A 43,212-nucleotide genomic window follows, 5' to 3' on the forward strand; every position below is an offset into this window, starting at 1 on the left:
TCCCAAAATGGTAACCGGGTTCGGCGGCCCAACCTGCCGTGAAGATCTCCGCGCCCCCGCCGAACGCCTTCCGCAGCGCCCGCCGCGTGTTCATCCGATAGCGCGTGGGAAAGACATCCTGCGATTTTCGCTGGGGTTGCACCCTGCTCAGTGCGCGTACGTGGAACCGGTTGGGCACCAAGCGCGCCCCCAGGGCTATGTATCCCAACTTGTTCGGCGTGACAGCGGTGATCCAGCCTCCCGGCTTGACGATCCGCAACAACTCCCGTGCGACGAGGTCCGGATCGGCGATGTGCTCGAACACGTGCCGGGCCACGATCAGATCGAACTGGCCGTCGGCGTAGGGCAGTGCGGCCTCTGGCTGTATCACCCCGGCGTGGTCCAGATACGGGTTGTCGAGGACGACCTCGTCGACGTCGCACCCGTACAGTTGTGCGCACCTTCCCCTCAGGTTGCTCAGGTCACGCCGGTAGGGCACCTCATCATCCAGGATCGGCTCGCCGCGCCCGGCACCGAAGTCGAGGACGTGATCCGTGGGCCGAAGCAACGCAGCGACCTGCGTGAAAAATACAACCGTGCCGTCGACGTGGCTGAAACCGCTGACCTTGCACTCCGGGTAGAAGCGCTGCAACAGTTCCTCGGTTGTCGCCACCGGATCAGCATAAGACCGGGCACAACGGAGGTCACGCGTTTGGCGAAGCTGTTACGCAGCAGCAAAATACGGCCCCTGCAGGGAACCCACATCACTGGGGCGCACCACGGTGCCCGTCTTGCCGTCGCATGAACAACATGTCGGCCTGGATGATTCGGCCACCCTTGTCATGAACAGAGCCATAGCTGCGAACCAACTGGTAGCCGCGCTCCCCCAGCCAGTCGACCAGATCGTCGGCCAACACCTGGCCTTCGTACAACTCCACGAAAGAGCCCTCCGCACAGATGTACTCGAACTTCTCGAGCAGCTCTCCGCACGCGCGCAACGCCTCGAGCTCATAACCTTGGACGTCGAGCTTCAGTAACGCCGGTTCCTCGATGGAGCTGCCGTCGACGAACTCACGCAGCGGGCCGGTCCGCACCGTCTCGGTGCCCACCTCGCCGGTGCCCCGGAATAGCCGGCCCTGCGTGGCGGTGATGGGCAGCAGAGAAGACGAATCGTCGTGGCCCGACACGTGCATGGTGCTCTGTCCACTGCCCGGCGCCAGTGCGGCATGGTGCAGCGTGACCCGCTGTTGCCGGGCAAAGACCCGACGAAAGCGGGCGGCCGGCATCGCAAGTGGCTCCAGCGCGACGACTGTCGCCGCCGGAAAGGCGTGCAGGGCGAAGAGCGAGAACTGGCCGCGATTAGCACCGACATCGACCACCGTGCGCGGCTTCAGCGCACCCAGCACCGCTGCATGTTCAACTGCCGCCGCCACCCCATGCCGCAACAGCGCGGCTCGATAAGCCGCCACTCGCAGGATCGCAATCAGCTTCGCCGAGCGCCTCATGCAGCGCCGCCTTTCCGATCGCCTCGGCTATGCCGCCGATTAACGTCAGTCTGATCGGCGAGGCCTGCCCAGACCCAACAAACGGGTGGCGGTCACGCCGTATGCGCGTATTCTAAACAGCAGACACCGAATAGGTCACGCGCACATTTTTCACTGAGTCGGCGCGACGCTATCACCACAGGCGCGCAAAACTGACGTCACAGCAAATCGGTGTAGGGGGGGTCATGTCAGCTCATCGACCCAACAAGTGGCTTTCGTTGTTGGCCTGGCTCTTACCGAGCGGCAGCTTCAAACTGTGGGCTTTGCGCTCGTTGGGCAACCATATCGGACGCGATGTCTTCCTCGGCCCGAATCTCGTACTCAACTGCGGAAACTTCTCGATCGGCGACGGTGCGTCGATCATGAACTTCAATATCTTCAAACAGCTCTCCAGCGTCGAGCTGGGACCGCGGAGCGTCATCGGCAGGTTCAATCAACTCACCGCGGCACCGGAGTATCAGCGGTACAGCCCAGTTGTGGGCACGCTTTCCCTCGGCGAATCGTGCATTATCACCAACCATCACTATGTCGATTGTTCCGGGCAGGTCATCTTCCGGCCGTTCTCGGCCATCGGCGGGGTCAAGTGCATCATCCAGAGCCACTCCATCGATCTCATCGACAACACGTCCAAACCCGGCCGCGTCGTCTTGGGCCGATCGTCCGGGGCTTTCACCGCCAGCGTCCTGCTCATGGACTCGTACCTACCAGAACGGTCGGTGCTGGCGGCCGGTTCGGTGCTCACCAAGGCGAAGCCCGGGCACAAGATGCCGGCCTGCGGTCTTTACGGCGGCGCGCCCGCACATTTCATTCGGGACATCGCGGGACTCCAATGGTGGGATCGCGCCGATACCAATACGCCGGTAGTCCCGTTCGACGATGAAAGGCTGCGCGCGGAGTAGCGCGAGAGCGATTGCGATCGATCGGGATTCCACGACCGCCGCCCCCGGTGCGCGCCGCGGCCCGACGGGCGCTTTCTAAGGAAACCATTCGCCAAATCTGCTTGCAACGAAGGGTTGAAATTACATCATCAAGCCGAAGTCTTCGGGGGGGGTTCGTGGTGACGGTTCTGCGTCGGGGTTCGCCGGGTACCGCCAGGCGTCATCGGTCAGCGGCGTTATGACACATCGGCGAATGCGGTGGGTACGGGTGCCGTCCTCGGCGTCGGCGCCTTCCGCGGGATAACCATGGCGCCCCGCGGCCTCCACGCCTCGCACCCCACCGCTGATCAGCTTGACGAAACTCGGAAAATTGGAGGCGCAGTGCCAGACAGTCGGCCCAACAAATGGCTCTCATTGATCGCCTGGCTCTTGCCGAGCAGTGACTTCAAACTACGGATCTTAAGATCTCTGGGTAACCACATCGGACGCGATGTCGCCATGGGACCCAACCTGGTACTCAATTGCGGGCGCTTCTCGATCGCCGATGGCGCAGCAATCATGAGCTTCAACATCTTCAAACAGCTGTCCAGCGTCGAATTGGGCCCGCAGAGTGTGATCGGCAGATTCAATCAATTCACCGCGGCCCCCGAATATCAGCGATACAGCCCATTGGTGGGCAAGCTCATAGTCGGAGAATTCGGGTACATCACCAACCGCCACTATGTCGATTGCTCCGGACAAGTCATCCTCCGGCCATATGCGGTCGTGGGCGGTATCAAGAGCACCATCCAGAGTCACGAAGCCGACCTTGCCGAAAACACATCGAAGCCAGGCCGGGTCATCTTGGGCCAGAACGCGATGACCGGCACGGGTTGCATCCTGCTCAAGGACTCGTACCTACCGGAGCGATCGGTTCTGGCGGCGGGCTCGGTTCTCTCGAGGGCAAAAGATCGCGATGGCATGGCCTCCGGCCTGTACGGCGGTGCGCCCGCGCGCTTCCTCCGCGATATCAACGACATGGAGTTCTGGCATCGCGCGTGCAACTACACGCCTATCGTCGCCTTCGACGACGCCCAGTTCCGCCTTGAGTAACAGCGAAATTCGGTTCATCGGGCAGCGGCCAGATAATCACCGAGCCGGGTAGCCAGCGAGGAGATCCCACCGCCGCGGCTCAGTTCCATCGCCGAGATGGCCAGCTCCAACGTCGCGTTGATCCGGGCGCGCAACTCGACAGCTGACAAAGAGTCCAACCCCAACTCGGGCAACGGCGACTGCCGGTCGACCGAGTCCGCCGGGATACCGAGCACCTTGCTCACCTGGTCGGCCAGTATGTCGGTGAGCGACTCGACACGCTGCTCGCCGGGCATCGCGGCAAGCCGGGCGCGTACCGAATCGCTGGTGGCAGTAGAATCCCTGGCGGCGTTCACCTGGCCGGCGAACCTTGGGGTATGTGCCGATGCGGGGTGCATCGATCCCCATGCCCCCCAGTCGATGTCGACGACACTCACCTGGATCGGATTCAGCCCGATCGCCACGTCCAGATACTCGGTGGCGGCATCCAGCGGCAGCAGGCGCAGCCCGTTCAGCGCCAACGAGGTCGAAATCGCCTCGCTGGAGGTGGCCATACCGCCGGCGAGCGCTCCCCAGTTCACCGACAGCGCGGCCCGTCCGAGGCGGGAACGGTGGTGGGCCAAGGTGTCCAGCACTGCACTGGCCGCGGCGTAGCTGAGTTGCGGCACAAGACCCACCTGGCTGCTGACCGAGCTGTACAGGACGAAGTGGTCGAGTTCGGTGTCGGCCAGGGCTTCATCGAGGATCAACGCGCCCCGCGCCTTCGGGCACAGTACGGCGTTCAGGCCGTGCGGGCTGAGCGCGCCGAGCGGTTCGTCGGCCAGGACGCCGGCTGCGTGGAACACCCCCCGCAGCGGCGGGCCATCGGCGAGCCGGTCGAGCAGGCCCCGCACGCTCGCCATGTCTGCGACGTCAACCTGTTCGACCCGTACGTCGCAACCGGTGGCGCGCAGGGCGTCCACGGCGGCCTGCTGGTCGGGGCCGGACACGCCGCGGCGGCCGGCCAACACGACCCGGCCGGCGTCTTTGGCGGCCAGCCACCTCGCGGTGCACAGGCCGAGGGCCCCGAGACCACCGGTCACCAGGTAGGTCGCGTCGGGCCGGATACTGGTGGCCGGCCGCGCCGGTTTGACCGGCGGCGCCGGCTCGGTGAAGTCCAACACGATCCTGCCGAGGTGGGTGGATCGGGCCACCTGGTCGAAGGCCTCCGCCACCTGTGACACCGGCATGACGCGGGTGAGCAGCAGCTCATAGTCCCCGACGCGAAGCGCGCTGAGCACTTCGCGGTGTACCTGTCGCAGCAGGTCCCTCCGGTGCGCCATCATCCGGTCCAGATCGATGGAGGTCACCGAGAGGTTCTTGTTGAAGACCGCCAGGTCGACCAGCCGGCCGGCGAAGATCTCGGTCTTGCCGATCTCGACCACCCGGCCGAACTCGGCGGCCACCTCCAAGTTGGCCGCCACCGTCTCACCGGGGGCACAGTTCACCACGATGTCGGCGCCGTGTCCGCCGGTGATTGCGCGTACCTCGTCGATCGCCGAGAGCGCGCGCGAGTCGACGACGTATTTGGCTCCAAGCGATCGCAGCAGTTCGGCTCGCTCCGGGGTGGATGCGGTGGCGATCACCCGAGCGCCCGCCTTGGCAGCGATCTGCACCGCGGCCATGCCGACGCCGCCCGCCCCGGCAGAGACCAGCACCCAGTCGTCGGGCGCAACGTGCGCGGCGTGCTGCAGGGCGTAGTGCGCGGTCATCAACACCACCACTGAGCCGCAGGCCGCCATGGGCAGGCCGTCGGCGGGTTCCATCGACCCGGCGTCCACCGCGGTGGTGACGTAGCGGCTCGCCATCCCCGGGATCGAGACCAACATCGACGTGCCGACGGTGACCTCGTCGACGTCGGCACCGACCCGCGTGACGACTCCGATGCCCTCCATTCCCACCCCCAGCCCGAAGTGGGTGCCGGCCAGCTCGTCGGCACCGAGCACGCCGAGCACCTTCATCGGGTCCTTGAAGTTGAGTCCGATGCCGTCGATGCGCAGTTCGATCTCGCCCCGCCCCGGGGCTCGCCGCGGGATCTCCCGCAGCGCCAGATCGGCCAGTTGCGCGGACTGCGGCACATCAATCTCGAAGTTCGCCTCCGGGTCGTGCAACGGCCGGCCTGCCTCGAGCGCTTCGAGGCGACCGGCCAGGCCGGCCTGGTTGACGATCACCATCCGCCGGTCCCGGCGCAGCGCGACCTCGTCCACCGCATCGTCGGCGTGGACACCGCTGACCAAAGACTCCAGGACCACGGTGGACAGCGCGGTGTCGTGATCGAGGTCGATCAGTCGCCAATTCAGCTGTGGCTGCTCGTTGCGCAGCACCCGGCGAGCGCCGACGAGGGCTGAGGCCGCCAGATCCGGCGCCTGCCCGTCTCCGGGCACCGGCAACGCCCCTCGGGTGATCACCAAACCGTGCATCGGTACGAGCCCGCCGACGCGCGTCGCCTCGTCCCGCACGTTCTGCATCGCCCGGGCCGCCCCCGCCAGCATTGCCGGCAGCTCGCCGACCCGCAGCATGGTGTTGAGCGGCGGTGCACCGTCGCCGGGTGCCGTCACCGCGACCACGGCGACCACCAGCGGGCGGTTGTCGGCCGGGTCGGCACGCAGCACGTGGCGCAGTTCGGCTTCGGCATGGGTGCAGATACGTTCCGGGTCACCGCCGCGGACGACGAGTACCTGCCGGGTGCCCCGCGCGGACGCGTAGTCCAGGGCCCACGCGGCCGACTCCTGGCCGGCCGCAATCACCAGCACCCGCTCGCCGGTCGCGGTCTGGTCTCGGCTGTCGCGGGCCTCGCGCGGCTCGAACACCGGCTCGATCCATAGCCGCTCGAGTTCGCCGCGCGCGGGCGTAGCAGGGCTGATCGATCGGAACTGCGCCCGGTGCAGCTCGACGACCACGTGACCCTCCGGATCGGTCAGCACAACATCGGCGACCAGTTCCGCCTCGCCCGGCTGTGGCGTCACGCGGGTGACGCCGACCATGACCTGATCGGGGATGGCGGCGAACTGCCGGACGTGCTGTATCGCGGCGGGCACAACGGCCCCGCCGGCGTCGGCCTGGCCGGCGTCGACCAAAAGCGCGACGCACTGCAGGGCGGCGTCGAGCACCACCGGATGCGCCTGATGGTTGGAGGCGGCGACGCCGGTTCCGGCGGCATCGACACGGGCAACCACCTGTGTGGCGCTCACCCGGGCTTCCACGATTCGCCGGAACTCCTGGCCGTAGCTCAGGCCGCGGTCGGCCAGTTGCGCGTACACCTCGTCGGCGGTGACGGCGGTCGCGCCGGTGAGCTGGGCAACCCCAAGGGTCGGCCGCAGCAGGCCGTCCACTATGCGTCCGCACGCGTGCCGGGTCCAGCCGGCGGCCGAACCGTTTCGTGAGCTGACCGTGAACCGGCCGCTGGATGACTCCACGTTCAGCCGCATGGTGGCCAGCTCGGTGTCCTCCACCACCAGCGGAGCGATGAACCGGACACCGTCGAGCGCCGGGGCAGGCCGGCCCGTGATGTGGACCGCCGCAGCCAGGGCGGCATCGAGGTAGGCCGCTCCCGGCAACACCACCGCGCCGGCGACGACATGGTCACGCAGCCAGAGCAGTCGAGCGGTTGCCAACTCCGTCCGCCATTCCGGCTGACCCGCATCGATCAGATCTCCCGGCAGCACCCGGGCGTCGCCGGTACCCAGGTAGCCGTCGACCACCGGCTGGTCCATCGACCACAGCCGCTGCCGCTGGAACCGGTGCGCCGGCAGCGCACAGTGGGCGGGCAGACCTTCGGAGGCACCGGGGGCATGCTCGGTGTTCAGGGCACCCGCGACGTAGAGGTCGGCCAGGGCGGTGCGAATGCTGACGGCGTCGTCGGCGTCTCGCTTGAGCGTCCCGACAGCGGTTCCGGTGACACCCGCGCCAAGCAGGCTCTCCCGGATGTTGCCCGACAGCACCGGGTGCGGGCCGACCTCGACGAACACGCGCGCACCGTCGTCGATCATCGCAGCGAGAGTGTCGGCGAATCGCACTGGCCGACGGACATTCTCACACCAGTACTCGGCCCCCCAGTCCGGTCCCGTCACCGGGGTGGAGGTCACTGTCGAATACAGCGCGACACTCGGCGTCTCCGGCTCCAGACCGGCCAGATCACGGGTCAGCTGCGGAAGCAGCGGATCCAGGAGGTGCGAGTGGTAAGGCACGTCCACCCGGAGCTGCCGGACAAACACACCTGCGTTGTTCAGTGTCTCCCGCAGTTCGGCGATCCCCGAGGGGGTGCCGGCCAGTGTCACCCCCGACGGACTGTTCACCGCGGCGATGCACAGGTCGGCCCGGCCGGCAATCCAGTCCAGCACCTCCGCCTCGCTGAGGCCCACGGCGAGCATTCCTCCCGATCCGACGGCCAGCGTGGCCAGCCGGGAGCGGTAGTAGCTGACCCTGACCGCGTCGGCCAGGCTGAGCATGCCGCTGACATAGGCCGCGCTGACCTCGCCGACGCTGTGCCCGACGACCGCCTGGGGAACGACCCCGTAATGCGCCAGCTCTGCGGTCAGTCCGATCTGCACGAGAAAGTTCGCCGATTGGGCGACGGCTGTGCTGGTCACCCGGGAATCGGATTCATCCCGGCGCAGTTCGTCGATCAACGACCAGCCGGCCAGATCGGCGAACAACTCGTCGACCTCGGCTGCGGCACAGGCGAAGGGCCCGCCTGCGGTGAGCAGGTCGCGACCCATCCGCCACCACTGCGGACCCATTCCGCTGAAGACGAAGACCGGGGCCCTGCCCTCGGTGACGGTACGGCCGCCGGTCACCGAGCCATCGACCACCGAGGTCAGCCGGGCAAGCAGGTCGTCGCGGTCACCGAACGGCACGGCGAACCGGTAATGGTGGTGCGATCGACGCGACCACATGGCGTCCGCCAACGCAACCGGATCCACGCTGGGATCGGCGACCAGCGGCAACAACTCCTCGGCCAGCCGACGGGCGCCGTCGGCGTTGCGACCGGACACCGGCAATACCCGGGCGGGGGCCCTCCGAACGGCCGCCCGGGGCGGCTTGGGCGCCTCCACCAGCACCGCGTGCGCGTTGGTACCGCCGTAGCCGAAGCCGTTGACCGATGCCGCCGCCAGGGCGTAGTCAGCCGGAAATGCTTCAGCCTCGGTGATCACCCGCAGGCGGTACTCGTCGAACGGAATGGCCGGATTCAGCTGGTTCAGGCTGGCCTGCGGCGCCAGTTGGCGGTGGTGCAGGGTGAGTGCCGCCTTGATCACGCCGGCAACCCCGGCTGCGGCTTCGAGATGGCCGATCGAATTCTTGATCGATCCGACGACCAGGTCGGTGGTGCGGCCTTCGACGTGCCCCAGGGTCTGGCCCAGCGCGGCCATCTCCAGCGGATCGCCGACGGCGGTACCGGTGCCGTGCGCCTCAAGGTAACCGATCTGCTCGGGCCGAAGACCGGCCTGGGCGGTCACCCGCCGGATGAGGTCTGCCTGCGCCTGGGGATTGGGCACCGTGATGCCCGAAGTGCGTCCGTCCTGATTGACACCGGTGGCCCGGATGACCGCATAGACGCGGTCCTGATCGCGGGTCGCGTCCGCAAGCGGCTTGAGCACGATGATTCCGGCTCCTTCGCCTCGTGCGTAGCCGTCGGCGGCGGCATCAAAGGTTTTGCACTGTCCGTCCGCGGAGAGAAAGCGGCCCTTGCACATCTCGATGAAGGTCTCCGGGGTGAGCATCGCGTTCCCCCCGCCGACCAGAGCCAACTCGATCTCGCCACGCGCGATGGCCTGGGTGGCTTCGTGCAGGGCGACCAGCGAAGACGAGCAGGCCGTGTCGATGGTCATACTCGGTCCACGCAGGTCATAGACGTAGGAGATCCGGTTGGACAGCATGGTGAACGAGCCGGCGGTGGCGGTGTGGGAATTAATCGCGGTCCGGGTGAGCGGCTGGCGGCGGATCGTCATGTTGTCGGCAGTGAAGGCGCCCACGTAAACGCCGACCGGCCGGCCGGCTACCCGGCCGGAAACCCCGGCGTCGTCCATCGCCTCCTGGCTGACCTCCAGCAGCAGCCGCTGCTGAGGGTCCATGATCGAGGCTTCGCGCGGCGCAACCCCGAAGAATTCGGGATCGAAGTCCCACAGCGATTCCTGCAGGAACCCGCCGCTGCGCACGTACATCCGGCCGGGCATGTCCGGCTCGGGGTCGTAGTAGCGGTCCAGTTTCCAACGGTCCGCGGGCACCTCGACGATCCCGCTGCCCCGGGAGAGCAGGAACTCCCACAGCTGGTTGGGATCGCTCACCTTGCCCGGCAACCGGCAACCGATCCCCACGATGGCCACATCAATCATGTCGATTCCTGTCTCTGCTGAAAGGGGTTCACGCTCGGATGCCCTCGGTCGGTATCGCTGTCAGGTGCCGGACGCCGGTTTGAGATCCCCGCGCGCCGGCGTCACCGGCAGGCGGCGAAACGGTCGGTGCCGGGGAGCGCGGGCGGCCGAACCGTTGCCGCGATGCTGCGTTGCCACTGGCGGAGTGCGGCTCAACCCGTGGCACCAGGCTTCGTATGCGTCCAGCGCCTGCTCCCGACTCAGCAGGCGCTGCGCGTAGCGCTGGCCGGAACGACCCAGCCCCACTGCGAATTCCGCGCTGTCAGCCAGACCGACGGCCGTCTCCAGCAGAGCGGCGGGATCCCCGGCGGGGATCACCAGCCCGGCCCCCGAGTCCCGGACCTCCGCAGCGGTCACACCGTGAGCGTCGGTGGCGGCCAGGACCGGCCGGCCAGCGCAGAAGTAGGACGTCAACTTGCTCGGCACCGCCATCTGACCCACACCGGGCCGTTCGTTGACCAGGAGAACATCAGCGCACGCCAGCACCTGGCGATACTCCTCAGCGGGCAACGGATCCTTGAATTCAAGCCGCTGCACATCTTTGGCCAACTGTTGCAGGCACTTACGCTGGTTGCCGTCACCCAACAGCACGAACCGGATGTCGACGCCCCGTTCGTCGGCCAATCGGGCCGCAGCGACAACATTTTCCAGGCCCTGCTTCACACCCATGTTCCCGCTGTGCAAAACGATGCGCTCCCGCGACCGCCATCCATGCCTGCGGCGCACTTCCGCCGCGTTCACCGCCTGGGGCGGTTCGATGTGCGTCCAGTTCCGGATGACGACGATTCGCCTGCGACCCACCCCCATCTCGACAGCCGCGTCTGCGAAATGGTCGTGCACGACGGCCGTTCCCGTCGCGTTGTTCAGCACAGCACCTTCAAACCGCACTGCCAGCGCCGCCAATCGCGCAGGCATGGAAGCAGTCTCGACCACGCCCTTGCCATACAGGTCCTGCACGATCAGGCCCACCGGAATGCCCGCCGCCCTCGCCCGGGCGATGACCATCGCGCTGGCGACCAGCGACGGGCTGACGGTGAGCACAAGTTCCGGCTTGCTCCAACCCGCCGACACCACCCGGGCGCCGAAGCTGGCCTCCAACTTCAGCCGGTTGCGCAGCGTCGACTCCGCGGGCACGTAGTGCGCGAAACGTCGCACGACAACCCCGTTTATCGCTTTGTGGGTTCCGGACAGGCCACGGTATGCCGGGTTGACGCACCACTGCGGGTAATGCGGCAGGCCGGTGAGAATCTCGACGTCGTGCCCTCGCTCGGCCAGGCCGACAGCCATGCCGGTTGTATACGGAGCGATGCCGGACTGCTCCGGCTCATAGTTGAGACTGACGATGCAGATGCGCATGATCATCTCCTCGCCAGCTCGGCGTTGTCGCGGTACCACGCCCCCGTCGACTCGATCCCGTCACGCAGCCCGATCTCCGACCGCCACCCCGCATCCGCCAGAACAGAGACGTCCAGCAGTTTGCGCGGCATTCCATCCGGCTTGGTGGTATCCCAGCGGGTTTCACCTCGGTAACCCACTGCGTCGGCAACGATGCGGGCGATCTCGGCGATGGTGTGGTCCACGCCGGTTCCCACATTGACGTGAGTGGGGCTGTCGAAGTGCTCCAGTAGGTAAAGACACGCACTCGCAAGGTCGTCGACGTGCAGCAGCTCCCGCCGCGGGGTTCCGCTGCCCCAGTTGGTCACCTCCAGGGCGCCTTCCGCTCTGGCTTCTTCATACCGGCGAATCAGGGCCGGCAGCAGATGCGAGCCGAATCGCGCGAAGTTGTCACCGGGGCCATAGAGATTGGTCGGCATCGCAGAGATCCACGAAAGGCCGAACTGACGCCGGACTGCCTGAACATGCAGGATTCCGGCGATCTTCGCGATCGCGTATGCGTCATTTGTCGGCTCCAGGCGGCCGGTGAGCAGTGCGCTCTCATTGATCGGCTGCAGGCTGTACTTCGGATAGATGCACGAAGAGCCGAGAAAAAGCAGGCGCGGCACCCGCGCAGCAGCCGCTGCGTCGAGCAGGTTGAGCTGGATCTGGAGGTTCTCCGACAGAAATTCGGCCGGATAGGTGTTGTTGGCCATGATCCCGCCGACTTTGGCGGCAGCGACGACGATGACCTCCGGCGCCGACTCGAAGATGAAGTCGAACGTCGCGACCCGGTCGGTCAGGTCGAGCTCACCGCGCGACCGCAGCAAAATGTTGGTGAATCCCTCTTCTCGGAACCTCCGCAACAGGGCGGAGCCGACCAGACCGAGGTGCCCGGCGATGTATACCGGGGAATCACGATCGAGGGGGCACGGTGGCGTGCCCATCGGGCCGCTCATCTCCGGAGAGCAAGCATCGGATTGTCGATCCATGGCCGGCCCGCGCACTCCAGGGCGGCAATGTCGGCGTCCACCATGATTCGTGCCAGCTCAGCTGTGTGCGTGGATGCCGTCCAGCCAAGCGTTCTCGCTGCCTTGGTGGCGTCGCCGATCAGCGAATCCACCTCGCTCGGTCGCAGATAGCGTTCGTCGAATCTGACGTGCTTCTCCCAGTCGAGGCCGGCATGATCGAATGCTGCCTGGGCAAAATCCTGCACGCTGTAGCCGAAGCCGGTCGCAAGAACGAAGTCGTCCGGCGCGGGAGCCTGCAGCATCCGCCACATGCCTTCGACATACTCGGGGGCATACCCCCAGTCGCGAACAGCAGCCAGATTGCCCACATAGAGATGGGACTGGATGCCGGCTTTGATGCTGGCGGCAGCTCGGGTGATCTTTCGGGTCACGAACGTCTCACCGCGCCGGGGTGACTCGTGATTGAACAAGATGCCGTTGACGGCGAACATGCCGTAGGCCTCCCGGTAGTTACGCGTCACCCAGTACGAGTAGACCTTTGCCGCGCCATACGGTGACCGCGGATAGAAGGGAGTTTCCTCGTTCTGCGGCGGTGGTGACGCCCCGAACATCTCGGAGGAAGACGCCTGGTAGAAACGGCATCCCACCTTGGAGATCCGGACGGCTTCCAGCAGTCGCATGGATCCCATACCCGTGGTGTCACCGGTGTGCACCGGCTCGTCGAAGCTGACGCGCACATGCGACTGTGCCGCAAGGTTGTAGACCTCGTCCGGTTCGATGGTGCTCAGCAATGTCACCAGGCGGGCACCGTCGGTCAGGTCGCTGTAGTGCAAGAACAGTCGTGCGTCGGGCTCGTGTGGATCGACGTAGAGGTGGTCGATCCGCGATGTGTTGAGCGTCGAGGACCGGCGCACAAGCCCATGGACTTCGTAACCCTTGCTCAACAGCAATTCGGCGAGATAGGAGCCGTCTTGCCCGGTGATTCCGGTGATCAGGGCTCGCTTCACGGGAACTTCGACCTCAGATGTAGGCATCGGTACGCGTCCGAAGCTCGAATCCAGCCGTGTGCGCATCGTCGTGAAACATCTTCACGGTGTCCAGGGAAAGCTGCGCCAGGTCTCGGCCGAGCATCGGCAGCTTCTTGAGGATGTCGGGCGTCACCGTGATGACGTGGCAACCCACCTGGTCGGCCTGAACCAGATTCAGCAGCTCACGTGGACTGGCCCACAACAACTTCGCCTTAGGCCGGTACTGCAGGATCTTCAACGACTCCTTCATGATCGGGACAGGGTCCACGCCGGTGTCGGCGATGCGCCCGGCGAAGACGGACACGATCGCCGGCACGTCCGGATTCAGCTCGCCGGCGACTTCCCACACCTGATCGACGGTCAACAACGCCGTCACGTTCAACTTGATGCGATCCGACGCCAAAGTTCGGATGAGTCCTGCCGCCGACGCGCCCGCGGTATTGGTCACCGGAATCTTGACGTAGACGTTCGAGCCCCACGAGTCGATGTAACGCGCTTGCCGGTCCATCTCGTCGAAATCGTCGGAGAACACCTCGAAGGAGATGGGCAGGCTTTTGATATGGCCCAGTACCTGGGAGGCGAAGGCTTCGTAGTCCGTCACACCGGCCTTGCGCATCAACGTCGGGTTGGTCGTAAAGCCTTTGATATAAGGTTGCTTGAGCGCTGCCAACATCTCATTCACATCGGCGCCGTCAGCGTAGATGTCAATCTTCAGCGGGGCCATCGTCCCCACCTCCCTTCCAACGGACAATCAGGTCTACAACTTGCGACAACGCCGTCGCGGTGACGTCGGGCTGCGAACAACCTCTCTTCGCGGCCGAATGCGCGTTCATCACCAGCGCCGTCTTGCAGCCCACGCGCTGGCCGCACTCCACGTCGGTGTCCTGGTCTCCCACCATCCACGACGTGGCCAGATCGACACCGCGCTCGCTGGCCGCCTTCAACAGGAAGTACGGCATCGGCTTGCGACACCGGCACTTCTGCGAATACCCCGGCACGATCCCGTCCGGGTGGTGATAGCAGTAGAAATAGTCGCCAAAGGCGATCCCATTGGCGCTCAAGGAACCCTCCAGCCGACGGTGGATGCCCTGGATGTTCTCGAACGTGGTCTTGCCCTTGGCGTAGCTGGGCTGGTTGGACACGACGAAGAGCGCGAAGCCGGCTTCGGCCAACCGCCTCAGCGCCGGAATGACGCCGTCGATCACGACCAGATCCTCGGGCCTGTGGGGTGACTCGTACTGGCCCGTCACCGGATTGAAGATCAACTCATTGAGCACTCCGTCTCGATCCAGAAACACCGCCGCGGTCACCGGGTCGACTCCCACTTCATCTCGTATTCCTTCATGTCGGGGTGGGAGACGATCAGGTGCCACACCACCGCCTGCCAGGACTCGGCATGAGGCGTCACGGTCTCGGGGCTCAAGGTGGGGATGACGAGACAGGCATCGGCCTGCTGTGCGGTGTAGCCGCCGTCGCGGCCCACGATGCCCAAGACGGTCGCACCGACAGCCTTGGCGTGCCGCACCGCATGCACGATGTTGCCGCTGATGTTTCGTTCCAGATTCCCGCCGCCGACGGAGAACACCAGCACACCGTCGCGGGACCGAAGCCGACTGCCCTTCAGCCAATTGATGAAACAGCTCTCCCAGCCGTCGTCATTGACCCGAGCGGTCAGTTCCGAAACGTTGTCGGTGGGCGCGTAGGCCTCCATCCCGCAGATCTTCCGAAAGTCATTGACTGCGTGTCCGGCGTTGCCGGCGCTGCCGCCCACCCCCAGGATGAACAACCGTCCCCCGTTTTCCCGGATTCCGCACAACAGCTGGATCATCCGGTCGATCGTGGCCGGATCGACCAGTGCGGCAATCTTGTTCACCTCCTCCAGATACTGGGTGGTGTAAGCGGTGGCCGCAGCGCTCATGATGGACGCACCTTGACCTCGCGAAGATCGCGGTCACATTCGTGTTCGACTCCTTGGTCCGCCATACGCCGGTCCATCCCACCCCTCGATTCGTTGTATGTTCCGATTCAGAAGCTCAGTACGCGCCTTTCCCACCCCCGATCGCGCCGACGGTTTTCGCGGCGATCGCCAAATCGCTGAGCATCGACCAGTTCTCCACGTAGGAGAGGTCCAACCGCACGGAGTCCTCCCAAGACAGGTCGGAGCGGCCGCTTATCTGCCACAGTCCGGTGATGCCGGGCCGGACCAGAAGCCGGCGACGGACTCGATGGTCATAGGTTTCGACTTCGCCTGGCAACGGTGGCCGGGGCCCGACTACGCTCATCTCGCCCCGCAGCACGTTGATGAACTGCGGCAGTTCGTCGATGCTGTATCGGCGCAGCACCCTGCCGACCCGAGTGACTCTGGGGTCCTTGCGGATTTTGAACAGCACGCCGCCTACGCTGTCGTTGAGGTCGACCAGCTGCGCCAGTTGGCGGTCGGCATCGACAACCATCGTGCGGAACTTGATCATCCGGAACGGCAGGCCGTCCAACCCGATTCGTTCCGAACGATAGAAGACCGGGCCCGGGCTGGTCGCCTTCACGGCCACGGCGGCGACGATCATGATCGGTCCGGCAGCCAACAGCGCCAGCAGGGAAAAGCACACGTCGAATGCACGCTTCTGAAACTGCTTGGCGCCCTGATACTGCGGCTTGTCAACCTGGATCAGCGGCAGGTCGGCCACCGGGCGCACGGTCAACCGCGGGCCGGCTACGTCGACGATTCCCGGCGAGACGACCAGGTCGACGCCGAGCTCCTCCAACTGCCACGACAGGTCGTGGACGCCTTCGGGACCCAGCTCTGCCGTCGAGGTCAACGCCACGGTGTCAGCCTGCGAGGCCGCTATCGCGTACCGAATATCGTCCTGGTAGGGGAACACACGCAGCCGCCCCAGATCCGGGACGACCAGCTCGCCGCGTTGCGGACCGCCGGGGGTACACACCCCGACCACGGCGTAGCCGTCGGCGGGATGCCGGGTCAGCGAACGCGCGAGGGCGGCGACGGAGCGGAGCTCTCCGATCGCGAGCACGGAAGTAAGGAAGCGCCCGCGGCGCCGCTGCGCCGAGATATAGGCGCGCGCAACGCGGCGATTGGCGGACAGCGCGACAAGACCGAGCGGAAACGCGATGGCGAGATAACCTCGCGCGATGTCGAGCTTCAACAGGGTGGACACGACAGCGAGGGCCCCGAAGACCGAGAAAGTGGCCGTCCACACCCGGCGGAACTCCTCGGGCCCTGCTCCGATCACCTGCGGCGCACGGGTGTGGTAGATCGCCAGGCCCAGGGACCACGCACAGACGATCAGTACCGAGACCCCCGCGTAGCCCACGGACCCGGCTCCCGCCCACAGACTGCCGTTTGACACGGTTCCGAATCGCACGATCTGCGCCACCGCCACAACGGCACTCAGAACGGCGAAATCAGTCGCCAGAAGCCAATTACCGTAACGGTGTTGCCACCGTTCATGACGAGACCGCTCAGCTGCAGGCAGCAATGCAACCGTGTCGGAGACCGGCGCCGACAAGGTGGGCAGCGCGGTCACCTCAGCGACATCGGCGACCACGGACTGCAGCCGCGAAGGGCCGGGCGGATCAGGGGAATCCTCGGCGTCGACGCCGGCAGCGCCGTCGAGCAAGGTATTGCCAGCCACCGGCAACTCGGTCTGCTGAGTGGTCATGGCAGGCCTGTACTCTCACCGGGATGTTCTCAGGCCCAGCTGGATCCGACTGAGGCGTCGGTGTTGGCCATGTTGTTGCCGGCCGTCTGCACCTTCTGCCCGTGGGCGTTGGCCTGCTCATAGATGACCTGGAAATTCCGCCCCAGCGAAGTGATGAACTCCTGGCAGGCCACCGAGCCGGCGCCGCCCCAGAAATCCCCGGCAGCCAACACATCACGGATGATCGCTTGATGCTCGGCCTCCAACGATGCTGCCTGCGCACGGATCAACGCCCCATGAGCGTCGACGTCGCCGAACTGGTAGTTGATAGACATAGCCCGACCTCCCCTTCCTAGCTGCTCAAGATCTGTTGGGACGCAGCTTCTTGCGTCTCGTAATGGTTCGCGTCGCGAATCAAGCCGTCGCGCACGCCGTGCAGCATGGTCACGATGTTGCGAAACGCGCTCTGCATCTGCCCCATGGTGTCGTAGGACGTGCGCTCGGCGAGTCCTGACCACCCTGCGCCGGAAATGTTGCTCGATGAAGCCCACATTCGCCGGGCCTCGTCCTCCACAGTGGCAGCGTGCACATCGAATCGGCCCGCCATACTCCGCATGGCGTCCGGGTCCGTCATAAAGCGACTGGGCATTTCTGATCTCCATCTCGAATAAGGTGGTTAAGCTTCTGCTGCTGGGGAATCGATCCAAATGCGTTGGGCTGTCATACCGGTGGCTCCTGTCCGCTGACCGGCAGGTACACCAGCGCACACCGGAACCCGGGGGGCGGCGGCGCGAATCCTGGCGGTATCGAGCCTTCGGGGAGCGACGCCGGTACCGGCTCGGCAGGGTATCCGGCAGCCGGTGAACCACCGAGCACCTTCATGCGTGGCATGTATTTGGCAAGTACGGCACCCTCGGGCCCCTTGCCGGCACCCATGGCTCCGGCGGCGCCCATGGCTCCGGCCGCCGGCAACGCACCGAACATGAGCGGCGCACCACCCATGCCGCCGGCGACCTCGCCGGCCGAAAGCGCCAGCGGCGCACTCGCGGAAGCGAGTGTCCCCACCTGCGGCATCGCTGCCCATCCCCAAGTCTGCGGCACCGACAACGCCCCGACAGTTGCCGCTTGACCAACACCCGCCAGACTGCCCAGGCTCGAACTCAACCCTGAGCCGATGACGCCACCGGCGGCCGCGGCGCCCATCGCCGCGCCTGCCGACGCGCCCGCCGATGTTCCCGCTGCGGTTGCCGCATCGGCCAATGCGGCCAGAGGCGGCAGGGCTGTAGCGCCCCCAGCGCTCGTGAGGGACGCGACGGCGGCCGGATTCATCAGGGGACCCAGCGCCTGGGACGCCATAAAGATGCCGAAAAATCCTGGTAGGTAAGCGTACTGGGAGAACAACGTGCTCACGATGCTGCCGGCGTCGATGGTGCCGAAGGGCGATGTCACGGTCGGGGTCGTTGTCGGGGTGGGAACAACGGGTGCGGCCGTATCCAGCGCATTCACCAGCTGGCCCACGAGCCCCGAACCTGCAGGGGACGACGTCGACGTCGCGGGGGATGCCAGGCTTTGCAGCGTAGTGGAGACCATCTGCGACAGCGTCTGCTGCGCGGTACCGGCAGAGGTGCCGGCAGCCTGGGCCACCGACGCGCTCTGCAGCGCCGGCCCGCCCGGGTTGGCGGGCGACGGCGGCGGCGCGAAGGGCGTCAACCTCGAAGCGGCGGCCGAGCTTCCGGCGTAGCCGTACATGGCCGTCGCGTCCTGGGCCCACATTTCGACGTATTCCGCTTCATTGGCCGCGATTGCCGCGGTGTTCTGCCCGAAGAAATTGGTTGCGACCAACACCATCAGCAGAGCTCGGTTCGCCGCAACCACCGGAGGCGGCACCGTCATCGCGAAGGCCGCCGCGTGCGCGGCTGCAGCCGCCTTAGCCTGAAACGCCGCCTCTTCGGCCTGCAGGGCGGTGGTGGACATCCACTCCACATACGGTGTGGTGGCCGCCGCCATGGCCATCGATGACGGCCCCAACCACTGCCCGTCGATCAACCCCGAGATCATCGATCGGTAAGTCGAACCCGCGGACTCCAATTCGGCCGCCAGACCATCCCAAGCCGACGCGGCGGCCAGCATCGATCCCGTCCCCGGCCCCGCATACATTCGTCCGGAGTTGATCTCCGGTGGGAGCGCTCCGTAGTCCATGGCTGGGCCTCTGCGATGCCTAGCCCGACGCGGCCGCGTTGGCCGCCTCGGTGAGGGCGTACGAATTGGCGCTCATACCTAGGGTGTTCACCACCATTTCGTGGATCGCCGCAGCCTGGGCACTGACGGCCTGGTACATCTCGCCGTGTGCGGCGAACTGGGCCGCGGTCAGGGCCGATACTTCGTCGGCGGCCGCGGGCAGCACTCCGGTCGTGGGGGCCGCAGCGGCCGCATTCTCGGCCGTCATCACCGAGCCGACGTTCTGCAGGCTGCCGGCCACCTCGGCCAGCACCTCCGGGTGTGTGGTCACATACGACATGTGTGCTCCCCCCTTACAGCAGTGCGCAAGGGTCATGCCTTGCGCACCTTTGGATTACGCAGGACAGAGTTACGCAGGACAAAAGTCTCGACAAGCCCGTTCAGTGAGCGGGCGAGAACTCGAACGGGGCCCAAACGGACCGCCTCGAACATCTGCAGCGGCCCAGGCAAGCGGGGGAAGTTTCCCCGCAACGTCGCCGGATCCGTCAATCCAGCGGACTTGCCATGGCTAATTTTTAGACCCGGCCGCGCCGGGGCGCTAGAGTACTCGGTTACCCTAAATGGGTCCGTAGCGGTACTCGGCCAAAGCGATAACAACACTCGGGCCAGTCAGCCCGCCACTGCTGTCGCTGAGTACGACAGGCGCGATGACTTTGCCGCGACGGTGCGGGCGATGAAAGGCTGAGCGAGGCGGCGGCGTACCAACGCGCACCGCAGGCATGCACAGTCGCGGCGAAGAAGTGGGGCTCGATGATTTCACACGACGACACCGTGGTCCTGGTCTTGGCGGCCGGATCCGGCACCCGCATGGTCTCCGACACCCCCAAAGTGCTGCATGAGCTGGGTGGGCGCAGCATGCTCGCACATTGCCTGCGGGCAGCCGCCGGCGTGGCCCCCCGTCACCTGGTGGTGGTGCTGGGCCACGCCCACGAGCGCATCGCCGAGTCTGTCGCCGAGCTGGCGCAAGCCCTGGACTGCCGCATCGACATCGCCCTGCAGGAACAGCAGCTGGGCACCGGGCATGCGGTGCTGTGCGGCCTGTCGGCCCTGCCGGACGACTTCACCGGCACCGTGGTGGTGACCTCCGCCGACATCCCGCTGCTGGACACCGCCACCCTGCAGGCCCTGATCGACACCCACCGCACCGCCCCGGCCGCCGTCACCGTGCTGACCACCACCCTGGCCGACCCCACCGGTTACGGCCGCATCCTGCACACCCAGGACGGCGAGGTGACCGCGATCGTCGAACAGGCCGACGCCACCGAGTCCCAGCGGGAGATCCGCGAGGTCAACGCCGGGATCTACGCCTTCGACATCGCGCCGCTGCGCTCCGCGCTGGGCAGGCTCGGCTCGGACAACGCCCAGCACGAGCTGTACCTGACCGACGTGATCGGCATCGTCCGCGGCGACGGCCAGGTGGTACACGCCCGCCACGTCGACGATGCCGCCTGCGTGGCCGGGGTCAACGACCGTGTCCAACTGTCGGAGCTGGCCGCCGAGCTCAACCGGCGCCTGGTGGCCGCGCACCAGCGGGCCGGGGTCACCATCGTCGACCCGGCCAGCACCTGGATCGACGTGGACGTGACCATCGGGCGCGACACCACGGTGGCACCCGGAACGCAGCTGCTCGGACGCACCCGGATCGGCGCGCACTGCGCGGTGGGACCCGACACCACCCTGACCGATGTCACGGTGGGCGACGGTGCGTCGGTGATCCGCAGCCACGCCGCCTCGTCGTCGATCGGCGCCGGTGCCACGGTCGGACCGTTCGCCTACCTGCGCCCGGGCACCGTGCTGGGCGCCGACGCCAAGCTGGGAGCGTTCGTCGAGACCAAGAACTCCACCATCGGGACCGGGACCAAGGTGCCGCACCTGACCTACGTGGGCGACGCCGACATCGGCGACCACTCCAACATCGGGGCCTCCAGCGTGTTCGTCAACTATGACGGCCAGACCAAACGGCGCACCACCATCGGCTCGCATGTGCGCACCGGCTCGGACACGATGTTCGTGGCCCCGGTCAGCGTCGGCGACGGGGCCTACACCGGCGCCGGGACGGTGGTACGCCACGACGTTCCACCGGGCGCGCTGGCGGTGTCGGCCGGGCCGCAGCGCAACATCGAGAACTGGGTGCAGCGCAAACGGCCCGGCAGCCCGGCCGCCGCGGCGGCCGACGCGGCGAACGCCGCCGGCGATCCGGGCCGCACCCAACCCGACCCCGCACCGTGAGGTTGATCGCGTTGCGGCGACCCGAGGCGAAATTACGCGCCCGGCTACGTACCATAAGGCCCGAGTTAACTCGTCCCAATTCCCAAATCTCCTACGGCGGGGGCAGCACGTGAGCCACGACTGGACAGACAATCGCAAGAACCTGATGCTTTTCGCCGGTCGTGCGCACCCGGAACTGGCCGATCAGGTCGCCAAGGAACTGGACGTCCCGGTGACGGCCCAGACCGCCCGTGACTTTGCCAACGGCGAAATCTTCGTGCGTTTCGACGAGTCGGTGCGCGGCTGCGACGCCTTCGTGCTGCAGTCGCACCCGGCGCCGCTGAACCAGTGGCTGATGGAACAGCTGCTCATGATCGACGCGCTCAAGCGCGGCAGCGCCAAGCGGATCACCGCGATCCTGCCGTTCTACCCCTACGCCCGGCAGGACAAGAAGCACCGCGGCCGCGAGCCGATCTCGGCGCGCCTGGTGGCCGACCTGCTCAAGACCGCCGGCGCCGACCGGATCGTCACGGTGGACCTGCACACCGACCAGATCCAGGGCTTCTTCGACGGCCCGGTGGACCACATGCGGGCGCAGCCGCTGCTGATCGGCTACATCAAGGAGAACTACGGCAACTCCGATGTCGTGGTGGTCTCCCCCGACTCCGGCCGGGTGCGCATCGCCGAGAAGTGGGCGGACTCGCTGGGCGGCGTTCCGCTGGCGTTCATTCACAAGACCCGCGACCCGCTGGTGCCCAACCAGGTCAAATCCAACCGCGTCGTCGGTGAGGTGGCCGGCAAGACCTGTGTACTGATCGACGACATGATCGACACCGGCGGCACCATTGCCGCGGCCGTCAACCTGCTGCGCGAGGACGGCGCGCGCAACGTGATCATCGCCGCCACGCACGGGGTGCTGAGCGACCCGGCCGCCGAGCGGCTGGCGGCCTGCGGCGCCAGCGAGGTGATCGTCACCAACACGCTGCCGATCCCCGAGGACAAGCGGTTCCCGCAGCTGACCGTGTTGTCGATCGCCCCGCTGCTGGCCAGCACCATCCGGGCGGTGTTCGAAAACGGCTCGGTCACCGGCCTTTTCGACGGAGACGCCTGATATGACCGACGCGGTGATCTATCACAACCCGCGTTGCTCGACCTCCCGCAAAACGCTGGAACTGCTACGCGAGCACGGTATCGACCCGACAGTCGTGGAGTACCTGAAGTCGCCGCCGTCGCGTGCGGAGCTGGCGGAGCTGATCAGCGCCGCCGGGGTGGGCGTACGCGGCGCGGTGCGCACCGGCGAGGCGGTCTACGCCGAGCTGGGCCTGGCCGAAGCGTCCGACGACGATCTGCTCGACGCGATGGCCGCCAACCCGATCCTGATCCAGCGGCCGTTCGTCGTCACCGGCAAAGGCACCCGGCTGGCCCGTCCGATGGACGCGGTCCGCGAGATCCTGTGAGCTCGTCTCGGTTGGCGGCCGCGACGCTGGCGGCGTGCGCGGTCCTGGCCGCCACGGCCTCCGGCTGCGGCAGCAAAACCCCTGATTACCACTCCATTTGGGGAAACGGCACCGCGACCACCACCTCCTCGGAGCCGGAACCCCCGGTGACCGTGGGGCGGTACCTCGAAGACCAGGGGGTGGTCGCCGAGGCGGTGGCCCCCAACGCCCCCACCGACCTGACCGTGTCGATCCCGACACCGCCGGGCTGGACCAGGAAGGAAAGCCCGATGCTGCCGTCGACCACTTTGGTCCTCGGCAAGGGCGAGAAGTTCCCGCGGGCGATCTTGACTGTGGTCAAGCTCGACGGCAACTTCGACTCGAAGGAGGCCATCCGGCACGGGGTGGTCGACGCCCAGCTCTCACCGAATTTCCGGTTGCTGGACGCCTCCAACGAGGACTACCAGGGTTTCCCGTCCTCGATGGTGCAGGGCACCTACGACATGGACGGCCAGCGCCTGCACAGCTGGTTTCGGATGGTGATCGCGACCGGTTCGGCACCGGCAGACCAGCGCTATCTGGTGCAGCTGGCGGTCACCGCACCGGCCGACGAGGCACCCAAGCACGCCACCGACGTCGAAGCGATCATGAACGGGTTCACCGTCGCCGCCAAGTGAGCCGCATCGGTGTTCAGGTCTTGTTACAGTGCGACGCACCTGTTGAAGGGAGCCCACCATGTCTCTCGTTCGCCGGTCAGTGCTGAGCCTTTCCGGGCTCGCGGCCGTCGCCGCCGGCCTGTTGGGGCCCACGGCGTCGGCTGACGCCCCACCCGGCTGCACCGCCGCCGATATGGCCAACACCGTCACCGGCGTCACCGCCTCGACGTCGGGCTACCTGTACGCGCATCCGGACGTCAACGCGTTCTACACCGAGCTGCGCGACCGGCCCGACGACGAGGTGCCCGAGGCGATCCGCAGCTTCTTCGCCGACCATCCGCAGGCCCACGCCGACCTACTCGGGCTGCGCCAGCCCCTGACCGATTTCCGGGCCCGGTGCGGACTGCCCCAGGCCGAGCCCCCGCTGCTGGACCAATGATCACCCGCCGGATCGGGATCCTCGCAGCACTGGCGCTGATGAGCCTGCCGGGGGCCGTCGTGGTGTTCACACCGGCCGGCACCACCACCGCACAGGGCTGCGTGAGCGTGGGCCGCCGCGTGTATGTCAGCGGTTGCGCCGACCCGGTGCCGCCACCGGCCTACTATGCGCCGCTGCCCGAAGACGTGCCGCCGCCCCCGCCGCCACCGCCGCCCAGCGTCTGCACGGGTTACAACGGGCGCTGGGTGCACACGGCGAACTGCCACTGAGCGCGCACCTGATCACTAGAGTGTGGCCATGACCTCTTGGACCGCCGGCGATCTGCCGTCGTTCGCCGGCCGGTCCGTGATCGTCACGGGCGCCAACAGCGGATTGGGCGCGGTGACCGCGCGCGAGCTTGCGCGCGTGGGCGCCGCCGTCACCCTGGCCGTCCGCGACACCGCCAAAGGGCAGGCCGCCGCGGCGGGAATGCCCGGTGATGTGACGGTTCGGGCCCTGGATCTGGCCGACCTGTCCTCGGTGCGCCGTTTTGCCGACGACACCGCGCAGGTCGACGTGCTGATCAACAACGCGGGCATCATGGCGGTGCCTTACGCAGCCACCGTCGACGGCTTCGAAAGTCAGATCGGCACCAACCACCTGGGCCACTTCGCGCTGACCAACCTGCTGCTGCCCAAACTCACCGACCGGGTGGTCACGGTGTCCTCCTTCGCGCACCGGATCGGCCAGGTGAACCTCGACGACCTGAACTGGAAGTCGCGGAAATATTCGCCGTGGCGGGCCTACGGCCAGTCCAAGCTGGCCAACCTGTTGTTCACCAGCGAACTCCAGCGCCGGCTCGTGGCAGCGGGATCGCCGCTGCGGGCGCTGGCCGCTCACCCCGGCTACTCGAGCACCAATCTGCAGGGCCACACCGGCAATCGGGTCGCCGACCTGCTGACCCGGACACTGGGCAACTGGACCCTGGCGACCAGCGCCGACTTCGGAGCGCGGCAGACGCTCTACGCGGCGTCGCAGGATCTGTCCGGCAACACCTTCATCGGCCCGCGGTTCGGCCTGCTGGGCCGCAGCGGTCCGGTCGGCCGCAGCCGGCCGGCCAAGAGCGGGTCCACCGCCGCCGGACTGTGGACGCTGTCCGAGCAGCTCACCGGGGTTCAATTTCAGATCTGAGCCGCTGATGCGTTAGCCTGACCAGGCGTCACGGCGAGGGCGGCCCCCTTGGGCTGCCGTTATCGGCGAGGACCTCCTAGGTGGTTGTCGCGATCTGGCCGTGCCTGATGCCCACCCGTACCACCTCAGGAGTTCCCATGGCCAAGACCCCGACCACCAACCAGCTGACTGCCTCGGTGCGGACCGAGATCGGCAAGGGCGCGTCACGCCGGGCCCGCCGGGCCGGCCGGGTTCCCGCCGTCCTCTACGGCCACGGCACCACCCCCCAGCACCTGGAGCTTCCGGCGCTCGACTTCGCCGCCGTGCTGCGTCACTCGGGCACCAACGCGGTACTCACCCTCGACATCGAGGGCACCGAGCAGCTGGCGCTGACCAAGGCGCTCGAGATCCACCCGATCCGTCGCACCATCCAGCACGCCGACCTGCTGGTCGTTCGCCGCGGCGAGAAGGTCGTCGTGGAGGTCAACGTCGTCCTCGAGGGCGACGCCGCCCCCGGCACCCTGGTCACCCAGGACGCCACCGCGGTGGAGATCGAAGCCGAAGCGCTGTCGATTCCCGAACAGCTGACCGTCTCGGTCCAGGACGTGCAGGCCGGCACCCAGATCACCGCCGGCGACCTGGCGCTGCCCAAGGGCGTGAGCCTGGTCTCCGACCCCGAACTGCTGGTGGTCAACGTGATCGAGGCCCCGAGCGCCGAGGCCGAAGAGGGCGAGGAAGCCGGCGGCGAAGGCGGCGACGCCGCCGCTTCCGAGTAGGCCGAGCGCGGCGTGGCCGAGTCACCCCCGATACTGGTGGTCGGCCTGGGCAATCCGGGCCCGAACTACGCCCGCACTCGGCACAACGTCGGCTTCATGGTTGTCGACCTGCTCGCCGAGCGGGCCGGGTCGGCATTCAAGCTGCACAAGCGCTCCGGCGCCGACGTGGCCACCGGGCGCCTGTGCGGGCGCCCGGTGGTGTTGGCCCGGCCACGCTGTTACATGAACGAGTCGGGGCGCCAGGTGGGCCCCCTGGCCAAGTTCTACTCGGTGCCCACGAGCGGCGTCGTGGTGATCCATGACGACCTCGACCTGGACTTCGGCCGGATCCGGCTCAAGCAGGGCGGCGGCGAGGGCGGCCACAACGGGCTGCGTTCGATAGCCACCGTCCTGGGCAGCAAGGACTTTCAGCGGGTTCGGCTCGGAATCGGCCGCCCCCCGGGACGCCAGGATCCGGCCGCGTTCGTGTTGCAGCCGTTCAGCGCCCGCGAGCGCGACGTGCTGCCGACCATCTGCGAGCAGGCCGCCGACGCCACCGAACTGCTGATCGAGCGCGGGCTGGAGCCCGCCCAGAACATCGTGCACGCCTGGGGCGCATAACCGAACGCGCGACGACGCCCCCGCCACCGGCCTGGGGGCTCCCTGGTCCAGGTGTCCAGGCCCCTAGGTGACCAGCGCGATGGAGTTGGCCCGGCGCAGCTTGCCCGACGGGGTCTTGGGGATGCTGCCCGGCCCGAGCACCACCACGTTGCGGGGCCGCATGTCGACTTCGGTGACCACCTCGTGGGCAACCTGGTGCTCGATGCGGCGTACCTCGGCCGGATCCTGCCAGGCGTTGGATTCGACGGCGACCGCGAAGGTCTCCCGGGAGTGCCCGGCATCGAGGCGCACCGCGACCGCGCAACCCGGCCGGACACCCTCGACGCGGCCGGCGGCCCGCTCGATGTCGGTCGGGTAGATGTTGCGGCCCGCCATGATGATGACGTCCTTGACCCGGCCGCACACCACCACGTGGCCGTTCTCCATCTGGTAGCCCAGGTCGCCGGTGTCATACCAGCCGTGCTCGTCCTGCGCCGGCAGGAAGCCCGCCATGGTCAGGTAGCCCGGGGTCACCGGCTCGCCGCGCAACTGGATGACGCCCACGCCGCGCGCCGGCAACGCGTTGCCGTTCTCGTCGACGATCCGGATCTCGATGCCCTCCAGCAGCGGCCCCAGCGAGGCCAGCCGGCGGGTGTTGCCCTTGGTGGCCGGAACCGCACGACGCAGGGCGGCCAGCAGGTCGGCGTCGACCTCGTCGACGACCAGACCCGCACCGCACTTGGAGAACGACACCGCCAGCACCGTCTCGGCCATGCCGTAGGCCGGCAGGATGGCTTCGGGCTTCAGGCCGAAGGGCCGGCCCGCGTCGATCAGGTCCTCGACGTCGGCCGGCTCCACCGGCTCGGCACCCGAGAGCGCGAATCGCAGCGTGGACAGGTCGAACTGGCCGGGGGTCGCCTGCTTGCGCAGCCGCTTGGCGAACAGGGCGTAGGCAAAGTTCGGGGCCGCCGTCATGGTGCCCTTGTACTTGTCGATCAGCTTCGCCCACAGCAGCGTGTCGCGCAGGAAGTCCATCGGGGTGATCTTGACCAGCTCGGCACCGAAGTACATCGGCACGGTCAGGAAGCCGATCATGCCCATGTCGTGGAAGCACGGCAGCCAGCTGATCATGACGTCCTTTTCGACGTCGTACTCAGCGCTGATGAACATCGCCTCGGCGTTGGAGTAGATGTTGCGGTGGGTGATCTGCACGGCCTTCGGCGACCCGGTCGAACCCGACGTCAGCTGCATCAGCGCCAGATCGTCCTCGCCGGCCTCTTCCGGGTCGATCGGCTCGGCGGCCAGCAGATCTGCGACCGTGACCACCTTCAGGCCCTTGGCGGTCAACACCGGCTCCGCCGCCATGAAGGGCTCGGAGATGATGACGGCCTTGGCGTCGATCATGTCGACGACGGTCATGGTGTCCTCGGCCCAGACCGCCAGGTCGGTGCGCGGGGTGGGCTGGTGCAGCATGGTCAGGCTGGCGGCGCGCATCCACACGCCCTGGGCCGTGGGGGCGATTTCGACCGGGGCGCCGGCAAGCACCCCTACCGCGTCCCCGGGACCGACACCGGCCGCGGCCAGTCCGCCGGCGATGCGGCGGGCCCGCTCATGAACCTCGGCCCAGGTGTGCCGGACCGGTGCGTGCGGCTCGCCGGTGACCATGCCTTTGGTGGATTCCCGGGCACTACGGAACATGTTGTCGGTAAACCTGCTCACCACGGCCTCCTAGCCGGCACCAGTACTTTCCATACGGGCTCAGATTTCATGTTCCACCTGCTGGAGACCAGTTTGCGAGAGGCACGCGCGCACAATTCGGTGGCGGTTAGATCTCGATACCGTAATGCGCGGCCCACCAGATCAGGAGCGTCTGGGTGGCAGGGATGTCCTGGCCGCAATTAGTCACCGCGGGCTATCTTAAACTCCTCTTAATCCACGGGGCAAATCTGCCCGCGTGTCGGGTGCGACGTCAGGCCCCGTTGACCGACGACGGCACCACCCGGGCCCCGTAGACCGGGCCGCTGGCCACCCGCACCGCCCGGCCCGCGCCCAACGCAGACAGCTCCACGGCGACGTCGGCCGCCGACGCCGCCGACGCGCACAGGAACGCACACGTCGGCCCGGAACCGGACACCACACCGGCCAGCGCGCCGGCCTCCACACCGGCGCGCAGAGTCCGGCGCAGCGCCGGGTTGAGGCTGATCGCTGCCGCCTGCAGATCATTGCCGAGCAGTCCGGCCAATCGCTGCGGGTCACCGGCGGCCAGCGCGGCCAGCACAGGCTCAGGATCGCCCGACTCCGGCAGCCGGCGACCCGTGTCGCGCAGCCGGTCCAACTCGGCGAAGACCGCCGGGGTGGACAGCCCGCGGTCGGCGAACGCCAGCACCCAGTGGAACGTCTCCCGGGTGAGCACCGTCGCCAGTTCCTCGCCGCGGCCGGTGCCCAATGCGGTACCGCCGTGCAGCGCGAACGGCACGTCGCTGCCCAGCCGGGCGGCCAGCGCGTGCAGGTCGCGGCGCGGCACACCGAGCTCCCAGAGCACATTCATCCCGACCAGCACCGCCGCGGCATCGGCGCTGCCGCCGGCCATACCGCCGGCCACCGGAATCGACTTGTCGATGCTGATCGCCACGTCCGGAGCCCGGCCCACGTACTCGGCCATCAGCTCGGCGGCCTGCCAGGCCAGGTTGCGCTCATCGGTGGGCAGCACGTCGGCGCCCTCGCCGCCGACCCGCAGCGACAGCACGTCGGCGTCGCGGACCGTCACCTCGTCGACCAACGACACCGCATGGAAGACGGTGGTCAACTCGTGGTAACCGTCCGTCCGGCGGTCGCCGACGGCCAGGTAGAGGTTGAGCTTGCCCGGCACCCGAACGGTGACCGAACCGGTCGGGGACCACTCGGTGGCGGCAGTTCCGTCGGATGCGGTCACGCCGATGAGACTAACGGTCGCAGGCGCCTCGGCGACTGCGGTCGCGCGGGTCGGTCAGGAGAACAGATCGGCGAAGTCCTGCCCGACCGCTTCGATCGCCTCCGCAAACACCGCCGCCTGGAACCCGGCCGCCATGGTGACCAGTCCGGTGGTGGCCGCCAACGGCATGCCGATCGCCCCGATCAGGTCACCGGAGAGCAGCTCGTCGAAGAACAGGCTCACGTTGTAGGCCGGCAGGCTGGTCACCAAGGCGTTGATGATGTCGGCGGCCGGCAACAGGGTTGCGTAAAGAGAGGCGGCAGCGCTGCTGAACGTGTTGACGACCTCACTCAGACTGGGCAGGGAGAAGTCCAGCGTGGCCCCGGTGTCCCAGCCGAACCAGTCGGCCACACTGCCCGACGACAGTTCCCGCAGGGCGTCGCCGAAATCCGCCCAACCCTGCTGCACGCCGTTCCCCAGCGCGGTGAGCACGTCCACCGGGTTGACGTCGGGGAACAGCCCGAACGGAGTGGAGATGTCCGCCGGACCCTGGTCCCAGCCGTGTTCGATGTCGCCGTAGCCCAGGTTGACCAGCACCCGCAGCGCGGGCTGCAACAGATCGGCGAACGCATCGCCGAATGCGGTGAGACGCAACGGTTCCAGCAGCGGCAGGTTCTCGGTGGGGATCATGAAGTATCGGGTGTTGCCCGCATAGCCCTCCGAGACGTCCAACTCGATGGCGGCCGCCAGCTGCTCGTCACTCAACGACGGATAGTTGCGGTGGATGAACAGGATGCCCATGAAGGCGTTGAGGTCAGCCAGCAGGTTCAGCGGGTACTTCGGGAAGTCGGCGAAACCGTCGTATTCCTGGACGTAATTCACCGACGTCCACGGAGTCTCCGACGGCGCGCCGCCGCTGAACGTCACGCCCAGGCTGGGCAGACTCAGCGGCACACCGGGGATGTCGAAGCGCGGCAGCAGGCCGCCGTTGGGGTTGGACGGGCTGCCCAAGGTCACGAAGGACAGCTCGTCGGCGGTGGGCCGCAGGTCGTCGGGCAGCGCCAGCAGCTTGTCCATCACCACGCCGTTGATGACACCGCTCTGCGAGTATCCCGTCACGACAAGGTCATTGCCCCTGCCGATCTCCTCCATGATGGTGTGGAACAAGATGGTGGCGCCCTGCTGAACGGAGGTGTCCAGCGGAAGCGTTTTCACTCCGGTGATCGGATAGAGCCCCTCCGGGGTGAACAGGGCGTTGGTGGCATCGACCGGGAAGGTCGGCTGGCCCGCGAACTTGGGGACCGCCGGGTCGATATACCGCTCGGTGAGCGCGCTCAGGTACTGCGGTGGCGGGATCGGGAGTCCGCTGCCGCCCATGATCCACGACTCGGTGTCGAGCAGCGTGGTCTGCGCCACCACCGTCTTGGCGGTGGTGGCCAGCCCGGGCGCCGGCGCCGGCGCGAGACCCGATGCGGCGAGAGCGGCCAGTGCCAGCGGCACCGCGCCGAGCGACCGGGGGGTGCGGGTGGAAAGAGATTTCATGGCCGCCTCTCGGGTCCGGGAAGTGGAGTCTGACTATTAGTTTTACCAGCGAACCATCATGTTTTCCTACTGTCGCGATCATGTTTATCTCAGTTATCTGCGGACCGGCGGTAACGGCACCCAACCGGGCTGGGCCGCCCTAGCCTGAGGCCATGACGGGAGCCGGCGTCGGCTACGGCGGCTATGTGATCGACGGCGAGGTGGGCCGCGGAGGGCACGCCGCGGTGTATCGGGCCCATGACCCCGGCAGTCCCGCCACGCCCGTGGCACTGAAGGTCCTCGACGAGACGCACCGCTCCCCCGCGCAGCAGGCTCGGCTGAGCCGCGAGTTCGCGTTCGCCAATGCGCTCAAGCACCCTCATATCGTCGCGGTGTTTCGGCACGGGCCGTTCTGGCTGGCGATGCAGTACGTCGACGGGGGCAAGGCGACCGGCCTGCGCACGCTCGCGGACCGGTTGACCGCGCTGGCCCAGGTGGCCGCGGCACTGGACTACGCACACCGTCGCGGCATCGTGCACGGCGACGTCAAACCCGCCAACATCCTCATCCCCGCGGACTTCAGCCACGCCGGGGCGGTGCTGACCGATTTCGGGGAGGCTCACGCCGTCGTCGACGACGTCCGCCACCGGCCCCGGCATTCCGGCGCCCTCGAGGTGTCGCTGCCCTACACCGCACCGGAGATCCTGCACGGCAAGGCGCCCTCGGCGGCCACCGACGAGTACGCCCTGGCGTGCACCGCGGTCGAGTTGCTCACCGGGTCGCCGCCGTTTGACGCCCGCGACGCCGCCGACCTGGCCGACGCGCACCTGCGACTACTGGCCCCTGCCCTGTCGGCCAGCCTGGGTCCGGGAGCCCGGGCCGCCGACGTGGTCGTGCAACGGGCGCTGGCGAAGCTCCCGGCGAGCCGCTACGACTCCTGCGCCGAGTTCTGCGCAGAGTTGTCGCGAGCGCTGCTGTCGCCCGCCGCCCCCGCCGCATCCGAAACCTGAAGCAAACGAACGAAGTCCGCGATCGCCAGGGTCTCGCCGCGACGGGCCGGATCGATGCCGGCCGCCTCCAGTAACTCCGCCGACCGCACTCCGGAGCCGGCCCAGTTCGCGAACGCGTTACGGGAGGTCTTGCGGCGCTGGGCGAACGCGACGTCGATCAGCGCGAACACCCGGCGACGGAACTCCTGGTCGACCGGCCACGGGGCGGTGTCGTAGCGGTCGATGCGCACCAGCCCGGAGTTCACCCGTGGCACCGGCCAGAACACGCTCGGCGGTACGGTGCCGCAGCGGCGCACCGTGCCGAAGAAGCGCGCCTTGGCGCTGGGCACCCCGTAGTCCTTGCCGCCCGGCTCGGCGGCCAGTCGCTCGGCGACCTCCAGCTGCACCATGACCGTCACGGTGCGCAGCGAGTCGAACTCCGACAGCAGGTGCAGCAGCGCCGGAACCGCCACGTTGTAGGGCAGATTGGCCACCACCGCCGTCGGGCTGGTCGCGACATCGTCACGGCGCACGGTCAGTACGTCTGCATCGAGGACCTGCAACCGGGCCGCGTCGGCGGGCGCGTGTTCGGCGACGGTCCGCGGCAGCCGGCCCGCCAGCACCGGATCCTTCTCGACGGCGATCACCGTGGGGCCGCGCTCGAGCAGCGCCAGGGTCAGCGAGCCCAGCCCGGGCCCGACCTCGAGGATGTGGTCGTCGGCGGTGACGCCGGCACCGTCAACGATCCGGCGGACGGTGTTGGCGTCATGGACGAAGTTCTGCCCCAGCGATTTGCGGGGCCGCAGGTCGAGTTCTTGCGCCAGGGCCCTGATGTCACCGGCCCCGAGTAGCCCGATGGTCAGCGTCTCCCGCTGCACACCGGCCAGGCGCCCCAGCCCTGCCGTGCCTGGGTGACCTCCGCAATGGCGATCTGCTCCTCGCGGGTGGCCAGGTCGGCCCGCGGCGCGTAGCGCAACCCGCCGTTGGCCACCCAGGTGCCGTAGTCGAACTGCACACCGCCGTAGAAGCCGTTGCCGGTGTTGATCGACCAATTGCCGTGCGACTCGCAATTGGCGATGCGGTCCCAGACGGCACCGTAGACCGACGGCGGCACCTCGGTGCCCGGCTTGGCGCCGACCCGCAGCACCGAATCACGGGCCGCGGCCACCACCGCGTTGGCCACCGGCAGGCGGCCGGTCTCGGCGCCGTTGACCGTGGCAACCGCGTAGGTGACGTCCTGCGTGCCCGGCGTGCCCGGGTCTTCGACCACCTGACGGCTGATGTTCATCGTCGGGTCTTCGATGCGCTGGGGCGTCGGGGGCAGCGGCACCCGCTCGGTGACCTGCGTGACCCGGATGCGCGTGACCTCGATGTGCATGCCCTCGGTGATCGGCGTCGACGCCGCGGGGATGACCTTGTCGGCCTGCTCCAGCGGGGCGCCGTCGGCGGCGAGCAGCTCGGCCACGTTCGGCGCGGCCAGGCGCACGGTACGGACCTGGCCACCGTCGTCGATCGTGACTGTCTTGGCGCTGACGACCGGCAGCGCCATCCCGGCCAGCGGAACCCGGCTGCCACGAGACGCCGCGGCCGGCGCGGTGTCGGTCATCGACAGCTGGGCCAGCGCCTCATCCACCGACAGTGCCGTCGTCCAGACCTGCTGAGGCTCACGGCCGTCCAGGGACAGCTGCAACGGCCGGCCACGGCGGACCGTGATGGTGTCGGCGTCGTGCACCCGCGCATCCCGGGCGGGGCTCACATCGTCGCGTTCGCCGAGCTCGAAGCCGTTCTCGGCGACCACGTCGATGACGCGCGACCGCATGGTGGTGACGGTGACGGGAGTGCCGTCGACGTCGAGCGTCAGCGTCTTGGCGCTGGCGACCGCGAAGCCGCCCGCGAAGGTCAGCACCAGCAACAGGGCGCCGACCAGAACCCGCAGCATCGGCGAGGGCGCCTGGTGCAGTCTGGTCAAAGCGTTCAAAGCACAACCCTTACGACACGGGACTGGGGGCCTCACGGCGCCCCAGGTTGATAACGGAACGGTAACGAAACTGCCGGCGGTCGGCAACCGGGTGTGACCTGCTCGACCCTCAGTCCAGCCCGTAGACCCGCCGGGCGTTGCGGTTCGTCACCTCCGCCAGCTCGACTGCCGAGGTTCCCAGCAGCTCGGCCAGCGCCCTGACAGTGTATGGCAGACAATAGGGCTCGTTCGGTGCACCGCGGTACGGGTGCGGAGTCAAAAACGGCGCGTCGGTCTCCACCAGCAGCTGCTCATGCGGGACAACCTCGACAGCTTCGCGCAGCTCACGAGCGTTTTTGAAGGTGACCGTCCCGGACAGGCTGACCATCCACCCCGCGTCGGCGCAGGTGTGAGCCATGTCCTTCCCCGACGAGAAGCAGTGGAAGATCACCGTCTCCGGCGGTCCCTCGGCCCGCAGGACGTCCAGCACGGCGTCGTCGGCGTCGCGGTTGTGGATCATCAGCGGCTTGCCGGTGCGTTTGGCCAGATCGATGTGCCAGGCGAAGGCCTCGCGCTGGGTCTGCGGCGAGGCACAGCCCTCCAAAAGCCCCGGCCAATACAGGTCCATGCCGGTCTCCCCGACAGCCACCACCCGCGGGTGGGCGGCCAGTTCCTCGATCTCGGCGCGGGCGGCGCCGTCGAGCGCGTCGGCCCGGGTGGGGTGCAGCGCGACGGCGGCATAAACCCGCGTATCGGCGTCGGCGGCCTGGGTCACCCAGCGCGCCGACGCCAGATCGTCGGCGACGGTCACCGCCACCTCGACCCCCGCCGCGGCGGCCCGGTCCATGATGGCGCGCACCGCACCGTCGGCGGCGTCGCCACCGCGTGCGAGGCAGGCGTCCAGATGGGTGTGGGCGTCGACCAGCGGACTCAACGGCTCGGGCGCGGGCGGCGGAGCTTTGGCTGATCGTTTGGAACTCACCCGCACACAATAGGGTGAACGGTGATGAAGCCCTTCTACGTCACCACCGCGATCACCTACCCCAACGGTGACCCGCACATCGGTCACGCCTACGAGTACATCGCCACCGACGCGATCGCCCGGTTCCACCGGCTCGACGGATACGACGTGCGGTACCTGACGGGGACCGACGAGCACGGTCTGAAGATGGCGGAGACCGCCGCGGCCGAGGGCATCCCGACCGCGGAGCTGGCACGGCGCAACTCCGATGTGTTCGAGAGCCTGCAGCGCAAGCTCAACATCTCGTTCGACCGGTTCATCCGCACCACCGACGCCGACCACCTGGAAGCCTCCAAGGCCATCTGGCAGCGCATGGTCGACGCCGGCGACATCTACTTAGACGCCTACTCCGGCTGGTACTCGGTGCGCGACGAACGGTTCTTCACCGAGGGCGAGACACGGCTGACTGAGGACGGCTCACGGGTGGCCGCCGAAACCGGGGCCCCGGTCACCTGGACCGAGGAGCAGACTTACTTCTTCCGCCTCTCGGCCTACGCCGAGCGGCTGATGGCGCACTACGAGGCGCACCCGGATTTCATCGCCCCGGAGGTGCGCCGCAACGAGGTCATCAGTTTTGTCTCCGGCGGCCTGCGCGACCTGTCGATCTCGCGCACGTCGTTCGACTGGGGCGTGCCGGTGCCCGGAGACCCCGACCACGTGATGTACGTGTGGGTGGACGCGCTGACCAACTATCTGACCGGCGTCGGCTACCCCGACACCGAGTCGGCGACGTTCCGCCGGTATTGGCCGGCGGATCTGCACATGATCGGCAAGGACATCATCCGATTCCACACCGTGTACTGGCCGGCATTCCTGATGTCGGCCGGTATCGAGCTGCCACGCCGGGTCTTCGCGCACGGCTTCCTGCTCAACAGCGGCGAGAAGATGAGCAAGTCGGTGGGCAATGTCATCGATCCGGTCGCGTTCGTCGACAAGTACGGCGTGGACCAGGTGCGCTATTTCCTGCTGCGGGAGATCCCGTTCGGCCAGGACGGCAGCATCTCCGACGAGGCCATGATCAGCCGGGTAAACGCGGATCTGGCCAACGAACTGGGCAACCTGGCGCAGCGCTCGCTGTCGATGGTGGCCAAGAACCTGGCCGGGGTGGTGCCCGAGCCGACCGCGCCGACCGCGGACGACGCCGAGTTGCTGGCGCTGGCCGACGGCCTGCTGGACAAGGTGCGCGACGCGTTCAGCTCCCAGTCCATGCACCTGGGACTCGAGGCCATCTGGCTGATGCTGGGCGCGGCAAACCGGTACTTCTCCGCCCACGAGCCGTGGAAGCTGGCCAAGAGCGAGGCCGCCGCGGACCAGGCCCGCTTCGGCACCGTCCTGTACACCACGCTCGAGGTGGTGCGGATCGCGGCGCTGCTGGTGCAGCCGGTGATGCCGGAGTCGGCGGCCAAACTGCTGGACCTGCTGGGCCAGCCCGGCGAGCAGCGGACGTTCACCGCCGTGCCCGACCGGCTGACCGCGGGACGACACCTGCCGCCGCCGTCCGGGGTGTTCCCGCGCTACCAGTGAGCGGCGCCGGCCGGCCGCGGCGGTGACACCGGCGGGGCGGCCCGTGTCACACATTCGTGCTCCGCGGTGTCTTGAAGGCATCAGCACCTTCAACGACAGGAGCCACTCATGACCCGCATCCAGGTCGTCATCCTCGGCGGCGGCTACGCCGGCACCTTGGCCGCCAACCGACTGCGCCAGCATCCGGCCGTCGACATCACCGTGGTCAACCCGCGGCCGGTGTTCGTCGAACGCATCCGGCTGCACCAGTACATCGCCGGCACGGGAACGGCAACCGTGGACTACTCCGAGCTGCTCGGTGACGGGATCCGGCTGCTGGTCGACTCCGCCACCGCGATCGAGGCCGCGGACCGGCGCATCCGGCTGGCCTCGGGCACCGTCCTGCGCTACGACTACCTCATCTACGCGGTCGGCAGCACCGGTGCGATCAGCCCGGCGGTTCCCGGCGCCGCCGAATTCGCGTACTCCATCAGCGAATTCGAGTCCGCTGCACAGCTGCTGGCCCGCCTGGGCGCGGTGGCACCGCAGGCCCCGGTGACGGTGGTCGGCGGCGGACTGACCGGAATCGAGGCGGCGGCCGAGCTGGCCGAGCCGGGGCGGCCGGTGACCCTGGTCTGCGGCGGGCAGCTGGGACCGTCCCTGCACGCCGCGGGCCGCCGCTCGGTGGCCAAGGCCCTGCGCAAGCTGGGGGTCGCGGTGCGCGAAGCCGCGGTGGTGGCCGAGGTGCGCCCCGATGCCGTGGTGCTGGACGACGGCACCGTGTTGCCCAGCGCGGTGACGGTCTGGACGGCGGGGTTCGGCGTACCGGATCTGGCCGCCGCCAGTGGACTGGCCACCGACGCGCTGGGCCGGCTGCTCACCGACGAGACCCTGACCAGCGTCGACAACCCGTGGATTGTGGCGGCCGGGGACGCGGTTGCGCCCTCGGGCAGGCCACTGCGGATGAGCTGCCAGGCGGCGTTGCCGCTGGGCGCCCAGGCCGCCAACACCGTGTTGGCCCGGATCGCCGACACCGCACCGGCGGGCCTGGACCAGGCGTTCACCGCTCAGTGCATCAGCGTGGGCCGCCATGCGGGGACGGTGCAGCTGTCACACCGCGACGACACCCCGATCAAGGCGTTCGTGGGCGGCCGGCTCGGCGCCGCGGTCAAGGAGGCCATCTGCCGGTACACACTGAAGTGGATTCGGGGTGAGGCGGTCGCGCCGGGCTCGTACCGTTGGATGCGCAGCGGCGCCCGGGCCGCCGAGTCGGTGAAGGGGCAGGGCCGACGAGAGGCGGCGGTGTGAAAGACGAACACGCGGACCGGTTCACCGAGCTGCGGCCCCTGCTGTTCACCATCGCCTACGAGATTCTGGGCTCGGCGACCGAGTCCGACGATGTGCTGCAGGACAGCTACCTGCGCTGGGCCGAGGTGGACCTGGCCGGGGTCCGCGACGTCAAGGCCTATCTGGCCCGGCTGGTCACCCACCAGGCCCTCAATGCGCTGCGGGCCAGTAGCCGGCGCCGGGAGGAGTACGTCGGCCCGTGGCTGCCCGAACCCCTGCTGCTCACCGAGCAGGACCCGTCATGCGACGTGGTGCTGGCGGAGTCGGTGTCGATGGCCATGCTGGTGGTCTTGGAGACGCTGAGTCCCGACGAGCGGGCCGTGTTCGTGCTGCGTGAGGTGTTCGGGTTCGGCTACGACGAGATCGCGGCCGCGATCGGCAAAACCGAGGCCGCGGCTCGCCAGGTCGCCCACCGGGCGCGCGGCCATGTGCAGGCCCGGCGGCCGCGTTACACCCCGATGGACCCGGCCGAGAGCGCGCGGATCACCACGGAGTTCCTGACCGCGGCGGCGGGCGGCGACCTGACGACGGTGCTGTCGATGCTGGCGCCCGACGTGGCCTGGACCGCCGACAGCGGTGGCAAGGCCAGCGCGGCGCGACGACCGATCCTCGGCGCCGACAAGGTCGCCCGCACCGTCATCGGGCTGCTGCGCCACGGCGCGCAGATGTCCGATGTGCGCGTTGACATGGGGGTCTGCAACTCCGCCCCCGCGGTGCTGCTCTACCGAGCCGACCGGCTTGAGGGCGTGTTCACCGTCGAGATCGTCGACGGGCTGATCACGAACTTCTACGCGATGCGCAACCCGGACAAGCTGGCCGCGGTGGCCGCCGCCCGCGAGATCACCCGCGGCGACCACGTCTGACAAGCTAGTGCCGTGCGGATCGAGCGGCTCGGCGACCTGGGCGCGGCACCGGAGGTGCTGCGCGCGGTCGGCGACGCCGCCGACAGTCGGGGGCTGCCGCCGCCGGCCGCACTGACCGGCGAATGGTTCGGATCCCAGGCGGTGATCGCACCGAGCGTGGCCGTCGAACCGGTCGATCCGGACACGGTGTTCACGCTGCCCGAAGCCGTCGCCGACGCCCCGCCCGGGGCGGTGGGCGGCGGTTGGATCGGCTACCTGTCCTATCCCGACGCCGGCGCCGACGGGCTGGGGCCGCGTATTCCCGAGGCCGCCGGTGGCTGGACCGACTGTGTGCTCCGGCACGACGACGAGGGCCAGTGGTGGTTCGAGAGCCTGTCCGGCGCAGCCATGCCGAGCTGGCTGGCACAGGCGCTGAGCACCCCCGCCCCGGCCCGCGAATGCCGCATCTACTGGGAGACACCGGATCGGCAGGCCCACCGCGCCGGGGTGCTGGCCTGTCTGGAGGCCATCCGGTCCGGTGAGGTGTATCAGGCCTGCGTGTGCACCCGCTTCACCGGAACCGTCACCGGCGCCCCGCTGGACTTCTTCGCCGACGCGGTGGCGCGCACCGGCCCGGCCCGGGCCGCCTATGTCGCCGGCGGCTGGGGCGCGGTGGCCTCACTGTCTCCCGAGCTGTTCCTGCGCCGCCGGGGACAGGTGGTGGCCTCCAGCCCCATCAAGGGCACCCTGCCGCACTACGCCCGCCCGTCGGCGCTGCGCGCCTCAGCCAAGGATGTCGCCGAGAACATCATGATCGTGGACCTGGTCCGCAACGACCTGGGCCGGGTGGCGATCACCGGGACCGTCACCGTGCCCGAACTGCTGGCGGTGCGGCCCGCGCCGGGCGTATGGCATCTGGTGTCGACCGTTGCCGCCCGGGTGCCCGAACAGCTGAGCATGCCGGAGCTGCTGGCGGCGACGTTCCCGCCCGCCTCGGTGACCGGGACCCCCAAACACCGCGCCCGTCAGCTCCTTTCCACCTGGGAGCCCGCACGTCGCGGGGCCTACTGCGGCACGGTGGGATTGGCGTCACCGGCGGCCGGCGCCGAACTCAACGTGGCGATCCGAACGGTGGAGTTCGACGCCGCCGGGGGCGCGGTACTCGGTGTCGGCGGTGGGATCACCGCGGACTCCGACGTCGACGCCGAATGGCAGGAGTGCCTGCACAAAGCCGCCCCGATCGTCGGCGCCGGTCAGTCCCGGGAACGCAGCACCGCGTCATAGAGCTCGCGCCGGGACACCTGCGCTCCGGCAGCGGCGATCGCCTGCGCGCAGGCGTCCTTGACCCGCATACCGTCGGCGGTCAGCCGGTCGACCTCGGCCACCAGGGTCGGCAGGTCCGCACGCGGGCTGGCACCGGCGAGCACCACGGTGATCTCCCCCAGCACCTCCTCGGACGCCCACTCGGCCAGCTCGGACAGCGTCCCGCGCACCACCTCTTCGTGGGTCTTGGTCAGCTCCCGGCACACCACCGCGCGGCGTTGCCCGCCGAGTTCCTCGACCGCGTCGCGCAGGCATTGCGCCAGCCGCCGCGGCGATTCGAAGAACACGCAGGTGCGCCGTTCGGCGGCCAGCGACGCCAGCCACGCCCGGCGCGCCGCCGGCCGGCGCGGCGCGAAGCCCTCGAAGCAGAAGCGGTCCGAAGCCAGCCCGGACACCGCCAGCGCCGTCGTGACCGCCGAGGGGCCGGGCAGACACGACACCGGCAGGCCGGCCTCGGCGCAGGCGGCCACCAGGCGGTAACCCGGGTCGCTGATCAGTGGCATCCCCGCGTCGCTGACCACCAGCACCGTGGCGCCGGCCTCGATGTCGGCGAGCAGCGCCGGCACCCGAGTCGCCTCGTTGGCGTCGAACAGACTGACCACCCGGCCGGCGATCTGCACGCCGAGCGACTTGGCCAGGGTCCGCAGCCGCCGGGTGTCCTCGGCGGCCACCACGTCAGCGCTGCGCAGCGCCTCCAGCAGGCGCGGCGAGGCGTCGGCGGGCTGGCCCAGCGGAGTGGCTCCCAGCAGCAATCGACCATCGGGCATGGCGCACAGCCTACGATCGTCTGAATGAGCGCTCCGACCGCTACGAAGCCTGCGGCCGTGCCGGAGCGCGCCGCGCCGATGATCAGTCCGGGATTGCTGGTGCCGGTCGCCGATTTCGGGCCGACCGACCGCGCCCGGGGGTGGGCGGTGACCGTGGCGGTGACGCTGCTGGCCGCGGTGACTCGCTTCGCCAACCTGCACACCCCGACCGACGCCGGAACCCCGATCTTCGACGAGAAGCATTACGCCCCGCAGGCCTGGCAGATGCTGCACAACCACGGCGTGGAGGACAACCCCGGCTACGGCCTGGTGGTGCACCCGCCGGTCGGCAAGCAGTTGATCGCGATCGGTGAGGCCCTGTTCGGCTACAACGGGCTGGGCTGGCGGTTCACCAGCGCGCTGCTCGGGGTGCTCACGATCGCCCTGCTGGTTCGGATCGTGCGGCGCATGACCCGCTCCACGCTGGCCGGCGGAATCGCGGGGTTGCTGCTGGTGGGCGACGGGGTCAGCTTCGTCGCCGCGCGCACCGCACTGCTGGACGGCTTCCTGACCTTCTTCGTGGTGAGTGCCTTCGGGGCGCTGATCGTCGACCGCGACCAGGTCCGCATGCGAATGCACACCGTGCTGACCGAGGATCGCTGCGGCGCGACGCCGTGGGGCCCGCGGCTGGGGGTGCGCTGGTGGCGGTTCGGGGCAGGCGTGTTGCTCGGACTGGCCTGCGCCACCAAGTGGTCGGGCCTGTACTTCGTGGTGTTCTTCGGCGCCATGTCGCTGGCGTTCGATGTCGCCGCCCGCCGGCAGTACCGGGTGCGCCGGCCCTGGCTGGGGACGCTGCGCCGCGACGTCTGCCCCACCGCCTACGCGATGCTGCTCATCCCGTTTGGGGTGTATCTGGCGTCCTACGCCCCCTGGTTCGCCTCCGAGACCGCGGTGGACCGCCACGCCGTCGGCCAGTCGGTCGGGTTCGAGAGCCGCTTCCCGGTGCCCGACGCCATGCGCTCGCTGTGGCACTACACCTACCAGGCGTATCACTTCCACTCCGGGCTGACCAACAGCGCCGGTAACCACCACCCCTGGGAGTCCAAGCCGTGGACGTGGCCGATGTCGCTGCGCCCGGTGCTGTATGCGATCGACCAGCACGACGTCCCCGGCTGCGGCGCGGTGTCCTGCGTCAAGGCGGTGATGCTCGTGGGCACCCCGGCCATGTGGTGGCTGGCCGTTCCGGTGCTCGGTTACGCGTTGTGGCGCAGTCTGGTGCGCCACGACTGGCGCTACGCGGCGGCTTTGGTGGGCTACTGCGCGGGCTGGCTGCCGTGGTTCGCCGGCATCGACCGGCAGATGTACTTCTTCTATGCGGTGCCCATGGCACCGTTCCTGGCGATGCTGTTGGCGATGATCTGCATCGACATCGTCAACGACGGCGGATCCGGCACCATGGAGCGCTGGTCGCTCGGACTGCTCGCGGTGTCGTGTTATCTGGCACTGGTGCTGACCAACTTCGCCTGGCTGTACCCGATTCTGACCGGCCTGCCGATCTCCCCGGCCACCTGGAACATGGAGATCTGGCTACCCAGCTGGTCCTAGCCGGCGTCGCGAAATCGAACGGATGTGCGATAGACTGGGCGCCGTGGCGATACCGGTACAGGAGTCGCTGTTCGACTTCAGCGAGCGTCGGGAACTCGGCCGGGGAGCGTGGCTCGATGTCCGGCCCGGCTGGCTCAGCGATGCCAGCGCCGACCTGCTCGGCGAACTGCAGGCGGCCATTCCCTGGCGGGCGGAGCGCCGCCGGATGTACGACCGGGTGCTCGACGTCCCGCGCCTGGTCAGTTTCCACGACCTGTCCGCCGGGGATGCGCCGCACCCGCTGCTGGCCAAGCTGCGCCGCCGGCTCAACGACATCTACGCCGGCGAACTGGGCGAGCCGTTCACCTCGGCGGGGCTGTGCCTCTACCGGGACGGGGGCGACAGCGTGGCCTGGCACGGCGACACACTGGGCCGCGGAGCCACCCAGGACACGATGGTGGCCATCGTCAGTGTCGGCGCCACCCGCACGCTGGCGCTGCGACCCCGCGGCGGCGGTCAGTCGCTGCGGTTGGCCCAACACCATGGCGACCTGGTGGTGATGGGCGGTTCCTGTCAGCGCACGTGGGAGCACGCCATTCCCAAGACGGCGGCGGCCACCGGCCCACGGATCAGCATCCAGTTCCGGCCCCGCGGGGTCCGTTAGTTGCGGACCGCCTGCACCGCCGCCACCAGCAATTCACGGGCCCGGGCGGTGTCGACCGGGGTGACGGGCTTGCCCGGATGCACCAACGGGTTGGCGGTGACCAGGACCTGGTAGGGCCCGAAATACGCAGCGTAGTTATAGAGTTCGCCGATGCGGGGCTTGCCGGCCGCGACCGCCTCGATCACCCGGTGCACACCCAGGGTCTTCACCCCGTCGATCCGCGGGGCGTCGACCGTCTCGATCAGCCCGCGCATCTGACCGCCCGAGAAGCCGATCCGGCGGCAGGTGCGTCCCGGCTCGTTGACCGGAACCGGCTCGGAGGTCTCCAGCGCGATGGTGATGAACCGGTTGCCCTTGCCTTCGGCGGCCACCGCCGCCATGTTGCCCTGCACACCCTGCGGCAGCTGCTGAC

40 protein-coding genes are annotated in these 43,212 nt (G+C 68.2%); 18 read left to right on the forward strand and 22 right to left on the reverse strand.

Annotated elements, in window-relative coordinates:
* Together LI92_RS05260 and LI92_RS05265 are read right to left on the reverse strand one after the other, a co-directional pair.
* Positions 1-652: class I SAM-dependent methyltransferase (locus LI92_RS05260; RefSeq protein ID WP_052740709.1), on the reverse strand; the 652-nt coding region annotated here is incomplete at its 3' end.
* 91 nt (positions 653-743) lie between these two features.
* Positions 744-1,484, reverse strand: coding sequence for an FkbM family methyltransferase (locus LI92_RS05265; RefSeq protein WP_046316730.1), 741 nt, complete (start codon positions 1,482-1,484; stop codon positions 744-746).
* Between the two features lie 224 nt (positions 1,485-1,708).
* Here LI92_RS05265 and LI92_RS05270 point away from each other — a divergent pair, with 224 nt between their 5' ends.
* Both LI92_RS05270 and LI92_RS05275 read left to right on the forward strand, forming a co-directional pair.
* Positions 1,709-2,422, forward strand: a complete 714-nt coding sequence (locus LI92_RS05270; RefSeq protein ID WP_046316731.1) for an acyltransferase — start codon at positions 1,709-1,711, stop codon at positions 2,420-2,422.
* Positions 2,423-2,899: 477 nt separating this feature from the next.
* A complete protein-coding gene (locus LI92_RS05275; protein ID WP_286134872.1) occupies positions 2,900-3,493 on the forward strand; it encodes an acyltransferase in 594 nt (197 codons plus the stop codon).
* A gap of 14 nt (positions 3,494-3,507) precedes the next feature.
* On the opposite strand, the gene LI92_RS05280 is transcribed toward LI92_RS05275, so the two are convergent.
* The 12 genes from LI92_RS05280 to LI92_RS05335 form a co-directional block, all read right to left on the reverse strand.
* Complete coding sequence (locus tag LI92_RS05280; protein WP_046316733.1) at positions 3,508-9,843, reverse strand: type I polyketide synthase; 6,336 nt, start codon at positions 9,841-9,843, stop codon at positions 3,508-3,510.
* A 60-nt stretch (positions 9,844-9,903) separates the two neighbouring features.
* A complete protein-coding gene (locus LI92_RS05285) occupies positions 9,904-11,238 on the reverse strand; it encodes a glycosyltransferase family 4 protein (RefSeq protein ID WP_192829984.1) in 1,335 nt (444 codons plus the stop codon).
* A 2-nt stretch (positions 11,239-11,240) separates the two neighbouring features.
* Entirely contained in the window at positions 11,241-12,203 is a 963-nt protein-coding gene (locus tag LI92_RS05290) for a GDP-L-fucose synthase family protein (RefSeq protein ID WP_046316786.1), read from the reverse strand.
* A gap of 8 nt (positions 12,204-12,211) precedes the next feature.
* A complete protein-coding gene (gmd, locus tag LI92_RS05295) occupies positions 12,212-13,234 on the reverse strand; it encodes a GDP-mannose 4,6-dehydratase (RefSeq protein WP_046316735.1) in 1,023 nt (340 codons plus the stop codon).
* Between the two features lie 13 nt (positions 13,235-13,247).
* Positions 13,248-13,979: a transaldolase gene (locus tag LI92_RS05300; protein ID WP_046316737.1), complete on the reverse strand. Its 732-nt coding sequence runs from the start codon at positions 13,977-13,979 to the stop codon at positions 13,248-13,250.
* Positions 13,960-14,565: a D-glycero-alpha-D-manno-heptose-1,7-bisphosphate 7-phosphatase gene (locus tag LI92_RS05305; RefSeq protein WP_192829985.1), complete on the reverse strand. Its 606-nt coding sequence runs from the start codon at positions 14,563-14,565 to the stop codon at positions 13,960-13,962. Before LI92_RS05305 ends, LI92_RS05300 begins: the two co-directional genes overlap by 20 nt.
* Entirely contained in the window at positions 14,562-15,173 is a 612-nt protein-coding gene (locus LI92_RS05310; RefSeq protein WP_046316739.1) for an SIS domain-containing protein, read from the reverse strand. Before LI92_RS05310 ends, LI92_RS05305 begins: the two co-directional genes overlap by 4 nt.
* Before the next feature lie 115 nt (positions 15,174-15,288).
* Entirely contained in the window at positions 15,289-16,932 is a 1,644-nt protein-coding gene (locus LI92_RS05315; RefSeq protein ID WP_082109563.1) for a sugar transferase, read from the reverse strand.
* 29 nt (positions 16,933-16,961) lie between these two features.
* A complete protein-coding gene (locus tag LI92_RS05320; protein WP_046316741.1) occupies positions 16,962-17,246 on the reverse strand; it encodes a WXG100 family type VII secretion target in 285 nt (94 codons plus the stop codon).
* Positions 17,247-17,263: 17 nt separating this feature from the next.
* Positions 17,264-17,560, reverse strand: a complete 297-nt coding sequence (locus LI92_RS05325; RefSeq protein ID WP_082109564.1) for a WXG100 family type VII secretion target — start codon at positions 17,558-17,560, stop codon at positions 17,264-17,266.
* Between the two features lie 71 nt (positions 17,561-17,631).
* Positions 17,632-19,110 (reverse strand): PPE family protein, encoded by a 1,479-nt coding sequence (locus tag LI92_RS05330; protein WP_052740713.1) that lies wholly within the window; start codon positions 19,108-19,110, stop codon positions 17,632-17,634.
* 19 nt (positions 19,111-19,129) lie between these two features.
* The gene (locus LI92_RS05335) at positions 19,130-19,429 is read right to left on the reverse strand and encodes a PE family protein (RefSeq protein ID WP_046316744.1); all 300 of its coding nucleotides are present in this window, start codon (positions 19,427-19,429) and stop codon (positions 19,130-19,132) included.
* A 470-nt stretch (positions 19,430-19,899) separates the two neighbouring features.
* Between LI92_RS05335 and glmU the strand changes: the two genes are divergently transcribed.
* The 9 genes from glmU (at position 19,900) to pth (ending at position 26,413) form a co-directional block, all read left to right on the forward strand.
* A complete protein-coding gene (gene glmU / locus LI92_RS05340) occupies positions 19,900-21,378 on the forward strand; it encodes a bifunctional UDP-N-acetylglucosamine diphosphorylase/glucosamine-1-phosphate N-acetyltransferase GlmU (RefSeq protein WP_046316746.1) in 1,479 nt (492 codons plus the stop codon).
* A 109-nt stretch (positions 21,379-21,487) separates the two neighbouring features.
* The gene (locus LI92_RS05345; RefSeq protein ID WP_046316747.1) at positions 21,488-22,468 is read left to right on the forward strand and encodes a ribose-phosphate diphosphokinase; all 981 of its coding nucleotides are present in this window, start codon (positions 21,488-21,490) and stop codon (positions 22,466-22,468) included.
* 1 nt (position 22,469) lies between these two features.
* Positions 22,470-22,814, forward strand: coding sequence for an arsenate reductase (glutaredoxin) (arsC, locus tag LI92_RS05350; RefSeq protein WP_046316749.1), 345 nt, complete (start codon positions 22,470-22,472; stop codon positions 22,812-22,814).
* A complete protein-coding gene (locus LI92_RS05355; RefSeq protein ID WP_046316751.1) occupies positions 22,811-23,470 on the forward strand; it encodes an LpqN/LpqT family lipoprotein in 660 nt (219 codons plus the stop codon). The genes arsC and LI92_RS05355 overlap by 4 nt, the downstream gene beginning before the upstream one ends.
* A gap of 58 nt (positions 23,471-23,528) precedes the next feature.
* Entirely contained in the window at positions 23,529-23,888 is a 360-nt protein-coding gene (locus tag LI92_RS05360) for a heme-binding protein (RefSeq protein ID WP_046316753.1), read from the forward strand.
* A complete protein-coding gene (locus tag LI92_RS05365; RefSeq protein WP_046316755.1) occupies positions 23,885-24,157 on the forward strand; it encodes a hypothetical protein in 273 nt (90 codons plus the stop codon). Before LI92_RS05360 ends, LI92_RS05365 begins: the two co-directional genes overlap by 4 nt.
* 28 nt (positions 24,158-24,185) lie before the next feature.
* A complete protein-coding gene (locus LI92_RS05370) occupies positions 24,186-25,058 on the forward strand; it encodes an oxidoreductase (RefSeq protein ID WP_046316757.1) in 873 nt (290 codons plus the stop codon).
* A 137-nt stretch (positions 25,059-25,195) separates the two neighbouring features.
* The gene (locus LI92_RS05375; protein ID WP_046316793.1) at positions 25,196-25,813 is read left to right on the forward strand and encodes a 50S ribosomal protein L25/general stress protein Ctc; all 618 of its coding nucleotides are present in this window, start codon (positions 25,196-25,198) and stop codon (positions 25,811-25,813) included.
* A 12-nt stretch (positions 25,814-25,825) separates the two neighbouring features.
* Positions 25,826-26,413, forward strand: a complete 588-nt coding sequence (gene pth, locus LI92_RS05380; RefSeq protein WP_046316758.1) for an aminoacyl-tRNA hydrolase — start codon at positions 25,826-25,828, stop codon at positions 26,411-26,413.
* Between the two features lie 63 nt (positions 26,414-26,476).
* Here pth and LI92_RS05385 read toward each other — a convergent pair whose 3' ends face one another.
* The 3 genes from LI92_RS05385 to LI92_RS05395 form a co-directional block, all read right to left on the reverse strand.
* Positions 26,477-28,111 (reverse strand): fatty acyl-AMP ligase, encoded by a 1,635-nt coding sequence (locus tag LI92_RS05385; RefSeq protein ID WP_046316795.1) that lies wholly within the window; start codon positions 28,109-28,111, stop codon positions 26,477-26,479.
* Between the two features lie 250 nt (positions 28,112-28,361).
* Complete coding sequence (locus LI92_RS05390) at positions 28,362-29,330, reverse strand: 4-(cytidine 5'-diphospho)-2-C-methyl-D-erythritol kinase (protein WP_152665342.1); 969 nt, start codon at positions 29,328-29,330, stop codon at positions 28,362-28,364.
* A gap of 48 nt (positions 29,331-29,378) precedes the next feature.
* Entirely contained in the window at positions 29,379-30,845 is a 1,467-nt protein-coding gene (locus LI92_RS05395; RefSeq protein WP_046316762.1) for a PE-PPE domain-containing protein, read from the reverse strand.
* 152 nt (positions 30,846-30,997) lie between these two features.
* Here LI92_RS05395 and LI92_RS05400 point away from each other — a divergent pair, with 152 nt between their 5' ends.
* Positions 30,998-31,834: a serine/threonine-protein kinase gene (locus tag LI92_RS05400; RefSeq protein WP_046316763.1), complete on the forward strand. Its 837-nt coding sequence runs from the start codon at positions 30,998-31,000 to the stop codon at positions 31,832-31,834.
* On the opposite strand, the gene rsmA is transcribed toward LI92_RS05400, so the two are convergent.
* The 3 genes from rsmA to LI92_RS05415 all read right to left on the reverse strand — a co-directional run bounded on the left by rsmA (position 31,753) and on the right by LI92_RS05415 (position 34,758).
* Positions 31,753-32,700, reverse strand: a complete 948-nt coding sequence (gene rsmA, locus LI92_RS05405; protein ID WP_046316797.1) for a 16S rRNA (adenine(1518)-N(6)/adenine(1519)-N(6))-dimethyltransferase RsmA — start codon at positions 32,698-32,700, stop codon at positions 31,753-31,755. The genes LI92_RS05400 and rsmA overlap by 82 nt on opposite strands.
* Positions 32,673-33,791, reverse strand: a complete 1,119-nt coding sequence (locus LI92_RS05410) for a resuscitation-promoting factor (RefSeq protein WP_082109565.1) — start codon at positions 33,789-33,791, stop codon at positions 32,673-32,675. The genes rsmA and LI92_RS05410 overlap by 28 nt, the downstream gene beginning before the upstream one ends.
* A 109-nt stretch (positions 33,792-33,900) precedes the next feature.
* Positions 33,901-34,758: a TatD family hydrolase gene (locus tag LI92_RS05415; RefSeq protein ID WP_192829986.1), complete on the reverse strand. Its 858-nt coding sequence runs from the start codon at positions 34,756-34,758 to the stop codon at positions 33,901-33,903.
* An 18-nt stretch (positions 34,759-34,776) separates the two neighbouring features.
* On the opposite strand from LI92_RS05415, the gene metG reads away from it, so the two are divergent.
* The 4 genes from metG to LI92_RS05435 all read left to right on the forward strand — a co-directional run bounded on the left by metG (position 34,777) and on the right by LI92_RS05435 (position 39,767).
* Positions 34,777-36,315: a methionine--tRNA ligase gene (gene metG / locus LI92_RS05420; protein ID WP_046316767.1), complete on the forward strand. Its 1,539-nt coding sequence runs from the start codon at positions 34,777-34,779 to the stop codon at positions 36,313-36,315.
* A gap of 108 nt (positions 36,316-36,423) precedes the next feature.
* Positions 36,424-37,602, forward strand: a complete 1,179-nt coding sequence (locus LI92_RS05425) for an NAD(P)/FAD-dependent oxidoreductase (RefSeq protein WP_046316768.1) — start codon at positions 36,424-36,426, stop codon at positions 37,600-37,602.
* Positions 37,599-38,504 carry an RNA polymerase sigma-70 factor gene (locus tag LI92_RS05430; RefSeq protein ID WP_046316770.1) on the forward strand — a complete coding sequence of 302 codons (906 nt, stop codon included), beginning with the start codon at positions 37,599-37,601 and terminating at the stop codon, positions 38,502-38,504. The genes LI92_RS05425 and LI92_RS05430 overlap by 4 nt, the downstream gene beginning before the upstream one ends.
* 12 nt (positions 38,505-38,516) lie before the next feature.
* Positions 38,517-39,767 carry an aminodeoxychorismate synthase component I gene (locus tag LI92_RS05435; protein ID WP_046316772.1) on the forward strand — a complete coding sequence of 417 codons (1,251 nt, stop codon included), beginning with the start codon at positions 38,517-38,519 and terminating at the stop codon, positions 39,765-39,767.
* Here the strand turns inward: LI92_RS05435 and rsmI are convergent.
* A complete protein-coding gene (gene rsmI / locus LI92_RS05440; protein WP_046316774.1) occupies positions 39,737-40,573 on the reverse strand; it encodes a 16S rRNA (cytidine(1402)-2'-O)-methyltransferase in 837 nt (278 codons plus the stop codon). The two genes, LI92_RS05435 and rsmI, sit on opposite strands and share 31 nt — an antisense overlap.
* Before the next feature lie 24 nt (positions 40,574-40,597).
* Between rsmI and LI92_RS05445 the strand changes: the two genes are divergently transcribed.
* The gene (locus LI92_RS05445) at positions 40,598-42,157 is read left to right on the forward strand and encodes a dolichyl-phosphate-mannose--protein mannosyltransferase (RefSeq protein ID WP_046316776.1); all 1,560 of its coding nucleotides are present in this window, start codon (positions 40,598-40,600) and stop codon (positions 42,155-42,157) included.
* A gap of 22 nt (positions 42,158-42,179) precedes the next feature.
* A complete protein-coding gene (locus LI92_RS05450) occupies positions 42,180-42,800 on the forward strand; it encodes an alpha-ketoglutarate-dependent dioxygenase AlkB family protein (RefSeq protein WP_082109566.1) in 621 nt (206 codons plus the stop codon).
* Here the strand turns inward: LI92_RS05450 and LI92_RS05455 are convergent.
* On the reverse strand, positions 42,797-43,212 hold a 416-nt coding region (locus tag LI92_RS05455; RefSeq protein WP_046316779.1), incomplete at its 5' end, for a DUF5642 family protein. The two genes, LI92_RS05450 and LI92_RS05455, sit on opposite strands and share 4 nt — an antisense overlap.

Source organism: Mycobacterium sp. UM_Kg1, assembly GCF_000972925.1.
In the GTDB taxonomy this organism is placed as follows: domain Bacteria; phylum Actinomycetota; class Actinomycetes; order Mycobacteriales; family Mycobacteriaceae; genus Mycobacterium; species Mycobacterium hiberniae.

Excerpts from the sequence above, each read along its gene's own strand:
- LI92_RS05265 (WP_046316730.1), bottom strand. The coding sequence starts at position 1,484 with ATGAGGCGCTCGGCGAAGCTGATTGCGATCCTGCGAGTGGCGGCTTAT.
- LI92_RS05270 (WP_046316731.1), top strand. The coding sequence starts at position 1,709 with ATGTCAGCTCATCGACCCAACAAGTGGCTTTCGTTGTTGGCCTGGCTC.
- LI92_RS05275 (WP_286134872.1), top strand. The coding sequence starts at position 2,900 with ATGGGACCCAACCTGGTACTCAATTGCGGGCGCTTCTCGATCGCCGAT.
- LI92_RS05280 (WP_046316733.1), bottom strand. The coding sequence starts at position 9,843 with ATGATTGATGTGGCCATCGTGGGGATCGGTTGCCGGTTGCCGGGCAAG.
- LI92_RS05285 (WP_192829984.1), bottom strand. The coding sequence starts at position 11,238 with ATGCGCATCTGCATCGTCAGTCTCAACTATGAGCCGGAGCAGTCCGGC.
- LI92_RS05290 (WP_046316786.1), bottom strand. The coding sequence starts at position 12,203 with ATGGGCACGCCACCGTGCCCCCTCGATCGTGATTCCCCGGTATACATC.
- LI92_RS05300 (WP_046316737.1), bottom strand. The coding sequence starts at position 13,979 with ATGGCCCCGCTGAAGATTGACATCTACGCTGACGGCGCCGATGTGAAT.
- LI92_RS05310 (WP_046316739.1), bottom strand. The coding sequence starts at position 15,173 with ATGAGCGCTGCGGCCACCGCTTACACCACCCAGTATCTGGAGGAGGTG.
- LI92_RS05315 (WP_082109563.1), bottom strand. The coding sequence starts at position 16,932 with ATGACCACTCAGCAGACCGAGTTGCCGGTGGCTGGCAATACCTTGCTC.
- LI92_RS05320 (WP_046316741.1), bottom strand. The coding sequence starts at position 17,246 with ATGTCTATCAACTACCAGTTCGGCGACGTCGACGCTCATGGGGCGTTG.
- LI92_RS05325 (WP_082109564.1), bottom strand. The coding sequence starts at position 17,560 with ATGCCCAGTCGCTTTATGACGGACCCGGACGCCATGCGGAGTATGGCG.
- LI92_RS05330 (WP_052740713.1), bottom strand. The coding sequence starts at position 19,110 with ATGGACTACGGAGCGCTCCCACCGGAGATCAACTCCGGACGAATGTAT.
- LI92_RS05335 (WP_046316744.1), bottom strand. The coding sequence starts at position 19,429 with ATGTCGTATGTGACCACACACCCGGAGGTGCTGGCCGAGGTGGCCGGC.
- glmU (WP_046316746.1), top strand. The coding sequence starts at position 19,900 with ATGATTTCACACGACGACACCGTGGTCCTGGTCTTGGCGGCCGGATCC.
- arsC (WP_046316749.1), top strand. The coding sequence starts at position 22,470 with ATGACCGACGCGGTGATCTATCACAACCCGCGTTGCTCGACCTCCCGC.
- LI92_RS05360 (WP_046316753.1), top strand. The coding sequence starts at position 23,529 with ATGTCTCTCGTTCGCCGGTCAGTGCTGAGCCTTTCCGGGCTCGCGGCC.
- LI92_RS05365 (WP_046316755.1), top strand. The coding sequence starts at position 23,885 with ATGATCACCCGCCGGATCGGGATCCTCGCAGCACTGGCGCTGATGAGC.
- LI92_RS05370 (WP_046316757.1), top strand. The coding sequence starts at position 24,186 with ATGACCTCTTGGACCGCCGGCGATCTGCCGTCGTTCGCCGGCCGGTCC.
- LI92_RS05375 (WP_046316793.1), top strand. The coding sequence starts at position 25,196 with ATGGCCAAGACCCCGACCACCAACCAGCTGACTGCCTCGGTGCGGACC.
- LI92_RS05395 (WP_046316762.1), bottom strand. The coding sequence starts at position 30,845 with ATGAAATCTCTTTCCACCCGCACCCCCCGGTCGCTCGGCGCGGTGCCG.
- LI92_RS05400 (WP_046316763.1), top strand. The coding sequence starts at position 30,998 with ATGACGGGAGCCGGCGTCGGCTACGGCGGCTATGTGATCGACGGCGAG.
- metG (WP_046316767.1), top strand. The coding sequence starts at position 34,777 with ATGAAGCCCTTCTACGTCACCACCGCGATCACCTACCCCAACGGTGAC.
- LI92_RS05425 (WP_046316768.1), top strand. The coding sequence starts at position 36,424 with ATGACCCGCATCCAGGTCGTCATCCTCGGCGGCGGCTACGCCGGCACC.
- rsmI (WP_046316774.1), bottom strand. The coding sequence starts at position 40,573 with ATGCCCGATGGTCGATTGCTGCTGGGAGCCACTCCGCTGGGCCAGCCC.
- LI92_RS05445 (WP_046316776.1), top strand. The coding sequence starts at position 40,598 with ATGAGCGCTCCGACCGCTACGAAGCCTGCGGCCGTGCCGGAGCGCGCC.
- LI92_RS05450 (WP_082109566.1), top strand. The coding sequence starts at position 42,180 with ATGTGCGATAGACTGGGCGCCGTGGCGATACCGGTACAGGAGTCGCTG.